This is a genomic window from Streptococcus sp. 9.1(2021), from assembly GCF_030466425.1.
Taxonomy (GTDB): domain Bacteria; phylum Bacillota; class Bacilli; order Lactobacillales; family Streptococcaceae; genus Streptococcus; species Streptococcus wuxiensis.
Map to the genome: position 1 here is coordinate 115,344 of NZ_JAGQFU010000001.1, position 57,671 is coordinate 173,014.

At 38.2% G+C, this 57,671-nt stretch carries 49 protein-coding genes, 1 pseudogene and 1 other annotated feature (1 of these 51 only partly in view); of the genes and pseudogenes, 38 read left to right on the forward strand and 12 right to left on the reverse strand.

All coding sequences use genetic code 11. From position 1 onward, the window contains the following. The first annotated feature begins 290 nt into the window (after positions 1-290). Positions 291-1,340 (forward strand): DUF389 domain-containing protein, encoded by a 1,050-nt coding sequence (locus KBU52_RS00600; RefSeq protein WP_254723970.1) that lies wholly within the window; start codon positions 291-293, stop codon positions 1,338-1,340. 210 nt (positions 1,341-1,550) lie between these two features. On the opposite strand, the gene thrS is transcribed toward KBU52_RS00600, so the two are convergent. From thrS to KBU52_RS00615, 3 genes are all read right to left on the reverse strand, one after another. Beyond that, complete coding sequence (gene thrS, locus KBU52_RS00605; protein ID WP_254723971.1) at positions 1,551-3,494, reverse strand: threonine--tRNA ligase; 1,944 nt, start codon at positions 3,492-3,494, stop codon at positions 1,551-1,553. 87 nt (positions 3,495-3,581) lie between these two features. Beyond that, a complete protein-coding gene (locus KBU52_RS00610) occupies positions 3,582-3,974 on the reverse strand; it encodes a hypothetical protein (RefSeq protein ID WP_254723972.1) in 393 nt (130 codons plus the stop codon). A 303-nt stretch (positions 3,975-4,277) separates the two neighbouring features. Further along, positions 4,278-4,652 carry a hypothetical protein gene (locus KBU52_RS00615; protein ID WP_254723973.1) on the reverse strand — a complete coding sequence of 125 codons (375 nt, stop codon included), beginning with the start codon at positions 4,650-4,652 and terminating at the stop codon, positions 4,278-4,280. Between the two features lie 205 nt (positions 4,653-4,857). On the opposite strand from KBU52_RS00615, the gene rpsO reads away from it, so the two are divergent. The 11 genes from rpsO to KBU52_RS00670 all read left to right on the forward strand — a co-directional run bounded on the left by rpsO (position 4,858) and on the right by KBU52_RS00670 (position 16,187). Further along, positions 4,858-5,127 (forward strand): 30S ribosomal protein S15, encoded by a 270-nt coding sequence (gene rpsO / locus KBU52_RS00620; protein WP_001018251.1) that lies wholly within the window; start codon positions 4,858-4,860, stop codon positions 5,125-5,127. Positions 5,128-5,544: 417 nt separating this feature from the next. Then, positions 5,545-6,591 (forward strand): iron ABC transporter permease, encoded by a 1,047-nt coding sequence (locus KBU52_RS00625; protein WP_254723974.1) that lies wholly within the window; start codon positions 5,545-5,547, stop codon positions 6,589-6,591. Between the two features lies 1 nt (position 6,592). Continuing rightward, the gene (locus tag KBU52_RS00630; protein WP_254723975.1) at positions 6,593-7,348 is read left to right on the forward strand and encodes an ABC transporter ATP-binding protein; all 756 of its coding nucleotides are present in this window, start codon (positions 6,593-6,595) and stop codon (positions 7,346-7,348) included. A gap of 20 nt (positions 7,349-7,368) precedes the next feature. Next, complete coding sequence (locus KBU52_RS00635; protein ID WP_254723976.1) at positions 7,369-8,379, forward strand: ABC transporter substrate-binding protein; 1,011 nt, start codon at positions 7,369-7,371, stop codon at positions 8,377-8,379. Beyond that, a complete protein-coding gene (locus KBU52_RS00640) occupies positions 8,360-9,055 on the forward strand; it encodes an alpha/beta hydrolase-fold protein (RefSeq protein ID WP_254723977.1) in 696 nt (231 codons plus the stop codon). Before KBU52_RS00635 ends, KBU52_RS00640 begins: the two co-directional genes overlap by 20 nt. 152 nt (positions 9,056-9,207) lie before the next feature. Next, positions 9,208-10,551 (forward strand): DEAD/DEAH box helicase, encoded by a 1,344-nt coding sequence (locus tag KBU52_RS00645; protein WP_254723978.1) that lies wholly within the window; start codon positions 9,208-9,210, stop codon positions 10,549-10,551. Positions 10,552-10,757: 206 nt separating this feature from the next. Next, a complete protein-coding gene (locus KBU52_RS00650) occupies positions 10,758-12,623 on the forward strand; it encodes an AAA family ATPase (protein WP_254723979.1) in 1,866 nt (621 codons plus the stop codon). Positions 12,624-12,749: 126 nt separating this feature from the next. Then, positions 12,750-13,700, forward strand: a complete 951-nt coding sequence (locus KBU52_RS00655) for a YafY family protein (RefSeq protein WP_254723980.1) — start codon at positions 12,750-12,752, stop codon at positions 13,698-13,700. Positions 13,701-13,779: 79 nt separating this feature from the next. Further along, positions 13,780-14,583: a hypothetical protein gene (locus KBU52_RS00660; RefSeq protein ID WP_254723981.1), complete on the forward strand. Its 804-nt coding sequence runs from the start codon at positions 13,780-13,782 to the stop codon at positions 14,581-14,583. A gap of 5 nt (positions 14,584-14,588) precedes the next feature. After that, positions 14,589-15,497: a ribonuclease D gene (locus KBU52_RS00665; RefSeq protein WP_254723982.1), complete on the forward strand. Its 909-nt coding sequence runs from the start codon at positions 14,589-14,591 to the stop codon at positions 15,495-15,497. 114 nt (positions 15,498-15,611) lie between these two features. Further along, on the forward strand, positions 15,612-16,187 hold the full coding sequence (locus KBU52_RS00670; protein WP_254723983.1) for a hypothetical protein: 576 nt from the start codon (positions 15,612-15,614) through the stop codon (positions 16,185-16,187). Between the two features lie 178 nt (positions 16,188-16,365). Here the strand turns inward: KBU52_RS00670 and KBU52_RS00675 are convergent, their stop codons facing one another. Beyond that, positions 16,366-16,812 carry a helix-turn-helix domain-containing protein gene (locus KBU52_RS00675; protein WP_254723984.1) on the reverse strand — a complete coding sequence of 149 codons (447 nt, stop codon included), beginning with the start codon at positions 16,810-16,812 and terminating at the stop codon, positions 16,366-16,368. A 565-nt stretch (positions 16,813-17,377) separates the two neighbouring features. Between KBU52_RS00675 and KBU52_RS00680 the strand changes: the two genes are divergently transcribed. The 4 genes from KBU52_RS00680 (at position 17,378) to KBU52_RS00695 (ending at position 20,476) form a co-directional block, all read left to right on the forward strand. Next, entirely contained in the window at positions 17,378-17,800 is a 423-nt protein-coding gene (locus KBU52_RS00680; protein ID WP_254723985.1) for a hypothetical protein, read from the forward strand. Next, positions 17,787-18,848, forward strand: coding sequence for a replication initiation factor domain-containing protein (locus KBU52_RS00685; RefSeq protein WP_254723986.1), 1,062 nt, complete (start codon positions 17,787-17,789; stop codon positions 18,846-18,848). The genes KBU52_RS00680 and KBU52_RS00685 overlap by 14 nt, the downstream gene beginning before the upstream one ends. Before the next feature lie 226 nt (positions 18,849-19,074). Further along, positions 19,075-19,293, forward strand: coding sequence for a DUF3173 family protein (locus tag KBU52_RS00690; protein ID WP_049519936.1), 219 nt, complete (start codon positions 19,075-19,077; stop codon positions 19,291-19,293). Next, the gene (locus KBU52_RS00695; protein WP_254723987.1) at positions 19,286-20,476 is read left to right on the forward strand and encodes a tyrosine-type recombinase/integrase; all 1,191 of its coding nucleotides are present in this window, start codon (positions 19,286-19,288) and stop codon (positions 20,474-20,476) included. Before KBU52_RS00690 ends, KBU52_RS00695 begins: the two co-directional genes overlap by 8 nt. 29 nt (positions 20,477-20,505) lie before the next feature. Here KBU52_RS00695 and KBU52_RS00700 read toward each other — a convergent pair whose 3' ends face one another. Further along, the gene (locus KBU52_RS00700) at positions 20,506-20,769 is read right to left on the reverse strand and encodes a hypothetical protein (RefSeq protein WP_254723988.1); all 264 of its coding nucleotides are present in this window, start codon (positions 20,767-20,769) and stop codon (positions 20,506-20,508) included. 105 nt (positions 20,770-20,874) lie between these two features. Between KBU52_RS00700 and KBU52_RS00705 the strand changes: the two genes are divergently transcribed. Continuing rightward, positions 20,875-21,051 carry a hypothetical protein gene (locus tag KBU52_RS00705; protein WP_167745184.1) on the forward strand — a complete coding sequence of 59 codons (177 nt, stop codon included), beginning with the start codon at positions 20,875-20,877 and terminating at the stop codon, positions 21,049-21,051. Between the two features lie 81 nt (positions 21,052-21,132). On the opposite strand, the gene guaA is transcribed toward KBU52_RS00705, so the two are convergent. Then, a complete protein-coding gene (gene guaA, locus KBU52_RS00710) occupies positions 21,133-22,695 on the reverse strand; it encodes a glutamine-hydrolyzing GMP synthase (RefSeq protein WP_254723989.1) in 1,563 nt (520 codons plus the stop codon). Positions 22,696-22,835: 140 nt separating this feature from the next. On the opposite strand from guaA, the gene KBU52_RS00715 reads away from it, so the two are divergent. Together KBU52_RS00715 and metK are read left to right on the forward strand one after the other, a co-directional pair. Further along, positions 22,836-23,534, forward strand: a complete 699-nt coding sequence (locus KBU52_RS00715; RefSeq protein WP_254723990.1) for a GntR family transcriptional regulator — start codon at positions 22,836-22,838, stop codon at positions 23,532-23,534. Between the two features lie 235 nt (positions 23,535-23,769). Continuing rightward, the gene (gene metK, locus KBU52_RS00720) at positions 23,770-24,960 is read left to right on the forward strand and encodes a methionine adenosyltransferase (RefSeq protein ID WP_254723991.1); all 1,191 of its coding nucleotides are present in this window, start codon (positions 23,770-23,772) and stop codon (positions 24,958-24,960) included. Positions 24,961-25,007: 47 nt separating this feature from the next. Here metK and KBU52_RS00725 read toward each other — a convergent pair. From KBU52_RS00725 to KBU52_RS00745, 5 genes and pseudogenes are all read right to left on the reverse strand, one after another. Next, positions 25,008-25,639, reverse strand: a pseudogene (locus tag KBU52_RS00725) (GNAT family N-acetyltransferase). Between the two features lie 172 nt (positions 25,640-25,811). Continuing rightward, complete coding sequence (locus tag KBU52_RS00730) at positions 25,812-26,111, reverse strand: DUF1827 family protein (protein ID WP_004253819.1); 300 nt, start codon at positions 26,109-26,111, stop codon at positions 25,812-25,814. A gap of 63 nt (positions 26,112-26,174) precedes the next feature. Further along, on the reverse strand, positions 26,175-26,624 hold the full coding sequence (locus KBU52_RS00735) for an NUDIX hydrolase (RefSeq protein WP_006152478.1): 450 nt from the start codon (positions 26,622-26,624) through the stop codon (positions 26,175-26,177). A gap of 89 nt (positions 26,625-26,713) precedes the next feature. Next, positions 26,714-28,963 (reverse strand): ATP-dependent Clp protease ATP-binding subunit, encoded by a 2,250-nt coding sequence (locus KBU52_RS00740; protein WP_254723992.1) that lies wholly within the window; start codon positions 28,961-28,963, stop codon positions 26,714-26,716. A gap of 240 nt (positions 28,964-29,203) precedes the next feature. Beyond that, on the reverse strand, positions 29,204-29,434 hold the full coding sequence (locus KBU52_RS00745) for a DUF1797 family protein (protein ID WP_004253825.1): 231 nt from the start codon (positions 29,432-29,434) through the stop codon (positions 29,204-29,206). Positions 29,435-29,639: 205 nt separating this feature from the next. Between KBU52_RS00745 and KBU52_RS00750 the strand changes: the two genes are divergently transcribed. From KBU52_RS00750 to KBU52_RS00770, 5 genes are all read left to right on the forward strand, one after another. After that, the gene (locus tag KBU52_RS00750) at positions 29,640-30,323 is read left to right on the forward strand and encodes an amino acid ABC transporter permease (protein ID WP_254723993.1); all 684 of its coding nucleotides are present in this window, start codon (positions 29,640-29,642) and stop codon (positions 30,321-30,323) included. Further along, positions 30,323-31,057 carry an amino acid ABC transporter ATP-binding protein gene (locus KBU52_RS00755; protein WP_223332723.1) on the forward strand — a complete coding sequence of 245 codons (735 nt, stop codon included), beginning with the start codon at positions 30,323-30,325 and terminating at the stop codon, positions 31,055-31,057. Before KBU52_RS00750 ends, KBU52_RS00755 begins: the two co-directional genes overlap by 1 nt. 132 nt (positions 31,058-31,189) lie before the next feature. After that, positions 31,190-32,047 (forward strand): bifunctional methylenetetrahydrofolate dehydrogenase/methenyltetrahydrofolate cyclohydrolase, encoded by an 858-nt coding sequence (locus KBU52_RS00760; protein ID WP_254723994.1) that lies wholly within the window; start codon positions 31,190-31,192, stop codon positions 32,045-32,047. Positions 32,048-32,283: 236 nt separating this feature from the next. Further along, on the forward strand, positions 32,284-39,513 hold the full coding sequence (locus tag KBU52_RS00765; protein ID WP_254723995.1) for an SIALI-17 repeat-containing surface protein: 7,230 nt from the start codon (positions 32,284-32,286) through the stop codon (positions 39,511-39,513). 129 nt (positions 39,514-39,642) lie between these two features. Then, positions 39,643-40,491 (forward strand): NAD(P)H-hydrate dehydratase, encoded by an 849-nt coding sequence (locus tag KBU52_RS00770; RefSeq protein WP_254723996.1) that lies wholly within the window; start codon positions 39,643-39,645, stop codon positions 40,489-40,491. A 22-nt stretch (positions 40,492-40,513) separates the two neighbouring features. Here the strand turns inward: KBU52_RS00770 and KBU52_RS00775 are convergent, their stop codons facing one another. Then, entirely contained in the window at positions 40,514-40,699 is a 186-nt protein-coding gene (locus KBU52_RS00775) for a hypothetical protein (protein WP_006148859.1), read from the reverse strand. A gap of 121 nt (positions 40,700-40,820) precedes the next feature. On the opposite strand from KBU52_RS00775, the gene KBU52_RS00780 reads away from it, so the two are divergent. The 14 genes from KBU52_RS00780 to pfkA all read left to right on the forward strand — a co-directional run. Continuing rightward, positions 40,821-43,271, forward strand: a complete 2,451-nt coding sequence (locus tag KBU52_RS00780; RefSeq protein WP_254723997.1) for a bifunctional DnaQ family exonuclease/ATP-dependent helicase — start codon at positions 40,821-40,823, stop codon at positions 43,269-43,271. A 33-nt stretch (positions 43,272-43,304) separates the two neighbouring features. Continuing rightward, positions 43,305-44,528, forward strand: coding sequence for an FtsW/RodA/SpoVE family cell cycle protein (locus tag KBU52_RS00785; protein ID WP_254723998.1), 1,224 nt, complete (start codon positions 43,305-43,307; stop codon positions 44,526-44,528). A 10-nt stretch (positions 44,529-44,538) separates the two neighbouring features. Then, complete coding sequence (locus tag KBU52_RS00790; RefSeq protein WP_254723999.1) at positions 44,539-45,087, forward strand: DJ-1 family glyoxalase III; 549 nt, start codon at positions 44,539-44,541, stop codon at positions 45,085-45,087. Between the two features lie 110 nt (positions 45,088-45,197). Further along, positions 45,198-45,761, forward strand: coding sequence for an HAD family hydrolase (locus KBU52_RS00795; RefSeq protein WP_281137405.1), 564 nt, complete (start codon positions 45,198-45,200; stop codon positions 45,759-45,761). A 14-nt stretch (positions 45,762-45,775) separates the two neighbouring features. Next, the gene (gene gyrB, locus KBU52_RS00800; RefSeq protein WP_036757694.1) at positions 45,776-47,722 is read left to right on the forward strand and encodes a DNA topoisomerase (ATP-hydrolyzing) subunit B; all 1,947 of its coding nucleotides are present in this window, start codon (positions 45,776-45,778) and stop codon (positions 47,720-47,722) included. Between the two features lie 80 nt (positions 47,723-47,802). Then, positions 47,803-49,530 (forward strand): septation ring formation regulator EzrA, encoded by a 1,728-nt coding sequence (ezrA, locus tag KBU52_RS00805; protein WP_254724001.1) that lies wholly within the window; start codon positions 47,803-47,805, stop codon positions 49,528-49,530. 115 nt (positions 49,531-49,645) lie between these two features. Then, a complete protein-coding gene (gene pgdA, locus KBU52_RS00810) occupies positions 49,646-51,040 on the forward strand; it encodes a peptidoglycan-N-acetylglucosamine deacetylase PgdA (RefSeq protein WP_254724002.1) in 1,395 nt (464 codons plus the stop codon). A gap of 88 nt (positions 51,041-51,128) precedes the next feature. Next, positions 51,129-51,259, forward strand: a sequence feature (ribosomal protein L20 leader region). 15 nt (positions 51,260-51,274) lie between these two features. Beyond that, positions 51,275-51,805 (forward strand): translation initiation factor IF-3, encoded by a 531-nt coding sequence (gene infC, locus KBU52_RS00815; RefSeq protein ID WP_004253871.1) that lies wholly within the window; start codon positions 51,275-51,277, stop codon positions 51,803-51,805. A 33-nt stretch (positions 51,806-51,838) separates the two neighbouring features. Then, positions 51,839-52,039, forward strand: coding sequence for a 50S ribosomal protein L35 (gene rpmI, locus KBU52_RS00820; RefSeq protein ID WP_001125942.1), 201 nt, complete (start codon positions 51,839-51,841; stop codon positions 52,037-52,039). Positions 52,040-52,088: 49 nt separating this feature from the next. Then, positions 52,089-52,448: a 50S ribosomal protein L20 gene (gene rplT, locus KBU52_RS00825; RefSeq protein WP_000124834.1), complete on the forward strand. Its 360-nt coding sequence runs from the start codon at positions 52,089-52,091 to the stop codon at positions 52,446-52,448. 56 nt (positions 52,449-52,504) lie between these two features. Next, on the forward strand, positions 52,505-52,885 hold the full coding sequence (locus KBU52_RS00830) for a VOC family protein (protein ID WP_004253875.1): 381 nt from the start codon (positions 52,505-52,507) through the stop codon (positions 52,883-52,885). Positions 52,886-53,094: 209 nt separating this feature from the next. Beyond that, entirely contained in the window at positions 53,095-53,529 is a 435-nt protein-coding gene (locus KBU52_RS00835; RefSeq protein ID WP_254724003.1) for a hypothetical protein, read from the forward strand. Between the two features lie 157 nt (positions 53,530-53,686). Beyond that, a complete protein-coding gene (locus KBU52_RS00840) occupies positions 53,687-56,788 on the forward strand; it encodes a DNA polymerase III subunit alpha (protein WP_254724004.1) in 3,102 nt (1,033 codons plus the stop codon). 81 nt (positions 56,789-56,869) lie between these two features. Continuing rightward, positions 56,870-57,671 carry the 5' portion of a 6-phosphofructokinase gene (pfkA, locus tag KBU52_RS00845; protein WP_004253883.1) on the forward strand. It continues 206 nt past the right edge of the window, so the window shows 802 of its 1,008 coding nt (coding positions 1-802); it begins with the start codon at positions 56,870-56,872; its stop codon lies beyond the right edge, outside the window.

The following is a 57,671-nucleotide window of genomic DNA, read 5'->3' on the forward strand; positions in this document are numbered from 1 at the left end:
ATTGATTTCTTCAGAGAAAGACTGTAAAATTTTTGATATAATATCAAGGATGGACTGATGGATATTTAATACTCTTCGAAAATCAAATTCAAACCACGTCAGCGTCGCCTTACCGTACTCAAGTACAGCCTGCGGCTAGCTTCCTAGTTTGCTCTTTGATTTTCATTGAGTATAAAGGATAATTTTCAAAAGAATGACAGGTGAGAATTAAAAATATGTAAGATTGGACAGAAGTCTCTCTACCATCATCCATGCAGAAACAAGATTATATGAAATAAAAGGAGTAATCAATGACTGGAAACTATTCAACACGTGAACTCCGCGAGAAACTATATGATGACCTTCATGTTCGATTAAGAGATACAGTGATTTTGATGTGTTCGATTTTTATTGCCTCTATAGGTCTAAATATGAATTCAACAGCAGTCGTTATTGGAGCCATGCTGATTTCCCCTCTTATGACACCGATTGTTGGACTGGGGTTTGGTTTAGCTATTTTTGATACACGTTTAATCAAGCAATCTCTACAGGTTTTATTTACTCAAGTATTGGTCAGTTTGCTTGTATCGACTCTGTATTTCTGGATTTCTCCCTTATCTTATGCAAGTAGCGAGTTGATTGCACGAACCTCTCCAACCATTTGGGATGTTCTCATTGCTATCGCGGGTGGGATAGCAGGTTTCATTGGTTCAAGGAAAAAAGAAGCAAACAATATCGTACCAGGAGTAGCCATCGCAACAGCTCTGATGCCACCTATCTGCACTGCAGGATATGGTTTAGCTAATGGAAATGTACGATTTTTATTTGGGGCTCTTTATCTTTTCTTGATCAACTGTGTCTTTATCATGCTAATCAACATTGTTGGAACAAGATTTTTGATTAGAAAATCTCCCTTAAGTTCATTTAATGAGCTAAACATTAAAATGAAAATTGGGTTGATATCCTTGATTATATTATTGGTTCTTCCAGCCAGCTATTCAGCAGTCACTCTGACGATGGATCAAGCTCGAAAAGAAGGGATCAAACAGTTTGTAGAAAATGAGTTCGCCAATCATACGGTCATTAATCAAGTCTACAAGTCAAGTAATAATGAATTGGTCTTGACGGTTGTTGGAGGTCCGATTTCAGAAGAAGAATTAGAAACCATTCGCCAAAAACAAGCCTCTTACGGTATTCAATCTGTTCAATTGAAAGTCAAGCAATTCAACAATTCGGCAAAATTAGATAGTGAGACGATTAAGGAATTTTACGAAACTATTAACAAGTATATCGATCAAAAACTCTCTGAAAAAGATTCACAAGATGACATCGTAAAAGAAATTGAGGCAGACAAGGACTGAGGATAGTCAACTTATCTAACTCATGGAAGCAAATCTTGGGAGGATATCCTATATCCAAAAGTTAATGGATAGAAAGGATTGTTGATGAGGATACTATTTGTGGTGGTTTGGCCAATCACTATTAACTCAGGTGAAACAAAATAGAAAAGCAACAACTGAAATAGTTGTTGCTTTTTCTTACTGAAAAATGTTTCTCAGACTGTGATCGTTTTATTTCTCAACACGAGATTTGTTGGCGATATCAGCTAGGATAGTTGCTACAAACTCATCTACTGACACAGTGTTTGTTTCTTTTTGTCCATAGCGACGAACGTTGACAGTTCCATCTTCCATTTCCTTGTCACCAACGATCAATTGGTAAGGAATCTTGCTAGTTTGTGAAGCACGGATCTTGAATTGCATTTTCTCATTACGTTCATCCACATCAGCACGGACACCACGATCACGTAGTTTCTTCGCTACCTCCCAAGCGTAGTCTACGTGTTTTTCGTTAGAAACTGGGATAAGGGTTACTTGGTGTGGTGCAAGCCATGTTGGGAAGGCTCCCTTGTAGTTCTCAATCAAGATAGCTGTAAAGCGTTCCATGGTTGAGATAACCCCACGGTGGATCATAACTGGGCGATGTTCTTCACCATCAGCTCCGATGTATTTAAGGTCAAAGCGTTCTGGAAGCAAGAAGTCAAGCTGGATCGTAGAGAGGGTTTCTTCTTTTCCAAGAGCTGTCTTAACTTGGATATCCAATTTTGGTCCGTAGAAGGCTGCTTCGCCTTCAGCTTCAAAGTAGTCAAGTCCCATGTCATCCATAGCTGATTTCAACATACGTTGAGCATTTTCCCACATTTCATCATTATCAAAATATTTGTGAGTATCTTTAGGGTCGCGGTATGACAAACGGAAACGATAGTCAGTCAAGTTGAAATCTTCGTAAACATCGATAATCAATTGAAGCGTACGTTGGAACTCATCTTTGATTTGTTCAGGTGTTACGAAAGTATGGCCATCATTTAATGACATTTCACGTACACGTTGAAGCCCTGTGAGAGCACCAGATTTTTCATAGCGGTGCATCATACCGATTTCAGCAATACGGATTGGCAATTCACGGTAAGAGTGAACGTGGTGTTTAAAGACTTCGATATGGTGAGGACAGTTCATTGGACGAAGAACGAATTCTTCCCCATCACCCATATCCATAGTTGGGAACATATCTTCACGGTAGTGATCCCAGTGACCAGAAGTCTTGTAAAGTTCTACTGAGGCAATTGGTGGAGTGTAGACGTGTTGGTAACCAGCAGCGATTTCCTTGTCGACGATGTAGCGTTCCAATTCACGACGGATAGTGGCACCATTTGGCAACCAGAATGGTAGACCTTGACCAACCTCTTGAGAAATCATGAACAAATCAAGCTCTTTACCAAGTTTACGGTGGTCACGTTCCTTAGCTTCTTCACGCATTTGAAGGTAGTTTTTCAAGTCTTTCTTGTCAAACCAAGCTGTACCATAGATCCGTTGCATCATCGCATTGTCGCTATTTCCACGCCAGTAAGCACCAGCTACATGGAGAAGGTGGAAGATTTGGATGCGGCCTGTTGATGGGACGTGTGGGCCACGGCAAAGGTCTACATACTCACCTTGACGGTAGATGGTCAAGCCACCCTCGTCTTCTGAGTGTTCCTCGATCAATTCCAACTTGTAAGGGTCGTTTTTGAAGATTTCACGGGCTTCATCTTTTGTTACTTCTTCACGAATAGATGGGAAGTTTTCTTTAACGATTTTTTGCATTTCTTCTTCGATACGAGGAAGGTCTTCGTTAGAGATTTGACCAGCTTGGTTATCAGTATCGTAGTAGAAACCATCTTCGATGGCTGGACCAACACCCAAGTGAATGTCTGGGAAAAGGCGACGAGCTGCTTGGGCAAACAAGTGGGCAGCTGAGTGACGCAAGATGTCAAGAGCGTCTTCGTGATCAGGTGTCACGATTTCGATGCTTCCATCTTCAGTGATAGCACGAGTAGTGTCGATGAGTTTGCCGTTAAATTTACCAGCAAGAGCTTTTTTAGCTAGGGAATTGCTGATTGATTGGGCAATTTCAAAAGTAGTAACGCCAGATTCGAATTCACGAACAGCGCCATCTGGGAAAGTAATTTGAATCATGATTTTCTCCTTAAAAATTTATCGTATTTTAAAATAGAGGTTTGAAGAAATAGAGATGGGTTAGTTATAAAGAACAATTATATTTGTTTATCTAACTGAATGATGCTTTAACATTTTCATTCTACAAATAAAACAAACTGTAGAAATAAGTAAATAACTTACCAAGGAAAGGATTAAAGACAAATATTGCTCATCAGTCATTTCACCACTCATGTATATCCTTATCGGATAGCTTCTGAGAGCATTGACCAAGTAAATACCAGTAGTAAGACTTAAAAGATATCCCGTTATAACGAGTTTCTTGTTGTTGAAAAACATTAAGATACCGAGAAAAGGAGCAAGAAATGGTATAAGAGGAACAAATGCAAAAAATGAAAAGACAACAATGTACTCCAAGCCCCATAGACTGAGAGTTTTCATTAGCCACACATAAACTATAAGGAAGGTACAGGAAATTACCCAGGGCAATACTTTCTTCATATCAACCTCCATATTCAATTTATGTTTATATTCTATCCTAAGCCAGTAATAATAGTTCTCCAAACAAAAAGCGACATCCTAAAAAGGACGTCGCAACGTGGTTCCACCTTCATTTATGTTCCTCAAAAAAGAGGGACACCTCTGATTGGCTCTAACGTGGCCACCGTTTTATGTTTGCATAAAAGTCAGTAGAGTAGTATCAGTTTAGTTTTCCTATGCGTTCTCAGCAACCACGCACTCTCTGGTAGAAAGGGGCTAAGTGACTTGTCTCTATGCATTATTATAGCATGATTGTGAGATTTTTCAAGGATTTTGTGAAAGTTTTTTGTTTTTCAGTTTTTGCACTAGATTCTTAATAGCGGCACCGACAGCCATACCCGCGAGGGCAAAGATTTCATAGGCTAGGAAGTAGAGAAGGATAAATTCTCCGAAAGTAATGATGGTAAAGCAAAAGAGCAAGCCAACTCCAATTAACCACCAAACTGAGAACTTGAAACGATAAGAGTAGAATAGTGATACTATGAAAGTCACCAGTGGAGAGAAGATAATAACGTTGCCGATGGTGAGCTCCTTCAAGATATAGTTTTCAGTAATAGTCCATAATAACAGCTCATAAAGTGGCCAATAAAAGAAAAATACGACCAGATAGTAGGGGAGATATTGCGAGAATTTACGCATGGTAATCACCTCTCTTTTCAAGATGTCTACTTAGATATCCTTCCTATAACTATTATAGCACTTTTGCGGTAAGAATAGTAAATCAGTTGACAAAGAACTTAGTTATTGGTAGAATAGGAAATGTCGTAAAGACAAATAACTTCTTCTTGGTTACAGGCATGCCAACCTGTCACTCGGATGAAGCCAAATAAAAAGGAGAAACATCATGGCAATCTCAAAAGAGAAAAAAAATGAAATCATTGCACAATATGCACGTCACGAAGGTGATACAGGTTCAGTAGAGGTTCAAGTTGCTGTCCTTACTTGGGAAATCAACCACCTTAACGAACACATCAAACAACACAAAAAAGACCACGCTACTTACCGTGGATTGATGAAGAAAATCGGTCGCCGTCGTAACTTGCTTGCATACTTGCGTAAAAACGACGTTAACCGTTACCGTGAGTTGATCAACTCTCTTGGACTTCGTCGTTAATTCAAGATACAAAGGCCGTCAAAAGCACAAAGCAAAAATAGGAAAATTGACGAAGAAACTTCAGTTTCTAGGATATTTTATCTTTTTTGCCAAGTGCTTAGGCCGTGTTCAATTGAGAATATCTTGAAATAAGGCTACTCTAGTTGAGTAGCTTTTTATTTTTGTCACCTTACCTCGATATACTCAAGTATAATCTTCGATTATGGTTCCTAGCACTGTAAGCTAAAATAAATCAGAATGATCTCCCTTAGCGGAGATTTTTTGTTTCACTAGGATTTTATCCTGAGTTCAAATGAACTCTCTGACTTCAGAGGACCTTTTTGTGTGCATTTTTCTAGTCTTGCTCATGATTTAGAAATGTGGTATACTGTTTATTAAAATTGTCTAAATTTTTAATTTTTGTCAAAGGAGGGTTTCATGCTTTCCAAATTTTCTGGAAGCCATCAAAACCTGAGATATTGTTTTTTACTAGCTATCCTGTTAGGAGCTTTGGGGATTTCTCTGTTTCTGGCAGTTTCTATGGGGTCTGTTCAAATTAGCTTGAGTGATACCTATCGGATAATTATGAGTCAGTTAGGGGCTCCTTTTGATATAGGAGACATTTCAAAGTCTACGCTTGCTATTGTTTGGAATATGAGATTACCACGGGTTTTTCTTGCTTTGATTGTTGGTGCTGGCCTCTCCATGTGTGGTAGTGTCATGCAGTCAACGGTCAACAATCCAATAGCAGAGCCCTATGTATTAGGAATTTCAGCTGGGGCAACCTTTGGAGCAACTTTGAGTATTATTCTTGGATTTAAAGTTATGATTGGTCTAGGTTCTTTCCTAGGAGCGATTTTAGCAACAGTTGCAGTTCTTCTCATTGCATCTATGCAGGGTAGGATGACAACCTCTAGCCTCATTTTATCAGGGACGGTAGTGAATGCCCTATTTTTGGCTTTTTCAAACTTTATTATCTCTATTGGGGCCAATGCTGATAGCGTTATGACCATCAAGTTTTGGACCATGGGTTCTTTAGCGGGAACCTCTTGGGCTCACTTAACCTTACCAACTATAATCGTGGGAATAGCCTTTTTATTTTTCTCTACTCAATACCGTGTTTTCAATGCCATGATGATGGGAGATGAGGCGGCTTTGACCTTGGGGATTCCCCTACGTTTTTACTGGTATCTCTATGTGACGATTGTAGCTGTGATGACAGCAGTCCTAGTTTCGACTTGTGGAATCATCGGTTTTGTCGGTTTGATTACACCACATTTGGCTCGAAGTTTGGTAGGTACAAATTATAGAAGACTTTTTCCAATTGCAACCTTACTGGGCGCCCTCTTTGTAGTCTGGTCAGATGTCTTTGCTCGCGTTTTGATTCAAAATGCTGAACTACCGATTGGAATTTTCACGGCCCTAGTAGGAGCACCCTTCTTTATCTACATGGTTGCAAGTAGACGAGGGGAGGTGAGAGTCTGATATGGACTTAATGTGTCAGGATATTCACTTTGGAATCGGAGAAAAAAAGATTCTCAAAGGAGTCTCACTTAAACTTGAGGGAGACCAATTTCATACTATTTTGGGACCAAATGGAAGTGGAAAGACCAGCTTGCTGAAACTCTTCTATAGACAGGAAAAGCCGAATCAGGGCTTGATTTCTTTAGATGGGAAGCCTCTAGAACAAATGAGCGTCAAAGAAACGGCAAAGCAGATGGCAGTCATCACCCAGTTTAATCAACTCCAGTTTGATTGTACGGTTGAGGAGATTGTCATGCTGGGTAGAACACCCCATCTCTCTTTCTTGCAAAAGGAAAAAGACAGAGACTTTGCTTTGGTTGAGGATGCTTTGGTCAAGGTAGATATGCTCGAAAAGAGAAATCGACTCTACTCTTCTTTGTCAGGGGGAGAGAAGCAGCGGGTTCTGTTAGCACGCGCCTTGGCCCAAGAGCCGACACTCTTGCTCTTAGATGAACCGACGAATCATTTGGATATCAAGTATCAGCTAGACTTATTGACCATTGTCAAAAATCTTCAGATCAATGTGCTAGCTGTCTTGCATGATATTCAGCTGGCTTGTCGCTATTCAGACTATCTCTATCTCATGAAAGAAGGGGAGATTGTTTACCAAGGTACTCCAAAAGAGACCATCACACCCGAGTCATTGCAGGCTGTCTATGGCGTTCAAAGTAAGGTAACTTGGACAGAAGATCAGCAAGCTATGATTCACTATTTATAAAAATTAAAAAGGAAAAAAACATGAAAAAAACACTTAGTATTTTGCTTGTAACAGTAGCTACCTTATCTTTGGCAGCTTGTGGTAACGCATCTAAAGAAACAGCACCGGCACCGGCTACAACAGAAGCTAGTCAAAAAGCTAATACAGAAACCAGCTATCCTGTAACTATCAAAACTTATGATGCTAAAGGAAATGAAGTCGAACAAGTCTTTGAAAAGGCACCTGAAAAGGTCATCACCAACAACCTCTCAACAACTGAAATCCTACTTGAACTCGGTTTGCAAGATAAAATTGCTGGCATGCTCAATCCTGATAATGCTGTAACTGGTAAATACAAGGATGCTATTGAAGCCATCCCTCACATTGGCGATAAAAAATCTGTCTCACAAGAAACAGTTCTTTCTTATGAACCAGATGCCTTGATGGGACGCAACATGATGTTTTCTGAAAAGTCAATGGGAACCATTAGTGCTTGGAATGAAAACAAAATCCCAGTCTATACGCAAAAAGCTTCACTTTCAACTATCCAACAAGATTTAGGAAATATCGTAGAAGATGTGAAGAATCTTGGTACCATTTTCAATGTCCAAGACAAGGCGAATCAATACGCAGAGCAATTACAAGCTAAAATCGATGCGGTTAAAAAAGCCAACCCAGAAACACAGGGTGAAAAGAAAAAGGCTTTGATTATGGTGGCCTACAATGATGAAACCTTTGGTGCCTACAAGTCAGCTCTTCAAGAAAGCTTGCTTAACCAACTTGGTTATACCAATGTTGCAACAGGAACTTCTGGCTTGACCTTGGAAAATCTAGTATCAATGGATCCAGAATTGATTATCTATGTAACTAGTGACCGCAATCAAAAGTTAGATGAAAAAGCAGTGAATTTGATGAAGGCAAATGCTGTTTTGGAAAATGTCCCAGCAATCAAAAATCAAAAAATCATGACTATCTCTTACGATGAGTTGATGGATTACGGTCCTGCAGTGATTGATTCCCTTGAAAAAATCAATGACTTTATCAAGAAATAAGGAGTTTAACTGGGAAGGGATTCGAGTTAGGGTCAGTCTTCCTTCAAACTATGATCCTCAACAAGCCTACCCAATGATTCTTTTAAATGATGGACAATTGGACTATTTGTCAGACCTATCCCAATCTGTGATTTTGGTGGGTTTGATTCCAGAAAATCGTCTGGATGACTTTACACCCTGGCAGTCTGATGCTTTGAAAGAAGGGGCACCTGATTTTGGTGGGAAGGTAGACCAATACCATCAGAAGCTCTTTCAAGGAATTTTAAAAATTCTAAAGAAAGACTACTTGATTGATGAAAGTCGAATTGCCTATGGGGGCTATTCACTGGGTGGGCTTGCTGCTGTCTATAATCTCTATAGTAGTTATCTTCCTGCGACCTGTATCTTTTCTATCTGTGGTTCCTTCTGGTATCCTGATTTTACAGAATTTTGTAGGGAACATGACTTGATACAGAATCAAAGCCTGATTTATTTGCAAAATGGTCAGACAGAAGGTGCCAATCATTCCAATCGTCTGTCTCAGGCTCCTATTTATGCCAGAAATCTACATGACCTGATTTCAGAGAAAGTCCCTTCGACTTATTGTACATTTGATGCTTATGGGCATCATGAAGCTCTTAAGGAACGTTATCGTCATTTTTGTGATTGGCTGAGAGCCGAATGGAAGCTTAAGTAACCTTGTAACACTCCTTGTTCATTGTAACTAGGAGTGTTTCTTATGTATGCTTGGTTGTTAAAATGTTCATGGTATTATTCTTGACGGAAATCCATCTCCTGTAATAGACTAAATTATGGTATAATGAGTAGATAGATAGAATCGAGGAAATTATGTCATTTACACAATTTAAATTTAAAAAATATATAGAAAAAGCCTTGGAGGAGTTGAAATTTACGACTCCTACCGAGGTACAGGAAAAGTTGATTCCTATTGTCCTGGCAGGTCGTGACTTGGTTGGTGAATCAAAAACAGGTTCAGGTAAGACTCATACTTTCTTGTTACCGATTTTCCAACAGTTGGACGAGGAGAGTGACAGCGTACAGGCAGTTATTACAGCTCCAAGTCGTGAGTTGGCAACACAAATTTACCAAGCAGCTCGTCAGATTGCAGCTCATTCGGATGTAGAAGTACGTGTCGTTAACTATGTTGGTGGAACAGATAAGGCCCGTCAGATTGATAAATTAGCAAGCAACCAGCCCCATATCGTTATCGGAACACCAGGTCGTATTTATGACTTAGTCAAGTCTGGTGACCTAGCCATTCACAAGGCTAAGACCTTTGTAGTCGATGAAGCCGACATGACCTTGGATATGGGATTCTTGGAAACAGTTGATAAGATTGCAGGAAGTCTTCCGAAAGACTTGCAGTTCATGGTCTTTTCAGCGACTATCCCACAAAAACTACAACCATTTTTGAAGAAATACTTGTCAAATCCTGTCATGGAGAAAATCAAGAATAAGACAGTTATCTCTGATACCATTGACAACTGGTTGATTTCGACCAAGGGTCGTGACAAGAATGCTCAGATTTATGAGTTGACTCAAGTCATGCAGCCGTATCTCGCCATGATTTTTGTAAATACAAAAACTCGTGCGGATGAATTGCATAGCTACCTAACAGCTCAAGGATTAAAGGTGGCTAAGATCCATGGAGATATTGCTCCTCGTGAACGCAAACGGATCATGAATCAGGTGAAAAATCTTGATTTTGAGTATATCGTCGCAACTGACTTGGCTGCGCGTGGGATTGACATCGAAGGTGTCAGCCACGTTATCAACGATGCTATTCCACAGGACTTGTCCTTCTTTGTTCACCGTGTTGGACGAACTGGACGTAATGGTCTACCAGGTACAGCCATTACCCTTTATCAGCCAAGCGATGACTCTGATATTCGTGAGTTAGAGAAATTGGGAATCAAGTTTGTACCTAAGGTTGTTAAAGATGGAGAGTTCCAAGACACTTATGATCGTGACCGTCGTGCCAATCGTGAGAAGAAACAGGAAAAACTGGATATCGAAATGATTGGTCTGGTTAAAAAGAAAAAGAAAAAAGTCAAACCAGGCTATAAGAAGAAAATCCAGTGGGCAGTCGATGAAAAACGCCGTAAAACCAAGCGTGCTGAAAGTCGTGCCCGTGGACGTGCAGAACGTAAAGCTAAGCGTCAAACTTTTTAAAAATGAAACAGTAGGACCAAGTGGTTTTACTGTTTTTTTATAGTTCTACATCGGGATTGACAGAATTCATCAGTAGATGATATTGGGAAAATTAAAATTAATCATAGGGCATTTCCATAAAATTCTATATTTTAATAATTGAGTGGACAAGAAACGTCCACTCTTTTTTGTAGACTTAAATTATCAATAAAAAGAGGTGAAATTAATTGCATTATTATCAAGTCGAGTTTAAGAATCCTGATGATTTCTTAAAAACTCAATCAGAAGATTTTATCAAGACTAATCGTTTATTACTATTAAAAGAGGATGAAGATTATTACCTTATTTCTCAAGAAAATTACAATGATCAAGAAATTATGGGGAAAATAAAGGATTTTTTTGATTATGAGTTTACATTAAATAAAGTTAAAACTTTAACAGAAAGTGATTTTATAAAGAAACTTGAAACAAGTGATAGAAGAGAGCTAGTGAAATTCTTACTAAGTGCAAGTAAAGAGACACTGTCTCATCAGCTAAAGCCTCATTTGGAGAAGTTGGAAGAATTGAAAAATATTTGTGGTCTCATCGATTTTAAGAATGTCGTTCAAGAGCTAATTACATATCTTTCATTTCAAGAAAAAATAAATAATAAAGAACAACAGCAACACTTTTATATTTTTAATGGTGAGAGGGGAACTGGCCGTAAGTTTGCTATCAAATTTCTTATGTCTCTTTTTGAAATGAATGCAATATTTGTAAATTGTAATAATTTTTCTATTCCTAAGATAAGCGAAAAAGATGTCCCAATATTAGTTGATTATCTTTCAGTAAGGCCAAAAACAAAATCAGATATTTACGATACAATTAGACAAAAGAAGGGGCATTCAATTAACATCATTATTACGAGAACTATCCAAGAGGCAGAATCTATAAAAAAAGAGTTGCTTGAAGATTTTGGTAAAGTATCAATTGTGAATTTTCCGCAATATGATGAAGCAGAGCTTAAAGAAATCGGCCTTCAAATGTTAAATCAAAAAGGTATTCAGTTGAGTAATGAAGACTATGAACAATTAATAGCTGAAAATAAAGTACTAAAGGATGCTAAAGAAGTTCGTCTTTTTGTTCAAGAGCTTGTTGAATTTGCAGTACAAAATGATTATGATCCTTCAGATAAAAACGAATTAAGTCTGGATGGATTTATTCCCCAAAATGAGTCTTCAGTTGAAGACGAAGAAAATGCGGAGAAAAAGTTGAGTGAATTAATCGGTTTAAAAGAAGTGAAAGTAGTTTTAAATCAGCAGTTAGCTTATAATCGAGTTTCTGCGTTGCGTCAGGCTCATGGATATAGTAATGAAATATTAAATCGTCATCTTATTTTTTCTGGAAATCCAGGGACTGGTAAAACAGTAGTTGCTAGGCTTTTTTCAGAAATTTTATACAACAATAAGATAATTCAAGAGAATAAGTTAGTGGAAGTAGGTCGGACGGATCTTGTTGGTGAATATGTTGGCCAAACTGCTCCAAAAGTAAGAAAAGCTTTTGATGATGCAAGGGGAGGAGTGCTTTTTATAGATGAAGCTTATAGTCTTATCCCTAGTAGTGAGAGAGATTTTGGACATGAAGCTATTTCAGCTCTTATACAAGAAATGGAAAATCGTCGGGATGAGGTGTTGGTTATTTTTGCTGGGTATGAAGAATTGATGGCCCAATTCATTGAAACTAACCCGGGACTTTCCTCTAGAATATCTAGAGAAATAAAATTTTTGGATTATACAATTGATCAACTAATTGATATTTTGGAATTGATGGTAAATAAGAGATATTACCAATTAACCGATGATTGTAAGGTGGTACTACGTCAGCATTTTTCAGAAGTTGTCAATTGTAGAAACTTTGGAAATGCTAGATACGTCCGAAAATTAGTAGATGAGATTGTCTTCAGTCAAGCGCAACGAGTGATTGAAGGTGATAAGAATCAGTTAGAAGATGATACCTTTTTAAATCAAATTACTTTGACAGATATCAATAAGGCCATTGTAGCTATTGAAGCAAAATCATCAAAATTAATGTCGTTGATAGGATTCGGAAGGTAGAAGGAACCTATAATAGACTTTAAAAGAAGAAATAGGTAGTAGTATCGGTAGAAGATTTGAACTAGTAAATTGATTGAATCTAAGCTATTGGAAATGTTATAATATTGTTAAAGGATTTAGAATTATATGAACGACCAAGAACGCTTATTAACTATATTTTTACGATTACAGTCTGGCGCACATTTAGCTAAGGCTCAGCTTGCAGATGAATTTGGTGTTAGTGAAAAGACTATACAACGAGATTTTTCTCTCCTGTCTGGTTTCTTAGATACACAACCGATGGTTGCAGCAGAACTTGCTTACGATACGAGGCATCATACTAGGTATTTAAAAGGAAAATCTTTATTTAATAAAAAGGATATTCTTGTAATTTCAAAGATTTTACTAGAAAATCGTTCTTTGAATAAGGAAGAAAACAAGTCATTACTTGATAGTTTATTGGCACTTATTTCAAAACATGAGCAAAAAGAAGTTTCTAGTATTATTGCAAGTGAGTTGCTAAATTATGCACCATTATCAGACACACAAAATCGTATTGATAAGGTTTGGGAATGGTCTGAATTGATTCGTAAGGAGTTGGTCTTAGACATTGATTATCAATCTCCTTATAATACAAAAAAGAGACATACAATTTTTCCGGTTTCTCTTTACTATGATACTCATTATTTTTACATAGTAGCCTATAATTTACTATTTGATTCTTATATGACTTTAAAATTAGACAGAATACTTAGTTGGGTAGAATCTAAAAAAGAAAAACCTTCTCTTTCATATGGAAGAAAATTTCGTGATGGAGAAATTCGTAATAAGCGTGTAGATCCATTCATAGGAAAAGAGTTAAATATTAGAGTACTATTCGTCAATGATCCAACAATTATTGTTGATCAATTTCCAACAGCAAAAATTATTGAAAAAACATCAAATGGTAATATTATTGAATTTGTGAGTCAAGATACACCAGGGTTGAAGAGGTGGCTGTTGAGTCAAGCAGAATCTCTGAGGGTATTATCTCCTCAATCGTTAATTGATGATGTGAAGACTATTATTAAGAGAATGCAAGAAAATTATATTGACTAGATACTTGAGAGAAAATAAGAGAAATTTTGTTTTGCTAGAAAAGGATAATATGATTTTTAAAATCTAAAGAGAAGGTGAAATGAGTAGAGTTATATATAGAACTCGTCCATTTAGTCCCTACGCTAAGTATAGCAAGTATTGGAACGAATACATTCAAGAGGGCGATGAGATTATTAAGTACGTTTATAATAAAGTTAAATTTCCCGACAGAGAATTAAGAAATGAAATATACTCAAATGAGAAACAAAGATGGACTATCGGTGATATTAATCTTCCTGATTGGTTATATAGATATGTAGTCGACAATGATTTATCTGATAATGGCAAAAAAATTGTCAAACAGTGGAGATTAGAAAAGTATATTTTTGATTTAAATAATTACAAAGAAAAAGGTTATTTCATTGATAAAGAAAAGAAAATTGTCATAACGGATCGAGAAATATTAATGTTCCGAGAAGACTCAGAAGTCCCTTATTGGGATAAAATAACCTCCTTAGTAAAAGAAGCTTATAATCGTATTCGTATTACGCCTCAAATGATGGATCTGGTAAAAAAAGATTTTGAGACTCAAACAGTGGATTATGAGATACTTTGTGAAATGGCTGAACAAAATAGGAAGAAAAACGAAGAGAAAGAAAAAGAAATTTTGGCTAAGAAGCAAGAATTACAAGAGAAAAAAGATTACGAAGTAGCTATTCAATTATTTTTAAGACTACAAAAAAATTTAGTTGATATAAAACCACAGCTGAGTGAAGAGGGAAGAAAAGAGGTAGATGCTCTTCTTAATTTAATAGACGACTCAGAGGTATGTCGTGCTAGATATGATATTTTGCATCAAGCGGGCGTTGAAATAATTCTGAAAGAAAAAAGTAAGAGAGGATAATTTAATTGGATTATGTAGCTAGAATACACTTAAAAAGAGACGATAACATTAGAAAAGAGTTAATTGACTTCTGTTTAAATAATTCTGAACAATATGTTGCTATTGGTTGGAGTTGGTTGAGCAAAGATATTAAATTAGATGATTTCCAAGAATTCTATAATCGTATTAAAAAAAAGAATGGTAAAGCACATCCAGCAATAAATGTTTTTAGAGATGCGAAGATAGATGATTTATTCTGGACCAGAGATTTAAGTGGGAATTACTGGATATGTAAAGTAAAATCTTCAGCTATAGTAGTTTGTGATACTCATTTGGATATTGGATCAGTTATCCCAGTTGATGCATTTAATGTGGGAATGCAAGTTCCTGGACAGATAAAATCATCGTTTAATAGGCCTCTTGGTGGTACTATTGAGAAGATACGGGATAAAAGCATAATAGAATATTCAAAATTGATATTTAATAAATTTTCGAAAAAGAATTATTTTGAGGTAACAACCTATAGTGGAGGTCTTCTTGATAATCTGCCTGAATTTGATTTAGAAGAACTTGTCATCTCATATCTTCAAATTAAGGAAAACTATTATGTCCTTTCTAATTCAATTGCAAAGAAGTCAACAACTATAAAAATTGAATGTGAAATGATTTCAAGAGAAATTGATAACCCAAGAAAAGCAGTAGTACAAGTGAAAGGTAAGAAAGCCAAGGGGCTTGACGCTTTAGAATTTAAACAATATGTAGATGAAGGTTATCTAGTATATTTATATGCTCCAAGAGTGATAAATTTAGATAAGATTGGAAATGTAGTTAGGATAGGGAACAAAGATTTGTTAGATTTCTATGAGAAGAATAAATTAATCCTGCCAGCATCTATCACTCAGTGGGAAGATTTATTTACTAGTGAGAGGGATTAAAATATGGAAGAGGTTCTCCCCTTGCCTTCCATCTTAATAAAAAAATATTTGAGTGTTAAATAGTCACAGTTGATGGTATAATTTAAGAGAAGTTTTTTATAAGGGAGTTTTATTATGGTTATCAATAATATAAATTTAGTTATACCAAATGATATTCAAAAAGGCTTAGAGTCAGGTATTTACAAACAGTTCGGTTCTATTATCAGAAATAATAAGGGACAAATTATTAAACATCTTAAAGCGGTGGATTTTTCTAAAGATACTGCAAATAAATTAATTGGCAACAAGGTTGCAAAAATGAGTCTGGTTGGTGCAGGAGTTATAGTCGTAGGAGGAGTTGCTTATATTGGCTATCATTCTATTAGAATGAACAATCTAACAAAATCCTTAATAAAAATGCTAACTCAGTATTTAATTACCGCTCAAAAAGGAGAATTGACTGAGAAAGATATTGATAAGTTTTTAAATTTCTTAAATAAAAATGAATCTCTGCTAAAAAAATTAGAATTAGATACCTCTCTTGATGAATTATTCTCATTAGTTAAGACTTATACAGAACAGTTTGCTGAAGCAAATAACTATGTGTATAATAAAAAAGCAAAAGCAAAGACCAATCATAAAAATAAAATTATTAACTTAAAAGAGTATCTTGAAGTGCAAAAGGATATTTATAGTTCAGAAGTAATTTAATATAAAAAACCTCACCAGAAAAATTCTGGTGGGGTTTTTAACCTTTTATAATAACCGAAAATGCTGTTAAATCAACCATTTCACTTCAAATCATGTTTATAAATCATTCCCACTCACTAAATGTCAGATATTGACTCTTTAGAATAGGTGATTTAATAGTGATTGATAGTACAATAAGCTAGTCTAAAATAGTGTGATTTGATTCGTTTGGTGCTAAATTGGTGTTAATTGAATATTGATTTAAAAAATCAAATAATAGATTTTCTTCAAATTTTGGTAATTGAAATGCTTGGATTAATTTATTTATTGTGTTTGGTGATAGTCCTTCATTGTGAGCTATTTCTTTGAAATGTAAAAAGTTTTGAATCGTTAGTAAAAAAGAAGGTTCTGATTCTATAATACTTTCTTCTTCAGATTGTCTCTTATTAGTTTTTCCTATCAGATAATCAATGCTAGTTTTAAAATAAACAGCAATTTTTTGTAAAGTATCGATGTCCGGTATCGCATTTTTACTTTCCCATTTTGCTATTGTAGCTCTCTTAACATTTATTATATCTGCTAAGTTTTGTTGAGTTAATTTTTCCTCTTTGCGTAAGGTTTTTAATCTTTGAGAAAATGTAATCATAATTTCTCCTATCTTTTGTGATTTTAAATCACTTTTTTGTTGACATGGTGTTTTGAAAGTTATACAATTAAAATGTGATGATAAGTCACTAAACAAATTATATCAAACTATAAAACGTTTGACAAGAAGAGAGGTACATAGCCTATGATTGTATAATAAAGTCTTTGAAGAAAGTTCCTCAAAGACTAGAATCTTAGTAAATTCAGTTTCTTGTTGCTAGTAGCTAGTAGCTGGTAGCAGGAGCGAAAGCGTGAGCCAGCGACTGCGTGTACTAGCGTGTACCAGCGTGTACTAGTCACCTATCAGTAACATAGGATATTTCACAAACTTTTAGTAGAAAATAGACCTACAATCTCTAATAGGTAGGTCTAAAAGACATTGAAGAGCCTTCAAACCCTTGGGAGAGTAGGTACGGAGTGCATTTTATTGAACGAAATCGTATTGATGCTTAGAGCCACAAGGGAATTGAGCCTATTTGATGTCTTTTGCCGAAAGACAAGGATATTTCAGCAAGTGAAAAAAGATTGTGAAATTTTATCAAACATATAGATAAGGAAATATAAAAATGGAAAAATTTAAAATAACAGCAACAAAATTTATTAAAGGTGAATTTGAATTCGACAAGGAGCAATTTGAAATTCCAAAAATACTAAGAGTTGATTTTACAAAAGCTAGAGAAAAATTTGAGTATGTTGAAATTAACGGAGAAAACACAAGAACTGATAGAATTGAAGGTTATACGATTTATTCTAAAGACGGGGAACTGGCTCAATTCTTAGAAGAAAAAGGCATGGTCTCTGAGTTAGATGAATTAAAAGACTTTGTATTTGAAATTTTCGGTGATTTAGAAAAAGTTAAAATGTTTAAAGAAAAAGGTTTAACTCGTTATATTATTTTGACAGACTATGTTATTAAACCAAAATGGAATAAATCAAGAGAATGTTTCGATAGTATTAAATTAGAGGTGAGAGAGTTTGAAGAGGAGTAATACAGTCACTATTGACTGGTTTGCTAATACAGTTAAACCAGTTGATGATGTCGACTATATGAAATCTTGTAAATATGTAATTGAAGAACTATTAAAATTAAATTTTAATGATTTTGTTCTTGAATTGTACGGTACAAACCGATATAATCATCATTTTGCTTATGCAGATATCAAGGTTTATTTTTCTCTTAATGATGATAATTCAATGAATTATGGAATGGGAATATTTACCGAGATGAGAGGACAAGGGTGTAGACAATATGAACAATTTATGGAAGGTTCGTTTAATAACTGGAGCGCTTTAGTAAGTAGGTATTTAAATGATTGTGCTCATTTTACAAGGCTAGATGTAGCAAATGATATTTATGATGAAAGTTTATCTGTTCAGAAAATATACGAATATTGCAAACAAGGTCTATGCATTAGCTATTCAAAAAAATATGAGTATCATGAAACTGGCAGACTTGAAGATGGAGAAATCGTTGGAGAAACTATAAATATTGGGAAAAAAGGAAGTAACTCGCAACAGTGGGGTGTATATAATAAATTAATGGAACAAGGAGAGAAAGCAAGCGATATAGGAATTTCTTCATGGGTTCGTTCGGAGCTGAGACTATTTGGAGATAAGGCTGTGCTATTTGCTAAAAATATGGCTATGAAGAAACCATTGAAAGATTTGTTTTTCTCTGTATTAGCAAGTCATTATCGTTTTGTTTTATCGGATAAATACTCAATAGATACCAAAAAATCTAGAAGGGAAACTGTTTCATGGTGGAATGAATATATTCAAACAAAGGAGCGTACAAAATTGAAGACAGTTAGAGAAGAAACTACTTTGCTTAAGTCAAAAGAATTTCTAGAAACTCAAGTTGCTCGAACACTTACCAAGGTTTATAAGGCTTATGAGAGGTCACAAGGAGTAGAATCTGCAAATGCTTATATAAATTATTTGTTAGCTCTTGGCCTTGAAAAGATGAATAAAAAAGACTATACAGAAGTCAAAGAATTTTCAGTTGAGCAAAATAACAGTTTTTCGTGGGGGAAATAAAAATGACTAAAAAAATCGTGATGTTCTTTGATGAAAGGTTAGATACTGTTCATAGAGTGATACGATTTGAAAAGCGTATACTGATAAATCAGGAATTGAATAATATTTATATGTTCATGAATGATAAAAATTTATGGATTAGATGTAAAAAAAAGATGCGTGAAAATCAATCACACATCAAAATAAAAAACCAAAATAATTATATCATAAAGAAAGGGGAAAAAGTATGTTTGTTGTAAAAAAAGATTTAATGAAGTTAGGTTTTTCAAGTTGGCAAGCCATGATGTTAGTAAAACAGGCTAAAGCAAAATTAGCTAGTCAAGGTCTAACATGGTATGAAAGTAAAGGCTTAGGACGTGTGCCACTTGAGACGGTAGAAGAAATTTTAGGTGTAAAAATAGATGAAGCAAGTCTAGTAGATATGGAAGTAAAAGAAAATGCCTAAGCTTCCAAACATATATCCATTACAAAATGGAACATATAGAGCCTCTGTATCGCTAGGATTTAATAGTCAGACTGGTAAAAGAATACGTAAATTTAAAACTGGCTTTAAAACTCAAAGAGAGGCTCAAATGTGGCAATTACAGATTCAGGCAGATTTTGGAAAAGGGGCAATATCTACAAATAGTACAATGACCTTTAAAAAGTTCCTAGATGATTATTTTATACCAGACTATAAAAGTCAGGTTAGAAAACGGACTTTTGATATGTCGCAGTCTAAGTTTAAAAGACTTTCATATTTTGAGAATATGAAGTTATCAGATATTTTACCACCTCATGTTAAGCAGTGGCAAAATTCAATGTTTGTAGAGGGATTATCTAATAATTATATTCGTTCTGTTCATCAAATTTTACAACAAGTCTTTGATTTAGCAGTTAAACTAGGTATGTTGTCAAATAATGTTGCTAAAACGGTAGGAAACGTAAAAAAAGACCGTCCTAAAGTTGATTTTTGGACGGTGGAAGAATTTCAGCTATTCATTAGTACATTTGATAAATCTAATATCTATGAATTATTGTACTTTACTACATTTTGGTTTTTCTTTATGACTGGAGTTAGAACAAGTGAATTACAAGCTATTGAATGGTCGAAAATAGATTTTGAAAAAGGTACTGTTTTAATAGACTGTTCAATGTATTATAAAAGCCAAAAAGAGTGGTATCTTACCGATACAAAATCTATATCAGGTGTAAGGCTTTTATATCTTGATGATGATACATTGGAACATTTGAAATATTGGAAGAAAGCACAATCTCAGATAGGAGAATGTAAATTTGTATTTTCGATAGCAGATAGTCCGTTGGTAAAATCAACTCTTAAACGTGTTCTAAAATCTCATAGTGATTACGCAAAAATAAAATCAATCAGGATCCACGATTTAAGGCACTCTCATGCCAGCTTTATGCTCTCTCTAGGAATGAATGATTTAGAAATGCAAAATCGTTTAGGACACGCTGATATTAAGACCACACTTGGAACGTACTCTCATTTAAGACCAAATGCAATGAAAGAAGTGGCAACTAGAATGACTGGAAAAGTAGTGGTGAGTGAAAATAATATCAGAAAAAGTAAATTTAATGGCAATCAGCATACTAAAAAATTTCAATCTAAAGTTTTATCTGACTAGCAAAGTCTGTCTGATTAAACTTTTGATTCCTACGGTAAACTATTAGTGTTTACCGTATTTTTTATCTCTTTCCATGTTTCAAGATAATTATCTCGATTTAATTCAATTTGTTTCTGTGCAAAACGAATATCATAATCTGCTAAATCTATATTTTCTATAACTTCACTTGTAAGAATATTAAAAATTCCAATCAATTCTTCATCATCATACATTTTTAGAAGTGGGATATTCTGTTCTTTATTTGAATCAGATTTTGATATTTCTAAAGTAGTTTTACCAAATTCTTTAAGCATTTTATTTCCTCTTCTATTTTTTCTTATTATATCATATTTGAAATTTATCAAATTAGTTGATGTAAGTATTTTTTTATGTATAATTTATATTAGGGGGGTATCATAATGAGAAAACAAGATTTGATTAGTGAGTTTGAATTTAAAAATGATTTATATCGTGTTTATGAATTAGATGAAAATGATAGTGATTATGACAGAATTGTTAGAGAATCAAAGAAGGGTAAGTATGTAGAGAGTACCAAAAATGTTAAAAAGATTTTAGATTTAGACATTGAAAAATAGTTTTTGGTGCTAAATTGGTGCTAATAGGAAAATAAAAACGCTGAAATCATTGATTCCAAGCGTTTTTTTGAATAACTTACTCTACTCCCACTCAACAGTTGCAGGTGGTTTACTTGTAATATCATAGACGATACGGTTAACGTGGTCAACTTCGTTTACGATACGAACAGAGATTTTTTGGAGAACTTCCCATGGAATCTTAGCGAAGTCAGCTGTCATACCATCGATAGAAGTGATGGCACGGATAGCGATGGTGTAGTCGTAAGTACGGCCATCTCCCATAACACCTACTGAACGAACACCAGTGTTAACAGTGAAATATTGCCAGATGTCGCGGTCAAGGCCAGCCTTAGCGATTTCTTCACGAAGGATAGCGTCTGATTCGCGGACAGTTTCGAGTTTTTCTTCAGTGATTTCCCCCATGACACGGATAGCAAGCCCTGGACCTGGGAATGGTTGGCGCCATACGATGTAGTCTGGCATACCAAGTTCAGTACCAAGGGCACGAACTTCGTCCTTGTAAAGAGTGTTGAGTGGCTCGATCAGTTCAAACTGCATGTCTTCTGGAAGTCCACCAACGTTGTGGTGAGACTTGATAGTTTGGGCAGTATCCGTACCAGACTCAATCACGTCAGTATAAAGAGTTCCTTGAGCAAGGAATTTCACATCTTTGAGCTTGCTTGCTTCGTCATCAAAAACATAGACAAACTCGTTACCGATAATCTTACGTTTTTGTTCAGGGTCAGATACACCAGCTAATTTATCAAGGAAACGTTTGGCAGCATCTGCTTTTACGATATTGAGACCAAACTTACCACCAAGCATCTCCATAACTTGGTCAGCTTCCCCTTTACGGAGTAGACCGTGGTCTACAAAGATACAGATCAATTGATCTCCGATAGCTTTTTGGAGAAGAACCCCAACAACAGAAGAGTCAACACCACCAGAAAGTCCGAGAAGAACACGTTTATCTCCAACTTTTTCACGGATTTGTTTGATTTGCATCTCGATGAAGTTATCCATAGTCCAGTCCCCTTTGGCACCACAGATATTTAAAGCAAAGTTACGCAAAATATCATAACCGTGAACTGAGTGGCGAACTTCTGGGTGGAATTGGATACCGTAAATTTTCTTATCAGGGTTTTCAATAGATGCATAAGGACAGTCTGCAGAAGTTCCAGTACGAACAAAGTCAGCAGGAATTTCTGTTACAGCATCCCCGTGGCTCATCAAGACAAGCTGCTCATCTGGAGTACCCGCAAAAAGAGCTGATTCTGTGTGAGTCAATATTGATTGACCGTATTCACGGTTACCAGCGTCACCTGCAGGAACAACTTTTCCTCCAAGCTTGTGAGTCAATAGCTGCATACCATAGCAGATTCCCAAAATCGGAATACCAAGTTCAAAAATCTCTGGGTCAATATCAAATGATCCTTCTTCGTAAACAGAGTTTGGACCACCTGAAAGTACAATCCCGATAGGATTGATAGCACGGACTTCGTCAGCCGAAATCTTGTGACTTTTTAGTTCTGAAAAGACACCAATCTCACGGATACGACGTGAGATGAGTTGGTTGTACTGGCTACCATAGTCCAGCACGATGATCTTTTCGACATCTTGCAAATCAGTTGAAATGTTGCTCATCTTTTCCCTTTCTTCAAAGAAATATCTTCTTGAATATTCTATCATAAAAGGGTTAGAATTACCAACCAAACAAGTGCGGTTTGACTTTTCCCTATGAGTTACGGTACAATGGAAAAAATAAAGAAAAGAAGTGATCAAGCATGTTACCAGCTTATATGAAAATCCACGACCAAATCAAGAAAGACATTGATGAGGGAAGTTGGAAAATTGGGGAAAGACTTCCAAGTGAGCGCGATTTAGCAGAAGAATTTGCCGTTAGCCGCATGACCTTACGTCAAGCAATCTCTCTTTTGGTTGAAGAAGGGGTTTTGGAACGACGTGTAGGTAGTGGGACCTTTGTTTCAAGCACACGTGTTCAGGAAAGAATGCGTGGAACAACTAGTTTTACGGAGATTGTTAAAGCTCAAGGGAAAACTCCGTCTAGTCACTTGATTTCTTATCGTCGAACTATTCCAAATGAGCAAGAAGTAGCTAAACTAGGTTTACTGCCAACTGAAAACATCATTCGTATGGAGCGTGTTCGTTATGCGGATAAGGTTCCTGTTGTCTATGAAGTGGCGTCGATTCCTGAGAAATTTATCAAAAATTTCAAAAAAGAAGAAGTAACCAAGCACTTCTTTCAAACCTTGCAAGAACATGGTTATCGAATCGGTAAGTCTCATCAGACCATCTATGCTCGACTAGCCAAAGAAAAGATAGCTCATTACTTAGAAGTTGAAAAAGGGCATGCTATTTTAGGTTTGACTCAGGTTTCTTACTTTGATGACGGAACGGCTTTTGAGTATGTAAAGAGTCAATACGTCGGAGAACGGTTTGAATTTTATCTAGAAAATAATTAAGTGTCACATCTCTCTTAAAGTAGAAACTCATCTACTTTAAGAGTTTTTGTTTGGTTAAGATTAGAAAACATTTTCCTAGTAAGAAAAATAGCAATCATACGAGTATTTTTCAAAGATTCGTGTTATAATAGTTAGGTTATATGGTCCCGATAAGGTGGTGGGATTGATTGTAGATACTCTTCCTACCAGTTCTTTGTAACTCTATAACGAATATTTTTTAAGGGGGGACATTTTTATGTCAGAACGTAAATTATTCACGTCTGAATCTGTATCTGAGGGGCATCCAGATAAGATTGCAGACCAAATTTCAGATGCTATCTTGGATGCTATTCTAGAGCAAGATCCAGAGGCGCACGTTGCTGCTGAAACAGCTGTTTATACTGGTTCAGTACATGTTTTCGGTGAAATTTCAACCAATGCTTATGTCGATATTAACCGAGTGGTTCGTGATACGATTGCAGAAATCGGTTATACCAATACAGAGTACGGTTTTTCTGCAGAGACGGTAGGAGTTCACCCATCCTTGGTAGAACAATCACCAGATATCGCTCAAGGGGTTAATGAAGCCTTAGAGGTTCGTGGGAATGCGGATCAAGATCCACTTGATTTGATTGGAGCTGGAGACCAAGGTCTCATGTTTGGTTTTGCGGTGGATGAAACTGAAGAACTCATGCCATTGCCAATCTCACTCAGCCACAAGTTGGTTCGTCGTTTGGCAGAGCTACGTAAGTCTGGTGAAATTAGCTACCTTCGTCCAGACGCTAAATCTCAAGTTACTGTTGAATATGATGAAAATGACCAACCAGTGCGCGTGGACACTGTTGTTATTTCAACTCAACACGATCCAGAAGTCAGCAATGAACAGATCCATAAGGATGTAATCAACAAGGTCATCAAGGAAGTGATTCCAGCTTCGTATCTTGACGATGATACAAAATTCTTTATCAATCCAACTGGTCGTTTCGTTATCGGAGGTCCTCAAGGGGACTCAGGTTTGACGGGTCGTAAGATCATCGTGGATACTTATGGTGGTTATTCACGTCATGGTGGTGGTGCCTTCTCTGGTAAGGATGCCACTAAGGTTGACCGTTCAGCTTCTTATGCAGCTCGCTACATTGCTAAAAACATTGTTGCTGCAGGTCTTGCTAAGAAAGCAGAAGTGCAATTGGCTTACGCGATTGGGGTAGCTCAACCTGTATCTGTCCGTATCGATACTTTCGGTACAGGAACAGTAGCTGAAAGTAAACTTGAAAAAGCAGCGCGTCAAATCTTTGACCTTCGTCCTGCAGGAATTATCCAAATGCTTGACCTCAAACGTCCAATCTACCGTCAAACAGCGGCTTATGGACATATGGGACGTACAGATATTGATCTTCCATGGGAACGCTTGGATAAAGTAGAAGCTTTGAAAGAAGCCGTTAAGTAAACTAAAAAAAAGATTGGTCCTTAGACCAATCTTTTTTATGTTTAAAATTAGTTATCCAGTATTTTTACAAAAGCCCAGTTTCCAATAGATTTTGTTCCGTATTCTAACATCATCGAATCTAGTAATTCATACTTGTTTTTTTCATAGAAGCAAACATTTTTTTCAGTACTCGTAATCAAGCCCAAGCGTTTGCAGCCTTTGGATTTAAGATAAGGTTCAACACCTTCTTGTAGAAAAGCACTCCCGATTCCTTGGTTTTGACTAGAAGCGTTGACTCCCAACATCATCAAATACCAGTCAAAATTTCCTGATCTTTTCAAATGCTGTTCGGAACGTTCCACCAAATCAAGATATTTCAAGAGATTGCGCAGAGTAATAAAACGGAAAAGCTTGACCATACCATTCAGCAAAAAGATAGAATGGAAAAATCCTTTTGTTGCAGGAGGGCAACGGCCATGATTTCCCCGTCTTGTTCAGCTATCAGACAGGTCTCTCCTTTGATATAGAGTCTGGTCAGAAGGCTATCCAATAATTCTAAGAATGCTTGGTAATATTCTGGTTTTTTTAAATCATCTTTGATAAGAGTCATGAAAGGGTAGTCCATAAAGGCACCAGCCAACACTTTTCCAATTTTTTGATATTCATCTAGCCTGGCTTCTCTGTATACTATTTCTTTCATATCAAACTCCTTCATTAAAATCTCTCTATCTATTATAACGAAATTTCTCACATTTTTCGATTAAAGTGTGAAATTTTCACAAAAAAGCTTTATTCACAATAATTTATTTAAAGATATAAACAAGAAAAGGTATTAAAAAACCCCGCAGTTTTAACTGTAGGGTAGATTAATTCTATTTTGTAGGGATTGAAATCTCAATCAATTTATCAGAATAGAGGGTTTTAATATTTGCCTTATCAATAGCCTGTTGATTAATTTTACGACTGAGGAAAAATTCTTTGATTATTTCCATTTCTTTTTCACGGATTGCACGATGTTTATTGGAAATGAGGATTTCGTAATGAAGTGGAGCCTGAGTAAAAATAACATCTGTATTTCCCGCAGAATAAACCTCTACAAGCGTTGCGTCGGTACTTTCTAGCTGACTTTTAACAAGTTGCGAGTGTGAATTTGTAGTATTGATAAGCTTCATAGGGTTTCCTCCTGTATTTCTATGTCTATTATAGCACTTTTTGGGAAATTTGGTAAAGATAGTTTAAATTTGATGTTGTTTTTTCCAAGCTTCGATCGCCCATTTGTGACTTCCGCGTTTTAAGTTAGCAATAGCTTCATCGATTGGGAACCAAGCTAAGTGATTGAAGTCCTCGAGAGGTTTTTGGATTTCTTGATAAGAAGTAGCTTCATAGAGATAGGCTGGATTGTAGTAATAGGTGTCACGATGTCTAGAGTAGAAGTATTCATCAGCTTGCCCGTAGTAGGTGCCGATTTCAGCTGTAAATCCTAATTCTTCAATCAATTCTCGTTTGAGAGCTTCAAGGTGATTTTCACCTTCTTCAATTTCGCCCCCTGGTAAGAACCATGCACCATTTGGAGCTTGTACGAGGATAATCTTTTCATGGTTTGCATCAGGTATGACTGCATAAACGCCATATCTATTTTTGTAGGTTACTCCCTCTTTTTTTTCTCCAAATGTTGGATTTGCCATAAAATTCTCCTTCGTGAGTGCGCTTTCTTTCTATAATAGTAAAGAATGTTCTTGCTGTCAAGCAAGAACATTCTTTTGTATGTGAGGAACTAGTCGTTTGAGTCGACTGTTTCCGTTTTATTTTTGGACTTAATCACGATTTTACCTTTACTTGTCATGACTGCCTTGAGGTCTTTTTCACTTGGATTTTCAAGGTAGTAGTCTGTAATGGCATCTTCGATATGGTCTTGGATGGTACGACGGAGTGGACGAGCTCCCATTTTTGGATCGTAACCAAGGTCTACAAGTTTTTCTTTAACCTTTTCTGTAACATCGAGATGGATATTATTGCTTGAGAGACGTTTATTCACATCATCCAACATAAGGTCAACGATTTGTAGGAGATTTTCCTTGCTGAGAGCTTTGAATTCGATAATCCCATCAAAGCGGTTCATGAATTCTGGACTAAAGAAGTTGCCTAATTCTCCAAGGACAGATTTGGTACGACCTTCTCTAGCCGCACCAAATCCAACGCTTGCTTCAGCCTTGCCTGTACCTGCATTTGAGGTCATGATAATGATGGCATCCTTAAAGCTAACAGTGCGTCCTTGACCGTCAGTTAAGCGGCCATCATCCAATACTTGAAGGAACATATGCATAACATCTGGATGGGCTTTTTCAACCTCGTCAAGGAGAATAAGTGAGTAGGGGTTGCGACGCACTTTCTCAGTCAACTGACCTGCTTCATCATAACCGACGTATCCTGGAGGGGCACCGACGAGTTTAGCAACGCTGTGTTTTTCCATGTATTCACTCATATCAAAGCGAATCATGCTATCAGCAGAACCAAAGAGTTCGATGGCCAGTTGTTTAGAGAGTTCTGTTTTACCGACACCTGTAGGACCAACAAAGAGGAAGCTACCAATTGGACGGTTTGGTGTTCCAAGCCCAACACGGTTACGACGGATAGCCTTAGCAATCTTATCAACTGCATCATCTTGGCCAATAACATGAGCCTTGAGGTCGTCTGCTAGGTTGATGAGTTGAGACTGTTCTTTTTCTTTCAAATCACCAACTGGAATATTGGTCTTTTGTTCAATAATGTGTTCAATCGTCTTTTCGCTGATAATCGGGGTATCCTGATCCGTTACTTTTGTTTTTTGCATTTCCTTATATTTGGCAATCTGGTCACGGAAGTAGGCTGCTTTCTCAAAATCTTCATCTCGAGTTGCTTGGGCCTTGAGATTTTCTGCCTCGATTAAGCGTTGGTCGATAACCTTAGGATCCACAAAATTCAAGGTTAAGTTCATTTTAGAACCAGCCTCATCTAGGAGGTCAATAGCCTTATCCGGCAAGAAACGATCTTGAATGTAGCGGTTAGAAAGAGTAGCAGCAGCTTCGATAGCAGCATCTGTATAATGAACGTGGTGGTAATCTTCGTATTTCTTTTGGATACCTTTGAGGATAATAATAGTCTCTTCCACAGTTGGTTCATCAACCTTAACAGGTTGCATCCGGCGCTCAAGGGCGGCGTCTTTTTCGATGATGCGGTATTCATTGAGGGTAGTAGCACCCACTAGTTGAAGTTCTCCACGAGAAAGGGCAGGTTTCAGAATATTTCCTGCATCCATATTGCCGTCTCCGGCAGAACCAGCACCGACAATCTCGTGAATTTCATCGATAAAGAGGATGACATCTTTACGCTCACGAATTTCTTCCATGAGTTTCTGCATGCGCTCTTCAAACTGTCCACGAATTCCTGTACCTTGGACAAGGCTAACAACGTCTAAACGAATGACTTCTTTCCCTTGAAGTTTATGAGGGACATCTCCATCTACAATTTTTTGAGCGAGGCCTTCGACAACGGCGGTCTTACCAACACCAGGCTCTCCGATAAGGACGGGATTGTTTTTGGTTCTACGGTTGAGAATTTCAATGACACGGATGATTTCTTCGTCGCGACCGATAACAGGATCAACATTTCCACGGCGGGCAATCTCGGTTATGTTGATACCGTACTCATCCAAGAGTCCTTTTTCTTGACTAGGAGGAGGTGTTTGAGCTGGCCCGCGGTTTTGGGAACCAAAACCACCATTGCCACCATATCCACCACCTGACTGGGTTGGAGGAACATTATTATTAGAAGAAGGTCTAAAGTTGTTGAGATCATTAAAGAAGTCTCCAAATGGATCAAAATCACGATTGTTTAAATCTGTAATGCCTTTGAATAAGCTATTGTTCGGATCTGTTTTGATAATTTTGTAGCAATTTTGGCAAAGATCGATTTGCTTTTGTTGCCCATTAAGATTGGTGTAAAGATGGATCGTTGAATCATTGATTTTACAATTTTGACAGAGCATACCACTACCTCGTTTCTTTCTTGGCTTTGACTAAAACAGAAAGGTCAAAAATAGTCAAAGTTCTTTAGTCTCATTATATCATGATTGAAGGGGAAAGCAAGTAAAAAGATTGAGTCTTAGAACTCATGATAAAAGAGTTTTGTAGATGAAATATAGGGATAAAAAGAAAAATCCTATTTGTCAGACAAAAAGGATTTTCATTGGTCAAAGCAGGAGACTTCTCCGGCATTTATTCAACAATTAGTATAAAAGTTCGTAGATTTCCATCGCAATGAGGTCGATGCTATCAAATGTATATGTTTCACGAGCTTCAACGTCACGAAGTGTAAAGAGTGGTCCGTTTTCTTCGTCGTGGTTAAAAGCAACCTCTGCGACAACAACTCCTTCGCGCTCAAAGTTACGTTTCAAGTTACCACCATCTTTAGTCATTGCTTCTAAGCGATTGATGATTCTAACCAAATGTGATTCCATTTTGATTCTCCTCCATTTCTTATCTTTACTATTTTACCATAAACAGACTCTACTTGACTAGAAAAAAACTAAGATTTCTCGCTATTTCTATCGTCTTTGAAAATTTATTGAAAATATTAGGAGAAAATGTTGAATTTTTATGCAAAATATGTTATCCTTATACAAGTTTTAAGTTTAAATATTAAAAACAGAAAGTAGAATATCCATGAATTTTTCTTTTTTACCGAAATATCTACCATATTTTAACTATGGAGCCGTTGTAACAATTATCATATCTATCTTGGTGGTCTTCTTGGGGACCATTCTAGGAGTGCTGTTGGCCTTTGCACAACGTTCAAAAATTAAACCACTTGCTTGGTTTGCTAATCTATATATCTGGGTCTTCCGTGGGACTCCGATGATGGTGCAGATTATGATTGCATTTGCCTTGATGCATATTAGTGCTCCGACTATTCAAATTGGGATCTTAGATGTTGATCTGACTCGCTTGATTCCAGGGATTTTGATTATTTCTATGAATAGTGGTGCCTATGTATCAGAAACAGTCCGTGCTGGGATTAATGCAGTGCCAAAGGGACAATTAGAAGCAGCTTATTCACTAGGTATTCGTCCTAAGAATGCCATGCGTTATATTATTTTGCCCCAGGCTATCAAAAATATCTTACCTTCTCTAGGAAATGAGTTTATCACTATTATCAAGGATAGCTCGCTCTTGTCAGCTATCGGGGTTATGGAGTTGTGGAATGGAGCTACTACAGTATCAACAACCACATACCTACCTTTAACACCGCTCTTATTTGCGGCCTTTTACTACTTGATTATGACCTCTATCTTGACACTGGCCTTGAAAGCTTTTGAAAATCGTATGGGACAAGGAGATAAGAAATAATGACTGAAACACTTATAAAAATTGAAAACCTTCATAAAAACTTTGGGAAAAATGAAGTTTTAAAAGGAATTGATCTTGAAATCAAAAAAGGACAAGTAGTGGTGATTATCGGACCTTCTGGTAGCGGTAAGTCAACCCTCCTTCGTTCGATGAATCTCCTCGAAGAAGCTACTAAAGGAAAAGTTATCTTTGAAGGTGTTGATATTACCGATAAGAAAAATGACCTCTTTGCCATGCGTGAAAAGATGGGAATGGTTTTCCAACAATTCAATCTCTTCCCAAATATGACAGTAATGGAAAACATCACGCTTTCTCCTATTAAGACAAAAGGCGAAAGTAAGGCAGTGGCTGAGAAGAGAGCTCATGAGCTTTTGAAAAAGGTTGGTTTGCCAGATAAGGCAGATGCTTATCCACAAAGCTTGTCGGGCGGTCAACAACAGCGTATCGCTATCGCCCGTGGTCTTGCTATGGAACCAGATGTCCTACTATTTGATGAACCAACTTCTGCTCTAGATCCAGAAATGGTAGGAGAAGTACTAGCAGTTATGCAAGAACTTGCTCAGTCAGGAATGACCATGGTTATCGTAACGCATGAAATGGGCTTTGCTCGTGAGGTGGCAGATCGTGTCATCTTTATGGCAGATGGTGTTGTTGTTGAAGACGGAACTCCAGAGCAAGTCTTTGAACAAACCCAAGAACAAAGAACCAAGGATTTCTTGAGTAAGGTTTTGTAAGAATATCATGAAAAGCTCCAAGTGGGCTTTTTCTTATAGTTTCAGGCTATAGGGTATCTTAGGTAAGAAGTGTTAGAATGCAGAACGATTTTTTGTTATAATAGAGAATATTTGTTAGAAAAGAGAAAATACATGACACAGATGATTGATGGAAAGGCTTTAGCAGCCAAGCTACAAGGCCAGTTGGCTGAAAAAACAGCCAAATTAAAGGAAGAGACAGGTTTGGTTCCAGGATTGGTCGTTATTTTAGTAGGAGAAAATCCAGCAAGCCAAGTTTACGTACGCAACAAGGAACGCTCAGCAATTGCAGCAGGTTTCCGTAGTGAAGTCGTTCGTGTTCCTGAGACCATTACCCAAGAGGAATTGTTAGAATTAATCGCTAAATACAATCAAGATCCAGCATGGCATGGGATTTTGGTCCAGCTTCCATTACCAAAACACATCGATGAAGAAGCTGTTTTACTAGCAATTGACCCTGAAAAGGATGTGGATGGTTTCCATCCTCTCAACATGGGACGTCTCTGGTCTGGTCACCCAGTTATGATTCCTTCAACACCTGCAGGAATTATGGAAATGTTTCATGAATATGGGATTGACTTAGAAGGTAAAAATGCGGTCGTAATTGGTCGTTCAAATATTGTTGGGAAACCTATGGCCCAGTTACTGTTGGCTAAAAATGCAACTGTAACCTTGACCCACTCTCGCACCCATAATTTAGCCCAAGTAGCTTCTAAAGCCGATATTTTGGTTGTAGCTATCGGTCGCGCTAAGTTCGTGACTGCTGACTTTGTCAAACCAGGTGCAGTTGTCATTGATGTAGGGATGAACCGAGATGAAAATGGCAAGCTCTGTGGAGATGTTGACTACGATGCTGTTGCACCAATTGCTAGTCATATCACCCCTGTACCTGGTGGAGTTGGTCCAATGACCATTACCATGCTGATGGAGCAGACTTATCAGGCTGCTTTAAGAACGCTGGATAGAGACTAATCTCTACTACAATCATTAATAAATTTTTAAAAAGCAAGTTCTAATGGACTTGTTTTTTTCTTGCTCAATTTCTACTAAAATTCCAGTAAAACTTCCACAAATTATTGAAAAACTTCTACTATTTTGATATATTAAAAGCATCAATATGTATATGCAAAAATAAGTAAGCGTCTAGAGGGAGGTTTATTTTTTGAGGAAAAATGTAATCGCTTACCAAAATTTAGAAAGGAACCATAATGGATAAGAGATTTTTTGAAAAACGGTGTCATTTTAGTATTCGTAAGTTTGCAATTGGTGCTGCTTCGGTTATGATTGGAGCTAGTATCTTTGGTCTTCAGGTAGCACAAGCAGCTGAAACTGAAACGTCAAGTACCACTGAAGAAACAATTCATCAAGTTCAACCTTTGGATAAACTTCCAGATGATCTAGCTGCAGCAATTGCAAAAGCAGAGCAAAATGGCCCAGAAGATTCCGCTACCGAAAAAGAAGAAAAAGATACGGATGAAGCAGCAAAACCAGTAACTGAAAATAAAGTAACTGAAGAAACAAGCCCTAAGAAAGAAAAGGAAGCAGAAGTAGTTAGCCCTAAGGAAGAAAAAACAGCTGCTGAAGTGAATGAGAAAGAACCTACAGTGGCAGAAGTGAGTACTGAAAAGCCAGCAGTTTTGGAAGAACGTACTGCTGAAGCTAATCAGAATAAACCGGTATCTGACGATAAGGCTAAAGAAGAAAAAACATCTGCAACAGAATTGCCTCAAGTTACCAAAGAGAAAGAAAAAGAAGACCGACTTTTACAGGAAAGAAAACAAAATTTCAATAAAGACTGGTATTTTAAATTAAATGCTCAGGGTGATTTTTCAAAGAAAGACGTGGACGTTCATGACTGGTCTAAGTTGAACCTTCCTCATGACTGGAGTATTTATTTTGATTTTGATCACAAATCTCCTGCCCGAAATGAGGGTGGTCAATTAAATGGTGGGACTGCTTGGTATCGTAAGACCTTTACGGTTGACGAAGCTGCTAAGGATAAGGATGTTCGGATCAACTTTGACGGTGTCTACATGGACTCCAAGGTCTATGTCAATGGTAAATTTGTAGGTCATTATCCAAGTGGTTACAATCATTTTTCATATGATATCACTGAATTTTTAAATAAAGATGGCAGTGAGAATACTATTGCTGTTCAAGTTACCAATAAGCAACCAAGTAGTCGTTGGTACTCAGGAAGTGGTATCTATCGTGATGTGACGCTTAGCTATCGTGACAAGGTGCAGGTGGCTGAAAATGGAAATCATATTACAACTCCGAAATTAGCTCAACAAAAAGATGGCAATGTTGAAACACAAATCCAAAGCAAGATCAAAAACACTGCCAAGACTCTAGCCAAGGTATTTGTGGAGCAACAGATTTTTACTAAGGAAGGTAAGGCTGTTTCAGATTTAGTTCGTTCTGTAACCAAGAACCTAGCAGGAAATGAGACAGCTGACTTTAAGCAAACAATCTTAGTGAATAAGCCAACTCTCTGGACAACCAAAAGCTACCATCCTCAGCTCTATGTTCTGAAAACCAAGGTTTATAATGAAGGTCAGCTAGTTGATGTAACAGAAGATACTTTTGGTTATCGTTATTTTAACTGGACAGCTAAAGAAGGCTTCTCACTGAACGGTGAGAGAATGAAATTCCACGGGGTTAGTATCCACCATGATAATGGTGCCTTGGGGGCAGAAGAAAACTATAAGGCAACCTACCGTAAATTAAAACTCCTAAAAGATATGGGAGTTAACTCTATCCGTACAACTCACAATCCAGCAAGTCCACAGTTGCTAGATGCTGCTGCTAGTCTAGGACTTTTGGTGCAAGAAGAAGCCTTTGATACTTGGTATCGTGGTAAGAAAACGTATGACTATGGACGTTTCTTTGACCAAGATGCAACTCACCCAGAAGCTAAGAAGGGTGAGAAGTGGTCTGATTTTGATCTGAGAACCATGGTTGAACGAGATAAAAATAATCCTTCAATCATCATGTGGTCGCTCGGTAACGAAGTGGATGAAGCAGATGGTGGTGAGCGCTCTTTAGAAACAGCCAAGCGTTTGAAAGCTGTTATCAAAGCAATTGATACAGAGCGCTATGTGACTATGGGTGAAAATAAATTCAGTCGTGCTTCTACAGGCTTGTTCTTAAAATTAGCAGCAATCATGGATGCTGTAGGTATGAACTATGGAGAGCGTTTTTACGATGCTGTTCGTAAAGCCCATCCTGACTGGTTGATCTACGGTTCTGAAACGTCTTCAGCGACTCGAACACGAGATTCCTATTTTTATCCTGCTAAAAATCTCTATCACGATAATCGTCCAAATCGTCATTATGAACAATCTGACTATGGTAATGACCGTGTAGCCTGGGGTAGAACAGCTACTGAATCTTGGACCTTTGACCGTGATCGTGCTGGCTATGCAGGTCAGTTCATCTGGACTGGTTTTGACTATATCGGTGAGCCTACACCTTGGCACAACCAAGATCATACACCAGTAAAAAGCTCTTACTTTGGTATCATTGACACTGCAGGCTTGCCTAAGAATGATTTCTACCTTTACCGTAGTGAATGGTATAGTGCCAAAGAAAAACCAACTGTTCGTATCATGCCTCACTGGAATTGGACAGAAGAAACGCTCAAGGAACGTAATATGCTTATCAATGGCAAGGTTCCAGTTCGGACTTTCTCAAATGCTGCTAGCGTAGAATTGTTCTTGAACAACGAGTCCCTTGGCAAGAAAGAATTTACCAAGAAAACTACTGCGGATGGTCGACCTTATCATGAAGGTGCGAACCCTGGTGAATTGTATCTTGAGTGGTTGGTGGAATATAAACCAGGCACCTTGACTGCTATTGCTCGTGATGAAAATGGTAAAGAGATTGCGCGTGATAGTGTGACAACAGCAGGGGAACCAGCCAGAGTTCGTCTCACCAAGGAAGAGCATGTCATCACTGCAGACGGCAAAGACTTGTCTTACATCCATTATGAAATCGTTGATGAAGACGGCAATGTTGTACCAACTGCCAATAATCTTGTTCATTTCAATCTTCACGGGCAAGGGCAAATCGTTGGTGTGGACAATGGGGAACAAGCTAGCCGTGAGCGTTATAAAGCTCAGAAAGATGGTACATGGCAAAGAAAAGCCTTCAATGGTAAAGGTGTTGTCATTGTAAAATCCACTGAAAAAGAAGGAAAATTCACCCTATATGCGGATTCTGCAGGTTTAGCTTCTGATAAGGCGACCGTTACAACTGTTTCAGGCAAGAAAGAAAATCGCCATTTTGTCGCTTTTGCCCCTGTGAAGTCAACTACTGATGTCAGCGAAAATCCTAAATTGCCAGAAACTGTGACAGCTATTTATAGTGATGGTAGTGTCGAAGAAAAAGCTGTGGTTTGGGCAATCCCAGATGATCTCCTTACAAGTGCTGGTGAGAAAAAAGTTCTTGGTAGTGTGGAAGGTCTCGAAGCTAAGGCTGAAGCCCTTGTTAAGGTCATTGCACTTGATAAGTGGTTGCCTAAAGTTGCAACTGTTCCAGTTGGTACAGCTGTAGAAGATTTGGATAAAACTGTAACGGCTGTTTTGTCAGATGGTAACTTGGTTGATGCGGATGTCGTTTCTTGGACCTTGAAAGATCCTGCTGCTTTGTCAAAAGAAGGTGGACGAACTGAAGCAACTGGTAAATTGGTAGGTAATGACTACGAGGTGACAGCAACCTTTATCGCAAGTGATCAGGAAACAGAAAACACTGTTACAGGTCTCACTGTTGGCGACAAGGCTCTCGCTGACTTTGAGCCTGGAAAGACCTACTACCGAGTATCCCTTCCGTACAGTGCTAAAATCCCAAGTGTTGGAGCACAGGCAAGAGGCTATCAGGTGACAGTTCAACAAGCTTCAGCAGCTAATGATTATCAGGCTTCTGTATTCTTGAGTGACCAGAAGGGCGATTTAGTTCAAACTTACTTGATTCAGTTTGTGAAGGAAGCCCCTGCCTTGACACGCTTGGAAGTAAGTGTAGAAGGTAAAGAGACTGCAACAGAAGATCAAGTTCTCCCTTATCATGTTATTGGGCATTACGAAGATGGTTCACAGACTGAATTTTCAGCATCAGATATTCACTTGGATGCTAGTTCTACTGATGGTGGACATCTTGAAGTAAACGGACAAAACTTGCTTCTTTACACTAAAGGTAGTGTGACGCTCACACCTCGTATTGACAATCAAACAGAGAAGACTCAATCTGTAGCTACCGTAGTGGTCATCAAAGAAAACAAAGTAGCCAAGAAAATTGTTAAGCTTCATCCTGTTTCAATCTCTACAGATATCAATCAGCAACCGAATTTGCCTGATCAAATCGTAGCAGAATTTGACAAAGGCTTGTCTCGTAAGCTAGCTGTAACTTGGGATAAGGTAGATGAAAAAGAACTCGCTAGCTATCATAGCTTTACCCTAAAAGGTCATGTAGAAGGAACAGATATTGAAGCTGTGGCAAATGTGACTGTTGAAGGATTGCAGGTTGCAGAAGAAATCAGCCTGACTCTTCCTAAGGGTGAAACGGTTCAATTACCAGCTAACGTTCGTGCCTACCATTCTAATGGAACAACTATCTATAATGATGTCGTTTGGGATAAGGTGCCAGCTAACTTTAGTCAAACTGAAGGAATCTTTGAAATCAAAGGTCAATTGGTTGGTAGCTCTCTGACTACCAAGGCTCATGTTCGTGTTTCCAGTCAGGTTGTTGAGGGAAATAATATCTCTAAACAGTGGACAGGTTCTCAATTGCCAGCAGCTATCGTATCCAATACTGGTGGAGATGATTCGGCCAATACTCTGAATGACTTGACCGTTTCAAGAGCCAATACAGATGTCAAGAATAGATGGACAACATGGCAAACAAATACAGATAATGACTGGGCATCTATCTTGTTTGGTAACTCAGGCGATTTGACCAAGCGCTTTGTAGACAATCTTTCAGTTGATTTCTATACAGATGGTGCGATTGGACTTCCAAAAGAATATGTTATTGAATACTACGTTGGTCAAGAAATTCCAGATTTGCCAACTGATGTCAATCATGCTCAAGGAGATACAAAACATCCATTTAACAATGCTGCTAACTGGAAAGAAGTCGAACATCTCAAAGCTCCAGGACAATTATCCGCAAGTCAAACTAACCACTTTACGTTTGACAAGGTTGAGACCTATGCAGTTCGTATTCGCATGAAGAAAGCAAATGGAACGGATGGTGTCGGTTTGACCGAAATCACAATCTTAGGAAATAAAGTTCCAGCTGCTTCAAGTTCAGAGATTTCTATTAGAGTAGACGGTCAGAAGCTGGAGCATTTCAATCCGTCTAAGACAGACTACCATATTCCGAAAACTAGTAAAGTGATTACTGCAACAGCAAGCGATAATGGTGTGGTAACGATTGTTCCTGCTACAAGCTCAGAAGGAGCAACACGCCTCATTTTGAAGGCAGAAGACGGAACCATCTTGAAAGAGTACCGCATTTTCCGTGATGGTCAAAAAGAATCTACGCAACCAGTAGCTGCCGAAAATGCTGCCATGACATTGAGTGTTGGCGATAAGCTTCAATTACCTACAGAAGTGACAGTCTACTATCCAGCAGAAACAGATTGGACAACAGATAAACTAGCCGTAGAATGGGATGCAGTGGCTGAACATGCGACAGACCAGGAAGGTACCTTTGAAGTGCTTGGTCATATCCTAGGAACAGACTTGACAACTAAGATGCAAGTGACCGTTCTGGCAAGAGGAAATCAAGTTATCTCTGAGAATGCAAGCAATAATGCGACTGACTCTAAAGCCTTTGCCTCTACTACAAACGATACCGATGCCGCTTCTAATGATAGAATCTTCTATATCAACGATGGGCGATTTAATGAGGATGGACGTTGGACTAACTGGTCTCGTACTCCAAAAAATCAGGAAGTGTCGGTAGGAGTTCTCTTTAAGAAGAATGGTCAGATTACACCTCGCTCTGTAGGAAAAGTAGCCATTCAGTTCTTCAAAGACAGTGGAACAGATGCACCAGCGACAATGGTACTCGAAAGATATGTTGGACCAACTTATTCTGAACCAAGCACCATTTCACGTTATGAAGAAAATGCTGATCATCCGTTTAACAAGGCAGAAAATTGGCAAGAAATTCCTTATAAGGCATCTGGAGCAATCGAGGCTGGTAAACCAATCGAATTTACCTTTGATCCGATTCAGACAACCGCTATACGCGCACGTATGACTCGCAAATCAACCACTAATGGTCTCGCAATGGTCGAGTTTAGTGCCTATTCTCCAGCCAAAGCCAGTGATTCAGAAACACCTGCAGTGACAATTTCAATTAATGGAAAAGCATTGGAAAACTTTGATCCTGCGGTTTCAGAATATCGATTAACCGCTAATGGAGCGAAACCAGAGGTGACTGTCCAAACAAGCGGTCACGGTGTAGCGACTGTCGTTGTGTCAAATCAAGATAACCTTCCAACACTTGTTCGACTCCTTGCTAAAGATGGTAGTCTTGTGAAAGAATATCGCCTTCACTTTGAAGCTGGTTCAGAAGCTAGTCATGCAGTGGATGATCAAGCTCTTGTTCTAGACCGTCCAAGTCTAGAAGTTGAGAAAGCTGTCATTCCATTCAAGGAAATTATTCGTGAGAATAGTGACTTAGGCAAAGATGAACGGCGTATCGTCTCAGAAGGTCAAAATGGAGAAAAGGTAGACTACGTCGAAGTATTAGGAACAAGTCGTAAGGTTGTTCATACTGAAACAAGAGATGCAAAAGATCAAATTGTTGAAGTAGGAGTGAAAGCAATTGTTACAAGTAGCAAGGGTGACGATCCTGCTCCAGTTCTTGAAGTTCCAGAGTATACGGACCCTATTGGAACTGTAGGTGAGGAGCCAGCCCCAATAGTAGAAGTCCCAGAATATAGCAACTCTATCGGTACTGCAGGAGATCAAGCAGCCCCAATTGTTGAAGTTCCAGAGTTTAAAGGCGGAGCTAATTGGGTCGAAGCCGCTAAAAATGAAGTACCAGAGTTCAAGGGCGGAGCTAATTGGGTTGAAGCTGCTAAAAATGAAGTGCCTGAATTCAAGGGTGGAGTCAATGCTGTGCAAGCAGACAAGAACGAACTCCCAGAATATACAGGAACTCTAGGAACCGCAGGAGACCAAGTGGCTCCAACAATCGACAAACCTGTTGCAGATATTCGAGGTTTATCTGATAAACCTTCAGAAACTCAGGCTTCTGCTGAGCAGACTCAGGGTTCACAAGTTCTTGGAAATGCTTCGGAAAAAGCAGACTCAGCAAGACTTCCAGAAACTGGGGAAAGTCAATCAGATACAGCTATTTTCCTAGCAGGTCTCAGTCTAGCCTTATCAGCAGCATTCCTAAATGGGAAACGCAAGGAAGAATAATGATTCATAACTCACTATTCTCAAAAGGCTGATTATTAAAAAAAAGGAGAAGACTATATAGTCTTCTCCTTTATTAATTGGGTAGTGAGGTGTATAATGAAAGTAAGAGAAAGCATGAAGGAGTAAATTATGAAAGTCATTGATCAGGCTCTACTGAAAAAAGTAATCATTGAGCGTCCTCTTTCTAGTCATAAGGGAGACTACGGTCGTCTTCTCTTGATTGGAGGAACGTATCCTTATGGGGGAGCGATTATTATGGCTGCTTTAGGGGCGGTTAGAAGCGGTGCAGGCTTGGTGACAGTAGCAACGGATAAAGAGAATATTCCAGCTCTGCATAGCCATCTGCCGGAGGCTATGGCTTTTGACCTTGGTGATAAGCAATTACTGGAGCAACAGTTTCAGAAGGCTAATATTGTCTTGGTCGGACCTGGACTAGTGGATGATGAGCGTGGAGAAGAGCTTCTCCAAACAGTCTTTCATCATTCAAATCAAGACCAGACCCTCATACTGGATGGTGGCGCCCTATCCATTTTTGCTAAGACGGGAATGAAATTTCCTAAGGCTCAGCTTGTTTTAACTCCACACCAAAGGGAATGGCAAGTCTTGTCGGGCTTAGATTTGGATTCCCAAGGAACTGAGGAAACAGGAGAGACTTTGAAGAGATTTTCTTCAGGAACGATTCTAGTTCAAAAAGGTCCTGATACTCGAATTTGGCAGGCCGGGCATGCAGATTTTTATCAGCTAAGTGTAGGAGGTCCCTATCAGGCAACTGGGGGCATGGGAGATACCTTGGCTGGGATGATTGCTGGCTTTGCTGGTCAATTTCCTCAAGTTAGCCTCTATGACAGGGTCACTGTAGCAACATATCTGCACTCAGCAATTGCTCAAAAATTATCTGAGGACAACTTTGTAGTTCTGCCAACCACGATTAGTCAACATATTCCTGCATTTATGAAAAAAATACAAAAAGACACCTGATTTTTCAGGTGTCTTTTGATGATTAGAAGAGGCCTTTGACCTTATCTACAAGACCGTCAAGTCCTTCTGAGCCTGAAACCAAAGCTTGTGCTTGGCTTAGGTACTCACCGAGTTGATCCTTGTTTTCTTCAACAAAAGTTTTTGCTGCAGAAAAATCTTTGTTCTCAATGAGTTCTTTTACTTGATTAAACAAATCTAATGGGTTCATGAGTTCCCTCCTTTTCTACAATTTAATTCAATCATTTTTTTTCGAATCTTGCAAGAAACTTGACTCTTCAAATAAAGTTCAGGGGTGTCAAATGGTGCAAATTTTGATATAATTTTTAGTGATGAATTTTAAAAATAATCGGTACGTGGTTGTAGATTTAGAAGCTACAAGTACTGGAAGTAAGGCAAAAATCATCCAAGTGGGAATTGTAGTCATTGAAGATGGTGAGATTGTTGAACAGTATGCTACTGATGTCAACCCTCATGAACGCTTGGATTCTCATATCAAAGAATTAACGGGTTTGACTGATAAACGTTTGGCAAAGGCTCCAGAGTTTTCTCAGGTGGCTGGAAAGATTTTTGAACTGGTCAAAGACGGTGTTTTTGTTGCGCACAATGTTCAGTTTGATGCTAACTTATTGGCAGAATTCCTCTTTTTTGAGGGTTATGAATTGCGCACGCCTCGTATCGATACAGTGGAGTTGGCTCAAATATTTTACCCTCAGCTTGAGAAGTATAATCTCGGCATTCTTTGCCAAGAGTTGGGGATTCCTCTAGAGCAAGCCCATTCAGCCCTATCTGATGCCCAAGCAACAGCAGAACTCTTTCTTTGTATGAGACAAAAGATGTTTGGACTGCCAAAAGGGTTGTTGGAGCGCTTATTGAGTTTATCAGACAGCTTACTCTATGAATCTTACCTAGTCATCGAGGAAGTTTATCAGAAGCAGTCTCTCCTCGTTGAGCATGATTTGGTAGAAGTGCAAGGTTTATTTTTGAGAAAAGAAAAGCCAGTCCTTTCTCCACGCAAACTCTCAAAAGATTTCCAAACTAATATTGCCTTGCTAGGTTTGGAAGAGAGAAGTCAACAAGAAGAATTTGCCCAAAAGGTTCAAGAGTTTATACAAGGGGAAGCCATTTCCTTTATTCAGGCTCAAACAGGAATCGGGAAAACCTATGGTTACCTGCTACCGGCCTTGTCACTTGAGAATGAAGGGGGAATCCTACTCAGTGTTCCGACTAAAATCCTTCAAAATCAGGTGATGCAAGAGGAGGCTAAAAAACTAGAAGAGATTTTCCATATCTCTATTCATAGTCTTAAAGGTCCTCAGAATTACTTGAAGCTAGATGCCTTTCATGCAGCGCTAGAGGAAGAAGAGTCCAATCGTTTGTATACTCGTTTCAAGATGCAACTTCTAGTTTGGTTGACAGAGACAGATACAGGAGATTTAGACGAAATTGGTCAGCGATATCGCTACCAGCAGTTTTTACCGAACTTGGTTCATGATGGCAACCTTCACAAAGACTCTCTCTTTTGGCTAGAGGATTTTTGGAAACGAGGTCAGGACAAGGCTCGTTCTTGCAAGTTGCTTGTGACCAATCATGCTTACCTCGTTACTCGACTTGAAGATGATCCTAGTCTCTTAGAAGGGCGTCTCTTGATTTTAGATGAAGCCCAGAAAATCTTGTTGACATTGGAAAATCTTTCTCGAAAATCTTATTTGCTAACAGATTTGGTGGAGCAACTAGATCAAGCTCTATTGAGGGAAGAAGGTATGCTTCAAAGACGCTTGCTAGAAAGTATTCGTTTTGAAGTTTCTTACCTACTCGATCAGTTTCTATCTGGTAAACGGAAGATGTGCCCAGCTAGTAGCATTGACAAGCTCCGCCAAGATTTTTCTGAGTTGAACTTGCCAGAATTTAAAGACTATCAGAGATTTTTTACATCTGAGGGAGAATTTTGGTTATCGACTTCAGATGTGTCTAGTAAGAAGGTTGAAATCACTTCTAGTCGCAATCATCGTTTGCTCTTTTCTCAGATTTTCCCAGAATCCTGTCAACTTTTAGGAATCTCTGCAACCCTTGAAATTAGTAGTAGGGTTTCTTTACCAGAATTGTTAGGTTTTCCTCAAGCGGCCTTTTACTGCATGGACGAACAGTTTCAGGAAAATCAGGAAATCTTGTTGGTGAATGATTTTCCGTTGGTGACAGAAATTTCATCCGAGGAATATGCACAGGCAATTGTAGAAGTTCTAGAAGAATTATTCCAGCTTGAAGAACCCATTCTAGTCTTATTTACTGCAAAAGATTTATTGTTGCAAGTTTCAGATGCTTTGAGGGTTCCCCATCTGGCCCAGTATAAGCACGGTGAACCTGCCCAATTGAAAAAACGCTTTGAAAGAGGCGAGCGTGAGCTCTTGCTTGGGGCGGGAAGTTTTTGGGAAGGTGTCGATTTTTCAAGACATCCTCGAGTGATTGAAGTGGTGACTCGATTATCTTTCCAAAATCCAGAAGATCCCTTTACTAAAAAGATGAATCAAGAACTTCGTTTGGAAGGGAAGAATCCTTTTTACGATTATCAGCTTCCTATGGCTATTATTCGCCTCAAGCAAGCGATTGGACGAACCATGCGTCGAGTGGGGCAACGCTCTGCAGTTCTGATTCTAGATAGCCGCATGGCAAGTAAACGCTATGGTAAGCAAATCAGCAAGTCTTTGGCTCGAAGCAATCGTGTTAGAGTCATTAGCCGAGAGCAAGTATTCTCAAAAGTTCAAGAATTTTTAAATAAACAATGAAATGAATACCTGAAAGAATGAAGGAGGCCTTTTATGAAACGTTCTCTCGACTCTAGGGTCGATTATAGTTTAATATTACCAGTATTTTGTTTGTTGGTGATTGGAGTTGTAGCTATTTATATAGCAGTTAGTCATGACTACCCAAACAATGTTTGGCCCATACTTGGACAACAACTGGCTTGGATATCGCTAGGGATTGTTTTTAGCTTCATAGTCATGTTTTTTAACACAAAATTTCTCTGGCAGTCCACACCTTATTTATATGGACTCGGTCTAGCCTTGATGGTCTTGCCTTTAGTCTTCTACAACCCGAGTTTAGTAGCTGCAACTGGTGCGAAAAACTGGGTGTCAATCGGTGGTTATACACTCTTTCAACCTTCCGAATTCATGAAGATATCCTATATTTTGATGTTGGCATACGTTATCGTAACCTTTACCAAGAAACATAAAGACAAAGAACGAACGATTGGCCTAGATTTTCTATTGATTTTGTGGATGATCGTTTTCACGATGCCAGTTATGGTTTTACTAGCCTTGCAAAGTGACCTTGGAACAGCTATGGTTTTTGTTGCAATCTTTGCAGGACTTGTCTTATTGTCTGGTGTTTCTTGGAAGATTATTATTCCAATTTTTGTAGCAGTTGTGTCCGCGATTGCAGGCTTCCTAACAATCTTTATCACAAAAGACGGGCGTGCCTTTATGCACCAAATTGGGATGCCAACTTATCAGATAAATCGTATACTTGCCTGGCTCAATCCCTTTGATTATGCCCAAACGACTACCTATCAACAGGCACAGGGTCAAATCGCGATTGGTAGTGGTGGTATCTTTGGCCAAGGATTTAATGTGTCTAATCTCCTTATTCCAGTCCGCGAGAGTGACATGATTTTCACAGTAATTGCGGAAGATTTTGGATTTATTGGTTCAGTTGTTGTGGTTGCACTCTATCTACTACTCATCTATCGCATGTTAAAGATTACCCTAAAATCCAATAATCAATTTTATACCTATATCTCAACTGGATTTATCATGATGCTCTTGTTCCATATCTTTGAAAATATTGGTGCGGTTACAGGTCTTCTTCCTCTAACAGGGATTCCTTTGCCCTTTATTTCCCAAGGGGGATCCGCTATTATCAGTAATCTAATTGGTGTCGGTTTGCTGTTATCAATGAGCTACCAAACCCATTTGGCTGATGAAAAGAGTGGTCGAACAAGATTCAAACGTAAAAAAGTTGTGTTGAAAAAAGTGAAATAAGGAGGTTGCTATGCCTAAAGTTGCAGTTATCCTAGCAAACGGCTTCGAAGAAATCGAAGCCTTGACGGTCGTAGATGTCATGCGCCGTGCAAATATCACCTGCCATATGGTAGGATTTGAAGATAAAGTGACAGGTTCACATGCTATTCAAGTTCAAGCTGATCGAGTGTTTGACGGTGATTTATCAGAGTATGACATGATTGTACTTCCAGGAGGTATGCCTGGTGCTGCCCACTTGCGGGACAATGAACAATTAATCTCTGAACTTCAAAAATTTGAGAAAATTGGTAAAAAGGTGGCAGCCATCTGTGCTGCTCCAATTGCTTTGAATCGAGCTGGTCTCCTAGAAGGAAGAAACTTCACCTGCTATGATGGAGTACAAGAACAAATTGCTGACGGTCACTACCACAAAGAAACAGTCGTAGTGGATGGGAATGTTATCACTAGTCGTGGGCCAGCAACAGCTTTAGCCTTTGCTTACCACTTGGTTGAAACACTGGGTGGAGATGCTGAGTCTCTAAGAAATGGCATGCTCTACACAGACCTATTTGAAAAATAATGAACAAACGGAGGAGATTCTTTCTTGATGGAGGAGATTCTTCTCTTTTTTAATGGCAAAAACCAAGGTAAACATCGCTTTTTTTATAAAAAAATGGTATAATGAAGGGTATGAAATATCACGATTACATCTGGGATTTAGGCGGAACCCTGCTAGATAATTATGAAACTTCTACAGCAGCTTTTGTAGAAACATTAGCAGAGTTCGGGATTGAGCAGGAACACGATAGTGTTTACGAGGCTTTGAAGGTTTCGACTGCCTTTGCCATCGAAAAGTATGCTCCAGGTATTGAAAACTTTCTTGAAAAATATAAGGAAAATGAAGCCCGTGAGCTGGAACACCCAGTTTTGTTTGATGGGATCCCGGCTCTCTTGGAAGAAATTTCGGACCAAGGTGGCCGTAACTTCTTGGTTTCTCATCGAAACGATCAGGTATTGGAGATTCTAGCGAAAACTGAGATAGCTCCTTACTTTACAGAAGTAGTGACGGCTAGTTCAGGTTTTAAACGCAAACCTGATCCTGAATCGATGATTTATTTACGTGATAAGTATCATATAACGTCAGGTCTAGTCATTGGTGACCGTGCCATTGATGTAGAAGCAGGACATGCTGCAGGCTTAGATGCCTATCTCTTTGAGGATGTTGTGTCCTTAAAACAAGCAATAGACATGTAAGAAAAAGGGGAAAAATGACAGAAGATATTAAAAACCAACAGGCACAAGATTATGATGCCAGTCAAATTCAAGTTTTGGAAGGTTTGGAAGCAGTTCGTATGCGTCCAGGGATGTATATTGGATCAACTGCCAAAGAAGGTCTTCACCATCTAGTCTGGGAAATCGTAGATAACTCTATCGACGAAGCCTTGGCGGGATTCGCTAGTCATATCGAGGTCTTTATTGAACCGGATGATTCCATTACTGTTGTCGATGATGGTCGTGGAATTCCTGTTGATATCCAAGAGAAAACAGGACGTCCTGCCGTTGAAACAGTCTTTACTGTTCTTCACGCTGGAGGTAAATTCGGTGGTGGCGGATACAAAGTATCTGGTGGACTCCATGGTGTAGGGTCATCAGTTGTAAATGCTCTTTCTACTCAGTTGGATGTTCGCGTTCATAAAAATGGAAAGATTCACTACCAAGAATACCGTCGTGGACATGTTGTTGCAGACCTTGAGGTGATCGGGGATACGGATAAAACAGGAACAATCGTTCACTTTACTCCAGACCCAGAAATTTTTACAGAGACAACGACATTTGATTTTGATAAATTAAATAAACGGATTCAAGAGTTAGCCTTTTTGAACCGCGGGCTTCAAATTTCTATTACTGACAAACGTGAAGGACTTGAACAAACCAAGCATTATCACTACGAAGGTGGGATTGCGAGCTACGTTGAGTACATCAACGAAAACAAGGATGTTATCTTTGATACACCAATCTACACAGATGGTGAGATGGATGATATTACAGTGGAAGTAGCGATGCAGTACACAACGGGTTACCACGAGAATGTCATGAGTTTCGCCAACAATATTCATACCCATGAAGGTGGAACACATGAGCAAGGTTTCCGTACAGCCTTAACTCGTGTTATCAATGACTATGCTCGTAAAAACAAACTTCTAAAAGATAACGAAGATAACCTAACAGGTGAGGATGTCCGTGAAGGATTGACAGCCGTTATCTCTGTGAAGCATCCAAACCCTCAGTTTGAAGGACAAACTAAGACCAAACTTGGAAATAGTGAAGTTGTGAAGATTACCAATCGCCTCTTCAGCGATGCATTTTCTGACTTCCTTTTGGAAAATCCACAGATTGCTAAGCGCATCGTTGAAAAAGGAATTTTGGCTGCCAAAGCGCGTGTTGCTGCCAAGCGTGCGCGTGAAGTTACACGTAAGAAATCTGGTTTAGAAATTTCAAATCTTCCAGGAAAATTAGCGGACTGTTCATCAAACAATCCAGCTGAAACTGAACTTTTCATCGTCGAAGGAGACTCTGCAGGAGGTTCTGCAAAATCAGGACGTAATCGTGAGTTCCAAGCCATCTTACCAATTCGTGGTAAAATCCTTAACGTTGAAAAGGCAACTATGGATAAAATCCTTGCTAATGAGGAGATTCGCAGTCTTTTCACAGCTATGGGAACAGGATTTGGCGCTGAGTTCGATGTTAGCAAAGCTCGCTATCAAAAACTGGTTATCATGACAGATGCTGATGTCGATGGAGCCCATATTCGTACTCTCTTGTTAACTCTGATTTATCGTTATATGAAACCCGTTCTAGAGGCTGGTTATGTTTATATCGCTCAACCACCAATTTACGGTGTCAAAGTTGGTAGTGAGATTAAAGAATATATTCAACCTGGCGCAGACCAAGAAATCCGCCTACAAGAAGCCCTAGCTCGCTACAGCGAAGGTCGTTCTAAACCAACTATTCAACGTTATAAAGGTCTTGGGGAGATGGATGACCACCAACTTTGGGAAACTACCATGAATCCTGAACATCGCCTTATGGCTCGTGTATCAGTAGATGACGCAGCAGAAGCAGATAAGATTTTTGATATGCTCATGGGTGATCGAGTTGAACCACGTCGAGAATTTATCGAAGAAAACGCTGTTTACAGTACTCTTGACGTATAAAAAAATTGAGAAATAGTTCCCAAGGTTTGAAAAATATGATATAATCATTATAATTGTGTCATGTATAAAAGGAGTTTGATATGTCAAATAATCAGTTGATTATTACTTTGATTGGAATTGCAGTCCTGCTTCTTATTGCTTTTGCAGTAGCAATTTTGCTACGTAAACGAAATGAGAGTAGACTTGTAGCTTTAGAAGAAAAAAAAGAAGAACTATATAACCTTCCTGTTAATGATGAGGTAGAGGTTGTAAAAAACATGCATCTGATTGGTCAAAGTCAGGTTGCTTTTAGAGAATGGAACCAAAAATGGGTAGATTTGTCTCTTAACTCTTTTGCAGATATTGAGAATAATCTCTTTGAAGCTGAAGGATACAATAACTCATTCCGTTTCTTGAAAGCTAAGCACCAGATAGATCAAATTGAAAGTCAAATCCAACTTGTTGAAGAAGATATTGCAGCAATTCGTAATGCCTTGTCTGAGTTGGAAAAACAAGAGTCAAAAAATAGTGGACGTGTTCTGCATGCCCTAGATTTATTTGAGAAACTACAAAACACTGTAGCTGAAGATCCTGAAAAATATGGTCAAGCTCTTCCAGAAATTGAAAAACAATTGGAGAACATCCAATCTGAGTTTTCTCAATTTGTAACCTTGAATTCATCGGGAGATCCGGTTGAAGCAGCAGGCATTTTAGATAACGCTGAAAATCATATTTTAGCTTTGACACATATCGTTGAAAGAATTCCAGCGATTGTCACTAAGCTTACTACTGAATTGCCAGAACAACTTGAAGATTTAGAAGCTGGTTACCGCAAGCTTTTAGATGAAAACTACCATTTTGTAGAAACTGATATCGAATCTCGTCTTCAACTTCTCTATGAAGCCTTGAAGAATAATCACGAAAATATCCGTACATTGGAGTTGGATAATGCAGAGTATGAAAACACTCAAATCCAAGAAGAAATCAATGCACTTTATGATATTTTCACTCGTGAAATTGCAGCCCATAAAGCTTTTGAGAAATTGGTAACTACCCTTCCTACCTATCTTAAACACTTGAAAGAAAACAATCAGGTACTAGTTAAAGATATCGAACGTCTTGGGAAAACCTATTTGATTTCAGAAAGCGATGTGAATCGAGTTCGTCGTCTTCAAGCTGATATCTCAGCCTTGAATGCTACTATTGAAGAAATGACTCATGCAGAGTCAGAAGTTTCAGAAGCATATTCTGTCTTACAAGAACGTTTGGAAAATCTCCAATCTACATTAAAAGATATTGAAGATAACCAAATCGGTGTTAGTGAACGTCTCGTTAAAATTGAAAAAGATGACATCAATGCTCGTCAAAAAGCAAATGTATATGTCAACCGTCTGCATACGATTAAACGCTACATGGAGAAGAGAAATCTTCCAGGAATTCCACAAAAATTCTTGAAACTCTTCTTTGATGCAAGTCACAGTACAGAAGACTTGATGGCTGAGTTGGAACAAGCGCAAGTGAATATCGAATCTGTGAATCGCATCCTTGAGATTGCGACAAATGATATGAATATGTTGGAAGAAGAAACATACAGTATCGTTCAAAATGCAACTTTGACAGAACAATTGCTTCAATATTCGAACCGTTATAGATCATTTGATGATCGTATTCAACAAGCTTTCCAAGAAGCTTTGAATATCTTTGAAACAACATTTGATTACCAAGCATCTTTCGAAAAAATCTCTCAAGCATTAGAAGTTGCTGAGCCTGGTGTTACCAATCGCTTCGTTACTTCTTATGAAAAAACAAGAGAAAGTATTCGTTTCTAATTTATAAAAGAATCTTAGATTTTTCTAGGGTTCTTTTACTTTTCTTTACCTATTTTAAATCTTTTTCTGCCATGTTTTCATTGAAATTATAGTTCATATTTGATATGATAAGACTATGACAAAAAAGAGATTACCCCAGAATAAAGTAAAGAAGAAAAACAATAAAAAACTTGGCATTCTTGTCTTGCTTTTGTTTTTCACAATGATAGCACTCGGTGGTGTGGTTGCCTATAAAGTGTTGAATAAACAAGCCTTTGAACAGAAGATTGAGAGTCTCAAGAAGGAAAAAGATGAAGCCTACTCCCAAGGAAGTCAAAAAGAGCATTTCCGCAAAGAGAAATCTGAAATTATCACCTATTATCCACTAGTTGGAGACAGCCTTATTTCCTCTGTCAAAGATATCATCGTAAAAGATATCACTGACAAAGTAGAAGGTAAAGAACAGTTGATTTTTTATTACTCAGAAAAAGGGGATTCCTCTTTAACTGGGGTTGAAAATCGTTTGATTAAAAAACAGGCCTATGACTTGGCAAATTCTAATGTCGTTGAATTAGAAAATACTACTTTAGACCAGCTGTATCTGAAAGAGGATGGCTCTATCTTTACCTTGGATCAATTCTTTACAGACCCATCCACAGCCAAAGAAAAAGTCCTTGAGGGAGTTAAGTCAACTCTCCAAGATAAAAAAGTAGATCAATCAGTTGTTGACCAAGTTTTAGCTGATTTCTCAGCTGCAGAATTGTCAAGCTGGAAGTTTGCTTACAAAGATAGTCAATTGGTTCTATATCCAGTCAAAGCAATGACTAATGTAGAAGAAATAGCAATGCCTATTTCAGATTTCTTTGATTATATTCAAACATCCTATCTAACAGAAAAAGATGCTGAACTTTATAAAAAAGTTCAAGCGGAAAAACATAAAAAAGTGGTAGCTCTTACCTTTGATGATGGTCCTGATGGTAATACAACACCACAAGCCTTGGATATCTTAGCTAAGTACAAAATCAAAGCAACCTTCTTTGTCCAAGGGAAAAATATTGCAGGTAATGAAGCTATCCTCAAACGTATGCAGGCTGAGGGGCATGAAGTCGGAAATCATAGTTGGAACCATCCAGTTTTAACACAACTCTCATTAGAAGATGCTAAGAAACAAATTACGGATACAGAATCAGCAATCACTAGTGTTCTCGGAAAGAGTTCAAAATTGATGCGCCCACCATACGGTGCCATCTCAGATGATATCCGTAATAGTCTCGATTTGAGCTTTATTATGTGGGATGTCGATAGCTTAGACTGGAAGAGTAAAAACGAAGCTGCTATTTTAACAGAAATTCAACGTCAGACGACTGATGGTTCTATTATATTGATGCATGATATTCACCAGACGTCAGTAAATTCACTACCAAAAGTTATTGAATATTTGCAGGGACAAGGGTATAGCTTTGTTACAGTCTCTGAGTTACTAGGGAATCATGTAAAACCACATGAGATATACTATTCTCGTAACCAATAGTTGAAATTAAATTCAAATATTAGAAAAAAATTAAAAAAGATTATTTTTATCTTGACAAGTAGGGAAAAACTTGATATCATATACAAGATGAGAAAAGCAGAAGTGAGAACTTCTCGCCTTGCGACTAACGTTGTCTGGCCCCTACAGATCAAGTTTCAGAAATGAACTATAATCATGTAGAGCGGATTTGCGTTAGCAAGTCCGCTCTTGTTTTTCTCTAAAATAAAAAAAGAGGTGAAAACCATAGCAAAGCAAGACTTATTCATCAATGATGAAATTCGTGTACGTGAAGTTCGCTTAATCGGTCTTGAGGGCGAACAATTGGGTATCAAACCACTTGGTGAAGCGCAAGCACTTGCGGACGACGCTAATGTGGACTTGGTTCTCATTCAACCTCAAGCTAAACCTCCTGTTGCGAAAATTATGGACTACGGTAAGTTCAAATTTGAGTACCAGAAGAAACAAAAAGAGCAACGCAAAAAACAAAGCGTTGTGACCGTGAAAGAAGTTCGATTGAGCCCAGTTATTGATAAGGGTGATTTCGATACGAAACTTCGCAGTGCTCGCAAGTTCCTTGAAAAAGGGAACAAAGTGAAGGTTTCCATTCGCTTTAAGGGTCGTATGATTACCCATAAAGAGATTGGAGCAAAAGTTTTAGCCGATTTCGCTGAAGCAACTCAAGATATTGCTATCATCGAACAACGTGCTAAAATGGATGGTCGTCAAATGTTCATGCAGTTGGCCCCAGCAACTGACAAGAAATAATCTGTCAGAAAGTTAAAAAAAGGAGAAAATATCATGCCAAAACAAAAAACACACCGCGCATCAGCTAAACGTTTCAAACGTACAGGTTCTGGTGGACTTAAACGTTTCCGTGCTTACACTTCTCACCGTTTCCACGGAAAAACTAAGAAACAACGTCGTCATCTTCGTAAAGCATCTATGGTGCATTCAGGAGATTTCAAACGTATCAAAGCAATGCTTACTCGCTTGAAATAATCGCGTATTTGTAAGTTAACAATTCTAGGAAATATTGGAGGAAATATAAATGGCACGTGTTAAAGGTGGCGTTGTATCACGCAAACGTCGTAAACGTATTTTAAAATTAGCAAAAGGTTACTATGGAGCTAAACACATCTTGTTCCGTACTGCAAAAGAACAAGTAATGAACTCTTACTACTATGCATACCGTGACCGTCGTCAAAAGAAACGTGACTTCCGCAAATTGTGGATCACACGTATCAATGCGGCAGCTCGTATGAACGGACTTTCATACTCACAATTGATGCATGGTTTGAAATTGGCTGAGATCGAAGTAAACCGTAAAATGCTTGCTGACTTGGCTGTTAACGATGCAGCAGCTTTCACAGCTCTTGCAGATGCTGCTAAAGCAAAACTTGGTAAATAATTATTCAGAAGACTGGTGCAAATTTGTCCCAGTCTTTTTTAAACAAAGGAGAAAAAATGGCTTCAAAAATGTTACACACTTGCTTGCGAGTAGAAAATCTTGAAAAATCAATTGCTTTTTATCAAGATGCTTTTGGATTTAAGGAATTGCGTCGTCTGGACTTCCCAGAACACGCTTTTACCATTGTTTATCTAGGTCTTGATGGCGATGATTATGAATTGGAGTTGACTTACAACTATGATCATGGACCTTATGTTGTAGGTGACGGTTTTGCTCACATCGCTCTAAGCACACCTGACCTTGAGGCTCTTCATAAAGAACATAGCGACAAGGGTTACGAAGTGACAAATCCAAATGGACTTCCAGGAACACAACCAAACTATTACTTTGTTAAAGATCCAGATGGATACAAGGTAGAAGTGATTCGTGAAAAATAATAAAAACTCCTCATTTGTCAAATTGAGTTAGACCATTTCACCTAACTCAGAAAAACTTGATAGGGAGGAGTGTAGGTCATTTATGTTAGTTCTTTTCAGATAAATGTTAGCGTTTATCTGAGACTAATATAGATGGCTTTTTCTATCTAGCTTAATGTAACAAATTGGGATATAATAAAAATAATTAAACAAATTAGTGGGAGAAAAAAATGTCAGACCAAAATCCAAATGTAGAACTAAACAAAGAAGAAGATAAACTAATTGTAGAAAATAATTCGGTGGAAGATATGAAGAATGGTCCAAAAGCAGTCAAGAAACCTTCGGCTCTTCTATCTTTCTCATTTTATTTGGCACTTACCTATATTCTTCTATTTATATCTCTTGCTTTATTTGCTGGTCCATGGGGAATTGTATTCTTGATTTTTCTAGGTCCTAATTTAATTGCTTACGCTATAGCAACTGTCTTAACACAGATAGGAATCAAGAAAGTAAATAGAAATTTCTTGTATGCGAGTGCAGGATTTTATTTACTTTCCGGACTTTTAGCATTCGACCCGGATTGGCAGATTTTTAGGATTTTTCCTTTTCTCTCCCTAGTTCTAGTTTTAATCGGGATATTTTTAACGAAAGATACAAGTAAATAAGTTAAAAAAGCTAGGCGCAACTCTTCTTCGAACTTATTTCATATCATAAAGCCGTAGCTTTTTAGGCTATGGTTTTTTAGTTTAATGATTAGAAAGAAATTGTGTTTCTATTTTTTAAAATGGTATAATAGAAAAAGAAAAAGGGAGGTGAGAAAGAATGATTGCCCAACTGGATACGAAAACTGTCTATAGTTTCATGGAGAGTATGGTTTCAATCAAGAGATATGTCAGCCATGGGAAAGAATATGGCTATTCATCACTTGGAATCATGGATGAAGATAATCTCTATGGAGCCTATTATTTCATCAAAGAATGCCAAAAACAGGGGATTCAGCCTTTATTAGGCCTTGAGATGACTGTTCATCATAAAGATGAATGGATCAATCTACGTTTTCTAGCCCTGTCAAACCGAGGTTATCAAAACCTGATGAAGCTGTCGTCTCTGAAGATGACAGGTAAAAGAGAATGGGCTGATTTCTCTTCCTACCTTGAAGATATTTGTGTCATTGTTCCTTATTATTCTGGAATGAATGACTTGGACTTAGGGCATGACTACTATATCGGAGTGTATCCAGATACACCTCAATCGAATTTTTCTCACCCCATTCTCCCTCTTTATCGTGTTAACTCTTTCGAGTCTGAGGATTTAGAAGCTCTACAGATGCTTAAAGCGATTAAAGAGAACGTGACCTTGAGAGAGGTTGATGTTCAATCTCAACAGGGCTTGTTTTTGCCTGCTGAACGTCTTGAACAGTTTTTTCTAGAGAAGTTTCCAATCGCACTGGATAATCTTGCAAGATTGGTCAAGGATACTTCCTACGAGATTGATAGTAGTCTCAAGCTTCCACGTTTCAATCCAGAAAGACCTGCTGTTGAGGAACTTCGGGAAAGAGCTATCAAGGGCTTGGAAGAGAAAGGTTTACTAGATTCAGTTTATCAGGAACGTTTAGAAGAAGAACTGTCTGTGATTCATGATATGGGATTCGATGACTATTTCTTGGTTGTCTGGGACCTTTTACGTTTTGGTCGGTCTCAGGGATATTACATGGGAATGGGACGTGGTTCTGCGGTAGGAAGTTTAGTAGCTTACGCTTTAGATATTACAGGGATTGATCCTGTAGCTAAGAACCTCATCTTTGAGCGCTTCTTGAATCGTGAACGTTACACCATGCCAGATATTGATATTGATATTCCAGATATCTATCGTCCAGAGTTTATTCGTTATGTTCGTGACCGTTATGGTAGTATCCATGCTGCGCAGATTGTCACTTATTCAACCTTTGGAGCCAAGCAAGCCATCCGAGATATCTTCAAACGTTATGGCGTACCTGAGTATGAGTTGACAGCTATTACAAAAAAAATAGGCTCTAAAGATACTCTAACGACAGCCTATGAAGGAAATCTTGGTTTTAGACAACTCATTCAAAGTAAGATTGAGTACCAAAAGGCCTTTTCTATTGCTAAAAAGATTGAAGGATATCCACGACAGACTTCTATCCATGCAGCTGGTGTCGTTATCAGTGACAAAAATCTAACAGATTACATCCCTCTCAAGTATGGAGAGGATATGCTCATTACCCAATATGATGCGCATGGAGTTGAAGGAAATGGCTTGCTCAAGATGGATTTCTTGGGCCTACGAAACTTAACCTTCGCTCAAAAAATGCAGGAGCTCTTATATGAAACTCAAGGTATTTCACTAAGAATTGAGGATATTGATCTTGAAGATAAGGCAACCTTAGCCCTCTTTGCAGCTGGGAAGACCAAGGGAATCTTTCAGTTTGAACAACCTGGAGCCATACGCTTATTGAAACGCGTGAAACCACAAAACTTTGAAGAAGTAGTGGCGACGACTTCCTTGAACCGACCAGGTGCGAGCGACTATATAGATAACTTTGTTGCCAGAAAACACGGCAAAGAAAAAGTTACAGTTCTGGACCCTGTGCTAGAAGATATCCTAGCTCCGACTTATGGCATCATGCTCTACCAAGAACAGGTGATGCAAGTAGCTCAACGCTATGCAGGTTTCAGTCTTGGAAAAGCCGATATCTTGCGTCGTGCTATGGGGAAAAAGAATGCGGCTGAGATGCATCGGATGGAGGAGAGTTTTATCCAAGGGGCCCTCGAAAAAGGGCATGGACAAAAACAGGCTCAAGAAGTTTTTGCCGTAATGGAAAAATTTGCCGGTTATGGTTTTAACCGTTCGCATGCATATGCTTATGCTGCCTTAGCTTTTCAGCTTGCCTACTTTAAAACACATTTTCCAGCAATCTTCTATCAGGTCATGCTCAATTATGCTAGCGGAGATTATATTCTAGATGCGCTTGAAATGGGGTTTGAATTAGCTCCGCTTTCTATCAATACGGTTCCATATCAAGATAAACTAGCAGATAAGACAATCCATCTAGGACTCAAGACTATCAAGGGAATGCCCCGTGATTTTGCCTACTGGATTATCGAGCATCGTCCATTTAGCAGTGTTGAAGATTTTATCACACGACTACCCAAAAATTATCAAAAGATTAGCCTCTTAACCCCTTTAGTGGAAGTAGGTCTTTTTGATGGATTTGATAAAAATCGTCAAAAAATCTTAACCAATCTACCAACTCTATTTATCTTTGTAGAAGAATTAGGTAGCCTCTTTGCAGATTCTAGCTATAGTTGGACAGATACAGAGGACTTTTCAAATATTGAAAAATTCCAAAAAGAGCAGGATTGGTTAGGCGTTGGAATTAGCCAACACCCATTGCTAGTTTTAGCGAAGAATCCTTTGTATCCAATCGTGAGTTTATCTGAGCTTTTCGAGGGACAGACAGCTACAGTGCTCGTTGAGATTCAGTCTATCCGAGTGATTCGAACTAAAAAAGGTGAAAATATGGCCTTTTTGAAAGTTACTGATAGTAAAACAAGTCTGGAGGTCACTGTTTTTTCTGAACAGTACCGCCAATTTAAAAATCTTTTGCACGAAGGAAGTTTCTATTACCTAAATGGGAAAGTACAAGCCAGAGATGGTCGTCTTCAATTAGTTTTAAATAATTTAAAAGAGGCAGTGAGTGAGCGTTTTTGGATTCAAGTTCCCAATCATGACCACGATGCTGAAATTTATCATATTTTAGATCAGTACAAGGGACAAATCCCTGTTGTCATTCGTTATGAAAATGAACAAAAAAATATTCTTTTGCCTGGTTATTTAGTTGCAAAAGACGCTGGCTTACAAGAATCTTTAAAACAGATTGTCATGAAAACGATTTATCGTTAAAAATCAATGAAAATAAAAGAATTTTAACTTTAAATATGGTATAATCAGTTAGAATGTTAAAAGAAAAAGGAGCAAAACCAAATGAAACGTATTGCTGTTTTGACTAGTGGTGGGGACGCCCCTGGTATGAATGCTGCCATTCGTGCAGTTGTTCGTCAAGCAATCTCAGAAGGAATGGAAGTTTTTGGTATCTATGATGGATACGCTGGTATGGTTGCTGGTGAAATTTATCCACTTGATGCTGCTTCAGTAGGAGACATCATTTCACGTGGTGGTACTTTCCTTCACTCAGCTCGTTACCCTGAGTTTGCAAAACTCGAAGGTCAACTTAAAGGGATTGAGCAATTGAAAAAACACGGTATCGAAGGTGTCGTGGTTATCGGTGGTGACGGTTCTTATCATGGAGCTATGCGCCTGACTGAACATGGATTCCCTGCTATTGGACTTCCTGGAACAATCGATAACGATATCGTAGGTACTGACTTTACAATCGGATTTGACACTGCAGTAACAACTGCAATGGATGCAATCGATAAGATTCGTGACACATCATCAAGTCACCGTCGTACTTTCGTTGTTGAAGTAATGGGACGTAACGCAGGTGATATCGCTCTTTGGGCAGGTATTGCAACAGGTGCTGACGAAATCATCATCCCTGAAGAAGGCTTCAAATTTGAAGATATCGTAGCAAGCATCAAAGCTGGATATGAACACGGTAAAAAACACAACATTATCGTTTTAGCAGAAGGTGTCATGTCAGCAGCTGAATTTGGTCAAAAACTAAAAGAAGCTGGCGATACAAGCGACCTTCGTGTAACTGAACTTGGTCACATCCAACGTGGTGGTTCACCAACAGCTCGTGACCGTGTATTGGCGTCACGTA

What these genes read in the sequence shown, in the direction of transcription:
- KBU52_RS00600 (WP_254723970.1), top strand. Translation starts at nt 291, where the DNA reads ATGACTGGAAACTATTCAACACGTGAACTCCGCGAGAAACTATATGAT.
- thrS (WP_254723971.1), bottom strand. Translation starts at nt 3,494, where the DNA reads ATGATTCAAATTACTTTCCCAGATGGCGCTGTTCGTGAATTCGAATCT.
- KBU52_RS00610 (WP_254723972.1), bottom strand. Translation starts at nt 3,974, where the DNA reads ATGAAGAAAGTATTGCCCTGGGTAATTTCCTGTACCTTCCTTATAGTT.
- KBU52_RS00615 (WP_254723973.1), bottom strand. Translation starts at nt 4,652, where the DNA reads ATGCGTAAATTCTCGCAATATCTCCCCTACTATCTGGTCGTATTTTTC.
- rpsO (WP_001018251.1), top strand. Translation starts at nt 4,858, where the DNA reads ATGGCAATCTCAAAAGAGAAAAAAAATGAAATCATTGCACAATATGCA.
- KBU52_RS00625 (WP_254723974.1), top strand. Translation starts at nt 5,545, where the DNA reads ATGCTTTCCAAATTTTCTGGAAGCCATCAAAACCTGAGATATTGTTTT.
- KBU52_RS00630 (WP_254723975.1), top strand. Translation starts at nt 6,593, where the DNA reads ATGGACTTAATGTGTCAGGATATTCACTTTGGAATCGGAGAAAAAAAG.
- KBU52_RS00635 (WP_254723976.1), top strand. Translation starts at nt 7,369, where the DNA reads ATGAAAAAAACACTTAGTATTTTGCTTGTAACAGTAGCTACCTTATCT.
- KBU52_RS00640 (WP_254723977.1), top strand. Translation starts at nt 8,360, where the DNA reads ATGACTTTATCAAGAAATAAGGAGTTTAACTGGGAAGGGATTCGAGTT.
- KBU52_RS00645 (WP_254723978.1), top strand. Translation starts at nt 9,208, where the DNA reads ATGTCATTTACACAATTTAAATTTAAAAAATATATAGAAAAAGCCTTG.
- KBU52_RS00655 (WP_254723980.1), top strand. Translation starts at nt 12,750, where the DNA reads ATGAACGACCAAGAACGCTTATTAACTATATTTTTACGATTACAGTCT.
- KBU52_RS00660 (WP_254723981.1), top strand. Translation starts at nt 13,780, where the DNA reads ATGAGTAGAGTTATATATAGAACTCGTCCATTTAGTCCCTACGCTAAG.
- KBU52_RS00670 (WP_254723983.1), top strand. Translation starts at nt 15,612, where the DNA reads ATGGTTATCAATAATATAAATTTAGTTATACCAAATGATATTCAAAAA.
- KBU52_RS00675 (WP_254723984.1), bottom strand. Translation starts at nt 16,812, where the DNA reads ATGATTACATTTTCTCAAAGATTAAAAACCTTACGCAAAGAGGAAAAA.
- KBU52_RS00680 (WP_254723985.1), top strand. Translation starts at nt 17,378, where the DNA reads ATGGAAAAATTTAAAATAACAGCAACAAAATTTATTAAAGGTGAATTT.
- KBU52_RS00690 (WP_049519936.1), top strand. Translation starts at nt 19,075, where the DNA reads ATGTTTGTTGTAAAAAAAGATTTAATGAAGTTAGGTTTTTCAAGTTGG.
- KBU52_RS00695 (WP_254723987.1), top strand. Translation starts at nt 19,286, where the DNA reads ATGCCTAAGCTTCCAAACATATATCCATTACAAAATGGAACATATAGA.
- KBU52_RS00700 (WP_254723988.1), bottom strand. Translation starts at nt 20,769, where the DNA reads ATGCTTAAAGAATTTGGTAAAACTACTTTAGAAATATCAAAATCTGAT.
- KBU52_RS00705 (WP_167745184.1), top strand. Translation starts at nt 20,875, where the DNA reads ATGAGAAAACAAGATTTGATTAGTGAGTTTGAATTTAAAAATGATTTA.
- guaA (WP_254723989.1), bottom strand. Translation starts at nt 22,695, where the DNA reads ATGAGCAACATTTCAACTGATTTGCAAGATGTCGAAAAGATCATCGTG.
- KBU52_RS00715 (WP_254723990.1), top strand. Translation starts at nt 22,836, where the DNA reads ATGTTACCAGCTTATATGAAAATCCACGACCAAATCAAGAAAGACATT.
- metK (WP_254723991.1), top strand. Translation starts at nt 23,770, where the DNA reads ATGTCAGAACGTAAATTATTCACGTCTGAATCTGTATCTGAGGGGCAT.
- KBU52_RS00730 (WP_004253819.1), bottom strand. Translation starts at nt 26,111, where the DNA reads ATGAAGCTTATCAATACTACAAATTCACACTCGCAACTTGTTAAAAGT.
- KBU52_RS00735 (WP_006152478.1), bottom strand. Translation starts at nt 26,624, where the DNA reads ATGGCAAATCCAACATTTGGAGAAAAAAAAGAGGGAGTAACCTACAAA.
- KBU52_RS00740 (WP_254723992.1), bottom strand. Translation starts at nt 28,963, where the DNA reads ATGCTCTGTCAAAATTGTAAAATCAATGATTCAACGATCCATCTTTAC.
- KBU52_RS00745 (WP_004253825.1), bottom strand. Translation starts at nt 29,434, where the DNA reads ATGGAATCACATTTGGTTAGAATCATCAATCGCTTAGAAGCAATGACT.
- KBU52_RS00750 (WP_254723993.1), top strand. Translation starts at nt 29,640, where the DNA reads ATGAATTTTTCTTTTTTACCGAAATATCTACCATATTTTAACTATGGA.
- KBU52_RS00755 (WP_223332723.1), top strand. Translation starts at nt 30,323, where the DNA reads ATGACTGAAACACTTATAAAAATTGAAAACCTTCATAAAAACTTTGGG.
- KBU52_RS00760 (WP_254723994.1), top strand. Translation starts at nt 31,190, where the DNA reads ATGACACAGATGATTGATGGAAAGGCTTTAGCAGCCAAGCTACAAGGC.
- KBU52_RS00765 (WP_254723995.1), top strand. Translation starts at nt 32,284, where the DNA reads ATGGATAAGAGATTTTTTGAAAAACGGTGTCATTTTAGTATTCGTAAG.
- KBU52_RS00770 (WP_254723996.1), top strand. Translation starts at nt 39,643, where the DNA reads ATGAAAGTCATTGATCAGGCTCTACTGAAAAAAGTAATCATTGAGCGT.
- KBU52_RS00775 (WP_006148859.1), bottom strand. Translation starts at nt 40,699, where the DNA reads ATGAACCCATTAGATTTGTTTAATCAAGTAAAAGAACTCATTGAGAAC.
- KBU52_RS00780 (WP_254723997.1), top strand. Translation starts at nt 40,821, where the DNA reads ATGAATTTTAAAAATAATCGGTACGTGGTTGTAGATTTAGAAGCTACA.
- KBU52_RS00785 (WP_254723998.1), top strand. Translation starts at nt 43,305, where the DNA reads ATGAAACGTTCTCTCGACTCTAGGGTCGATTATAGTTTAATATTACCA.
- KBU52_RS00790 (WP_254723999.1), top strand. Translation starts at nt 44,539, where the DNA reads ATGCCTAAAGTTGCAGTTATCCTAGCAAACGGCTTCGAAGAAATCGAA.
- KBU52_RS00795 (WP_281137405.1), top strand. Translation starts at nt 45,198, where the DNA reads ATGAAATATCACGATTACATCTGGGATTTAGGCGGAACCCTGCTAGAT.
- gyrB (WP_036757694.1), top strand. Translation starts at nt 45,776, where the DNA reads ATGACAGAAGATATTAAAAACCAACAGGCACAAGATTATGATGCCAGT.
- ezrA (WP_254724001.1), top strand. Translation starts at nt 47,803, where the DNA reads ATGTCAAATAATCAGTTGATTATTACTTTGATTGGAATTGCAGTCCTG.
- pgdA (WP_254724002.1), top strand. Translation starts at nt 49,646, where the DNA reads ATGACAAAAAAGAGATTACCCCAGAATAAAGTAAAGAAGAAAAACAAT.
- rpmI (WP_001125942.1), top strand. Translation starts at nt 51,839, where the DNA reads ATGCCAAAACAAAAAACACACCGCGCATCAGCTAAACGTTTCAAACGT.
- rplT (WP_000124834.1), top strand. Translation starts at nt 52,089, where the DNA reads ATGGCACGTGTTAAAGGTGGCGTTGTATCACGCAAACGTCGTAAACGT.
- KBU52_RS00830 (WP_004253875.1), top strand. Translation starts at nt 52,505, where the DNA reads ATGGCTTCAAAAATGTTACACACTTGCTTGCGAGTAGAAAATCTTGAA.
- KBU52_RS00835 (WP_254724003.1), top strand. Translation starts at nt 53,095, where the DNA reads ATGTCAGACCAAAATCCAAATGTAGAACTAAACAAAGAAGAAGATAAA.
- KBU52_RS00840 (WP_254724004.1), top strand. Translation starts at nt 53,687, where the DNA reads ATGATTGCCCAACTGGATACGAAAACTGTCTATAGTTTCATGGAGAGT.